A 56,035-nucleotide genomic window follows, 5' to 3' on the forward strand; every position below is an offset into this window, starting at 1 on the left:
GACAGCTTTCATCCGGTCACGGGCGCCGTGGAGGTCAACGGCACGCTGTATCTCGGCAGTCTCGAAGAGGGAGCCATCGGTGTGATCGATGTCCCCGCTCCCACCGATTAACAGGAAGCCCTGCCGGGCACAGCCCGGAACCGGTCGCCTACGCCCCTGCGTGCTACGCTTAGGGGTCCGGGGGCGCTTTTGCCTCCGTGGCACCACTCACCCTGCGAGAGCGACCGTTCATGACTGAAAAAGATCCCAACAAGGGCTACGTCGCCATCCTCGGATGGAGCATCAACTGCATCGACGCCCTTGAGCGCTTTGACCGCCGCTACGTCATTGTCGCCCCGGAATGGGCTTCCGATTATGCCAAGGAGCACAACATCCCGTTCATACCCTGGGATTTTGAACGGCTGAACGACCGATCCATGGAGATCGCCGAACGCCTGAAGGACGAAGGCGTGGACGTGGCAATCCCCTTGTTCGAGGAGACCGTGGAATGGGCCGGTGCCGTCAACGCCGTGCTCATGGGCAATCCGCGCCTGCACGGCCAGGCGGTGCTGTTCCGAGACAAGGCCCTGATGAAACGCCGGGCACAGCTCGGCGGTATCCGCGTCGGCATCTTCGAGGAAGCCCACGACAAGGAGGATGTGGTGCGGTTCCTGAAGCGGGTCAATCAGACGCTGCTCAAACTCGACGGCGACCCGGATGATCCCATCCACCTGAAAGCCTTCGACAAGGCCGGCTGCCTCGGTCACCGCGTCATCCGGCACCCGGACGAGATCGACACCATCCCGGACGAAGAGTACCCGCTGCTCATGGAGAGCCACCTGGATGGCTGGGAGTTTGCGGTGGAGGCGTGGATCCAGAACGGCAAGATTCGCTTTCTGAACATCTCCGAGTACGTGACCCTGGGCTACTCCGTGTTCGTGCCGGCCACGCCGGAGCTGGAGAGCTGGCGCAACCTGATCACCAAGGAAATCGAGAAGCTGATCAAGACGTTCGACATCGAGTTCGGCTTCATTCACCCGGAGTACTTCGTCACCAGCGACGGCACCATGTACTTCGGTGAAGTGGCGTACCGGCCGCCGGGGTTCAAGGTGTTCGAGCTGCTGGAGCGCGCTTACGGATTCAACGCCTATCAGGGCATGGTGCTGTGCTTCGACCCGAAGACCACCGAGGACGAAATCGAGGCGTTCTTCCCGAAGGAGGTGGTGGACGCCAAGGGCCACGCCGGGTGCTTCGGCGTGTATCCGCGGCGGCGCGTGGTCTCGAAGCTGGAGATCCCGGAAGAGACGGAGAACCACGAGTACTTCGAATACCACGAGCTCACCCCGCCGCTGGAGGAGACGGTTACCAAACGCACCGCCTTCGGAACGCACTGGGGTCTGGTGTATTTCTTCGGGGACAACCCGCACAAGCTGCGGGACCTGCTCAAGCACCAGGAAGAACTGGACTTCTACGTTTGATCTGTTGATCGCGCGGGCTCCCCGATGGGGGAGCCCGTTCGAGTCATGCGTGCGACATCTCCATAACGATCAGCATCGCCCCGCAGCCCAGCTGTCCCGGGCCATGGTGGCGATCCGATCCAGTGCGCCCTCCGGCAGTTCGGCGTCGGCCGCTTCATCCCGTGGATCGTAGTGGAAAATGTACAGTCGTGAGACGAACTGCTCGAACAGCAGCGACGATTCGCCGTGGCGCTCCCCCGCCCCCTCCGTTGAGACGACAACCCCCTGCCCCCAGTCCTGGGTACTGTCGTTGTTCGGATTGACGAAATACACCCGCATCTCGCCTTCCGGATCAAAACCAACGCGCTCGATGGCAATGGCATGCCAGCCCACGAACTGACCCGTGGTATCCGTGACTGCAACCCCGGCGGGCTGCGAGTGAATCACCGGGTTGTTGCCATTGCACAAGGGGTGATAGCAGGCGTAGAAGCGCTGCACGAACCCATCAAAGTTCACCAGCATGCCCGTGGCGACATCCACCACGATGGCAAACCCGCGCCCGACCCACCAGCCGTGGAACTCCGGATTCACCCACTTGTGGAAATCCTCTCCGCGCGCCGCACACAGCCGCGCCATCTCGTTATAGAGCGCATCCAGGTGAGGAACGGTCACGGCCGACACCGGGTCTACATCGAACAACGGCACCAGCGGTCGTTCCGCGTTGAGTGCCGCCGAGGACAAGGCCTTGCCCTCGAAGTGCGCGCTGACGTCATTATCGCGGGCCGCCCACGCCACCACCTGCAACAGATAATCAGGGTCATTGCTGGACCACATGGACAGCGCGCGGGCCGACTGGCAGGTAGGATTGTTGCCCTGACCGATTCCCCGGGGGCAGCCCAGCATATTGATCACCCCGGCCAGCAACCGCACGCGGGCGGTCGGATGTGAATCCACGTCGAACACCCCCAGCAACTGCCTGGCCTCCGGGGATACTTCCAGATGAATCTGCCGCCACAGCGCCGGTGGAATCGGGCCGCTGTAGAGTACGCCGCGCTCCAGCAGCCCCGCCAACCCGTAGACCGCCTGGGCCGTTTCCGGCCAGAGCGCCTCGCGGATCAGCTCATGCACCAGTTCGCTGTAACACGCCAGCGCGTCGATGCCGGTGCTGCTCAGACCGAGCGTCGAGGGAAGCAGATCCGGCGCCTCGTTCAACGCATGGCGCAGGAACACCGGGTGATACGGGGACACGAGACCGGTGTCGTGCATGGCCCGCCCGAATCCAAGCGCCTCGTTGCGCAACGCCTGTTCATCCATCCCGGCCAGCCGCTCGCGGTAGACATCGACCCCCGGATCCTCTTGGCACCCACGCGTCGGGCCATACAGCGCACTGATAAGACGCTCTGCTCCACGGGCCTTGGCCGCCGGAACGCCCTGCTCATCGCTGTGCAGATACGCGGCAACGCTATTGATCATCTGCTGAACTGGGCTGGTCTCGATGGGACGCTGGGCGAGGATGCGCCAGATCTCGCTGATCAACTCCTCGATGACCTCTCCGAAGCCCACGTTCTCCGCAACAAACCGCTGGTGCCGCTGCACCAGATCGGCATTGCGGCCCATCCGCACGCGCTCGGACTCGTCGAGTTGCCCGAAGACGAGCCGCAGATTCAGGGCCAGCACACGTGCCAGGAACTGCCGGGCATCCTCCGGAGACATGCCCGCAACAGCGAGCTCCTCCCGCGCCACGGCCACGAGACGCAGCTCACTCAGGCATTCCAGCACCAGCGTGTGATCCTGGCTGAGTTTGAGCGTATTGGCGGCCATGGAAGGCTGCAGCGTCTCGGGGGCCTCCCAGTCACTGCCGGTGAATATCCCTGCCGCCTCCAGCGCACCGATGCGTTCGTAGACAACCTCCACACCGCCGGTGACGGCCAACAGCTTGCGTGCCGCCTGTAGCACGCCGGAACTCTGTGTGAACTTGGCGAAGGTATTGGCCTGAGCGAGCCGAGCCACGGCGTCGTCAAGCCGTTGGGCCAGTCGCTCCAGCTGCGCCGTGCGTTCGACGGTTTCGTCGGTCATGGTTACTCCATCGCGGGCCGGTCGCGACACTGCGACCCTGCCTCCTCGTCATGGTGGCGTCTGGCCCCGCGGTTGTCTACGCGTTGCCAGGGCAATTACAGGAGATTGCGGCGGATGGAACACACCACGTTGTGAGAGTGCACGCGCTGATCCCCCTCGTAGCCATCCATCTCGGCACGCAGGTGAAAGTAATCCCGATCCGACGTAAGTACCGTGCGCGTTCGCACGGAAACAGCCCAGTCTCCACGGCTCATCCCCCGCACGGACTCGGTTTCGCCGCGCACGGAGTCGTAGTCGTTGCCGGTGTGGCTGTACCACTCGGTTGTACGGATATGCATGCCCAGCTGCAGTTGATCGAAGATGAACTCGCCTTCGTCCTTCTTCACTTCCAGGGTCGAGCGATTGGCGGCAAGGTCGCGAGTGACGGTCCAGCCGTAATCCCGCGGGCGAATCAAGGTGGTCGGCGACGCCGGGGCGCCGCGCGCCGGCCCCGGATCCCGGATAGCGTCATCGCTGGCCCTGGGAGCCCGCACCGGCAGTTCCAGCGCGCTGTCTCCGGTATCCACCGTAAGTCGCGGCGATTCCGGTGATGGCCACGCCACGGGCCAGTAGGACGTGGACACGGACACCCGCAGGCGGTGACCGGCGGGAAACCGCTCGGCCACGTCGTTGAGCTGCACGCGCACGTCATAGAACGTGCCCGGTTCGAGGGGCTGCGGATCGTCGTGGCCGTCGCGGTGCGTGAGGTTCAGCAGCCCGTAGGTGACCCGTGTGGCCTCGTCGTTGCGCGCCACGTCTGACAACCGCACCACCACCATGGCAACCGGCCGGTCCGCGGCGATACGCAAGGTCACCACAGGCGCGCCAAGAATCTCCAGCGGCTCGTTCAGCGGATCGCTGTCGAACACCATGGAGCCGCCGTCCTCCTCGCGTTGGTCGTGGGGCAGATCCGGCGTTGCGGTGAACGAACACCAGCGCCCGGCAAACAGCCCGACGGATAGGGGTGACTGCACGGACAACCGGCCGCTCTCCTCGGCGCTGCCGGGGCCGCCCACCTGACCTTTCTGCAAGGGTCGCGTCCAGGTGGACACTCCGGAAGAGGGCCAGGACTGCTCCCCGACCCAGCGCCCCGGGCGCGTGTGCAGGTTGGTGTCCGGGCGCACGCTCTCCTGCATCCAGGCTCGCAGCATGGGCTCGGCCTCGACGCCCGTCTCGATATCCTTGAGCCAGCGGTCCCACCACCGCAGCGCCTCGGTGAGGAAGTCGATGGCCGGCCCGGGCTGGCCCTGATGAGGATACTTGTGCCCCCAGGGACCGATCAGGCCCATCCGCGGGCCACTGAGGTTCTCCAGCAGCCGGAACACGGCGTTGGAGTAGCCGTCCGCCCACCCGGACACGGCCATGACCGGGGCCTGGACCCGTTCGTAGTGCTCGTTGATGGAACCGTGCCGCCAGTAGTCGTCACGGTGCTGGTGATTCAGCCACTCCTCCAGCCAGTAGCCACTGCCCTCCATGCGGGCATGCCACATCGCGCGCCAGCGGTCTCCCACAACAGCCGGATCCGGCGGCAAGGCAGTGTGGCTGTACATGGTGGACGCCCAGGAGAGATTATCCGCCAGCAGGCACCCCCCCATGTAATGGATGTCGTCGGTATAGCGGTCATCGGTGGAGCAGACGGTGATCACCGCGCCCAGCTCGGGCGGACGGCGGGCGGCCAGCTGCAGGCCGTTGAAGCCGCCCCAGGAGATGCCGATCATGCCGATACGGCCGTTGCACCACGCCTGCTCACCGATCCAGCGCAGCATGTGCTCGCCGTCGTCCAGCTCGCGGGGCAGGTATTCGTCCACCAGCAATCCGTCGGACTCACCGCTGCCGCGCAGATCCACACGCAGGCAGGCGTAGCCATGGCCGGCAAACCACGCGTGGGTGACGTCGTCCCGCAGGCGCGTGAACTCCCGCTTTCGGTACGGGATGTATTCCACGATGGCCGGCACGGGATCGTCATCCGCGCCTTCAGGAATCCAGGCCCGCGCTGCCAGGCGCGTGCCATCCGGCATGGGAATCCAGAGGTTCTCGATACTGCGAACCCGATAGGGAAACGTCGTTACTGTCTGCAATCCACCCCCTCCGTGCCACTGGCGCACAAGACACCATCATAGCCCAGTAGCACTGGAGGAGCGCAGCCGGTGAATCAGAACAGCAGGTTGACCCCCACGTAACCGGCCCCGAACTCCTGACTCACCGTCTGCGTACTGCCCCCATCGGGGCCCCGGAGTTGCGGCTCCATGGAATAGACGTCGACGCCGCCGCGTAGGGCGAAGGTGGGCGTGACGTGCACTTTGGCGCCCACGCCAGCCTGGCCGATAACCTTGCGGGTCGCATCCGAGCGGTTGTCGTTCTCGCTCACGCGTCCGATGCCGCCGCCCAGGCGGCCGTAGAGGTCGAACGTTCTGGTGACCGGGAGATACAGGACACCGGATAGCACCGTTGCGGAATAACTGACGCGATAGTCGTCCTGCCGGTACCGGCCCAGATCGTGGAACCCGATCTCGACGCCGAACCAGTCGTTGGCGCGGTAACCGCCGAACAAGCGCACACCCGCGCTTTCATCATCGAACCCGTCGCCGAAGGCCCCGTCGTCCTCGACAATTGCAGTACCCGCCATGTCGACACCGATGTAGCCATACGGCGGGTAAGCGATTGCCAGGCCCGGCAAGAATGCCGCCGCCACCCCCAGAGCCCGCAAGCCATTCCGTCGCATTCCCTACCCTCCCGCACTCGTTCGCCGAACAACGCCCCGATTAAGACAACATCCACCACGGCCGGTTCCCGCGGGCGCCGCGACACGGCGGAGCGCTTGCGCGTATAGTGCGGCCTTTCGCACGAGACTGGAGCGACTGGCCGTGATCACTGACGTCCTGTCCACGGTCGTCGGCGTCATTCTTCCGGTATTCGCACTGGTCGCCGTCGGATATGCCTACACGCGACACTACCGGCCGGATTTCGCCGAGACCAATCAGCTCAACATGACCGTGTTCCTGCCGGCGTTGATCCTCTACGCGATCCTCGACCGCGCCGAGGACTTCTCCGGCCAGCTCCCGCTGGCATTCGCCGGGGCGCTCATCATCGCCGGCTCCGGACTGTTGGCGCTGCCCGTCTGCCGGTTTCTCAAGGAAGACTGGCGCACGGTTCTGCCGCCCACCATGTTCAACAACGCCGGCAATCTGGCCATCCCGCTGATGGTGCTTACCTTTGGCGAGGAGGCTCTGCCGGCCGCAGTGGTGCTGTTTCTGGTGCAGACGGTGGGTCAGTTCCTGGTCAGCCCTCTGCTGATCGGCGGCCGCCTGAGTGTGGTGGAGCTGCTGCGGATGCCGATGCTGCAGGCCGCCCTGCTCGGTGCGGTGCTGGCAACCACCGACGTTTCCCTCCCCGGCCCGGTAATGACCACGCTGGAAATGGCGGCCGCCGTGGGGATCCCGCTGCTGCTGGTGTCTCTGGGCGCGCGGCTTGCGAGCACGTCGTTGCATCACTGGAGACTCGGCGCGGTGGTGGGCGTGCTCTGCCCGGCCACCAGTGTCGTGGTGATGGTCGCCATCGCACCCTGGTTCGCGCTTGATCCGATGCAGGAAGGCGTCCTGTTCATCTTCGCGGTGCTGCCGCCGGCGGTGATGAGCTATGTCATCGCCGAGCAGTTCAGGCAGGAGCCGGAGAAGGTGGCGTCCATCGTCATTGTGGGGACACTGATGAGCGCACTGACACTGCCGCTGGCAGTGGCGTACGTGATGATGTGATCAGTCGGCTGGATTCTCTCCTGAGCAGTACCTGCGGCACTGCTCAGGAGAGAATGGCGGAGAGGGAGGGATTCGAACCCCCGGATCCCGTAGGATCAACGCATTTCGAGTGCGCCCCGTTCGGCCGCTCCGGCACCTCTCCGAATCATCGCTCGTGAGCCATGAGGCGCGTAGTCTACAATAGAGCTCCCAGCGACTCCAACGGTTGTCTATGGCCCACACTGTTCTCCGCGCCCTGATTGCCGCCATGGCGCTCGCCCTCGGCGGACTGGCCATTACGGGTCAGCTCCAGCAACAGTCGCTCCTGGAGCAGGTCCAGGACGCGGGTGAGCTGGTGGTGGTCACTCGGCTCGGACCCTCGACGCTCTACAAGACGAACGACGGGTCCGAGGGCATGGATTACGATCTCGCCCGGGCATTCGCGAACCATCTTGGCGTGGAGCTGCGGCTCATCATTGCCCGGAACAAGACGCAGATGTACCAGGCGCTGGCCTCCCGCACGGCCCATGTGGCGGCAGGTGGTCTCAGCGTGTCGGATGGCGGGCAGGAGCGCTTCCGCTTCAGCACCTCGTACGCCGAAGTGGACCAACATCTCATCTACCGCAACCAGGAGCCGCACCCGGAGAGCCCGCAGGAGCTTGCCAAGTTCCGGGATACGGCATTCAAGGTTCTGGCCCACAGCCAGTCGGCCGAGCGGCTCCGGGCACTGAACGGCAACGGGATTGAAGTCAATTGGTCGGCAACCCAGGACATGGGCGTACAGGACCTGCTCTACGGTGTCTGGCGGCGGGACATCGACTTCACCATCGTCGACTCCAACGAACTCGCCCTCAACCAGAGCTACTACCCCGAGCTCCGCGTTGCGTTTACCTTCGACGACCCCCAGAGTCTGGCCTGGGCATTCCTGCGCACCGATGACCGTAGCCTCTACGACGCAGCACAGACGTTCTTCAGCGAGGCAGAGGAATCCGGGAAGCTTGCCTTCGTCCGCGAGCGCTACCACGGTTACCTGACCGGGTTCGACTACGTGGGCGCCCGGGTCTTCCTCCGCGAGGTCACAGAGCGTCTTCCCCAGTATCGCCCCACATTCGAAGAGGCTGCCGCGCAGTACGACCTGGACTGGCGCATGCTGGCGGCCATCAGCTACCAGGAATCCCACTGGCGGCCTGATGCGATCTCAGCCACCGGCGTTCGCGGCATGATGATGCTCACCCAGCCAACGGCGCGGCAAATGGGCGTGGACAACCGCATGGATCCCACGGAGAGCATCATGGGCGGCGCACGGTATTTCCGCTCGCTACTGGACAGGTTGCCGGACGACATCGAACAGCCGACGCGCACATGGATGGCCCTGGCGGCCTACAACGTCGGCCTGGGCCATCTGCGCGATGCGCGCAATATCACGGAATCCGAGGGGGGCGACCCGAACAGCTGGCCGGACGTCCGTGCCCACCTGCCGCTTCTGGCCGATCCGGAGTGGTATCAGCACACGCGCTTTGGCTACGCCCGGGGCTGGGAACCGGTGCACTACGTCCGGGGCGTGAGAGGCTATTACGCCATGCTGACCCGCATCACCGATCCGGCGCTGTTCCGCCTGAACGATGATGCCGATCCCCGGGAGCTGCGCGCCTTCCGGGGTGGCGATGCCGGCAGACTCGAGCTGCCGGGCATGGCTGAAATGCTGTACTGAGCAGCCCCGTCAACCCCGCCGGGAACGGAAAAAGTCCCGTAGCAGGGTCGCGCTCTCCTCCGCCAGCACACCGCCGAGGCAGGCGACGTTGTGGTTGTGCAGCCCGGGCTGCAGCAATTCGAAGCAGCTCTCCACGGCACCGGTACGGGGTTCCGTCGCGCCGTAGACCAATCGCCCCACGCGGGCGTGCACCATGGCCCCGACACACATCACGCACGGTTCCAGGGTCACGTAGAGAGTGGTTCCCGAAAGCCGGTAGTTCTGCTCCGCCTCCGCGGCGGCGCGCAGCGCGTGGATCTCGGCATGAACGGTCGGGTCCGACGCGGCGATGGGGTGATTCCAGCCACGGGCGAGGCACACGCCGTCCCGCACGAGCACAGCGCCCACGGGCACTTCGCCCGCAGCCGCCGCCCGACGCGCCAGCGCCAGCGCGTCCTGCATCCAGCGAATGTCTTCAGGGTCGTGCGCCCCGAAGGGCGCCCCGGGCACTGTGCTCATGCCTCGCCCCGCACCAGGTGGCCGGTCATTCCCATTCAATGGTCGCCGGCGGCTTGCCGGAGATGTCGTAGACCACCCGGGAGATGCCCTCGATTTCGTTGATGATGCGCCGGCTCACGTGATCCAGAAAGTCGTACGGCAGATGCGCCCAGCGGGCGGTCATGAAATCGATGGTCTCCACGGCGCGCAGGGCGATCACGTGTTCGTAGCGGCGACCGTCGCCGGTTACGCCAACCGATTTCACCGGCATGTACACGGCGAAGGCCTGGCTCGTCTGGTGATAGAGCTCGTGTTTCCACAGCTCCTCGATGAAGATGGCGTCGGCCCGGCGGAGCTTGTCCGCGTACGCCTTGCGCACTTCGCCGAGAATGCGCACGCCGAGGCCCGGCCCCGGGAAGGGATGGCGGTGCACCATGTCGGAGGGCAGCCCCAGCTCGATGCCGATCCTGCGCACTTCGTCCTTGAACAGCTCCCGCAGTGGCTCGATGAGCTTGAGGTTCATGCGGTCCGGCAGACCGCCGACATTGTGGTGGGACTTGATCACGTGGGCCTTGCCGGTGGCCGCTCCGGCGGACTCGATCACATCCGGGTAGATCGTGCCCTGGGCGAGCCACTCCACGTTCTGGAGTTTCTCGGCCTCGTCATCGAAGACGTCAATGAACATGTTGCCGATGATCTTGCGTTTCTGCTCCGGGTCGGCAACGCCGCCAAGCGCCTTCAGAAAACGGTTCTCTGCATCCACGCGGATGACATTCACCCCCATGTGCCGGGCGAATGTCGCCATGACCTGATCGGCCTCGCCGAGGCGCAGCAGGCCGTTGTCCACGAACACGCAGGTGAGCTGGTCACCGATGGCGCGATGCAGGAGTGCCGCCACCACGGAGGAATCCACGCCGCCGGAGAGCCCGAGCAGGACCTTGCCGTCGCCGACCTTGTCGCGAATGCGGGCGATGTGGTCGTCAATGATGTTGCCCGGCGTCCAGCTCCCGCTGCAGCCACAGAGCTCCCGCACGAAGCGCGTGAGAATGCGCTGCCCCTGGAGAGTGTGGGTCACTTCCGGATGGAACTGCACCCCGTACCAGCAGCGCTCGTCGTCGCCGATGCCGGCGACCGGCGCGTTGTCGTTGCTGGCGATGAGCTTGAACCCTGCGGGGGGCTCGGTGACACGGTCACCGTGGCTCATCCACACATCCAGCATGCCGTAGCCATCCGGCGTGGTGTGGTCCTCGATGTCGCGCAGGAGCCGTGAGTGCCCCCGGGCACGTACGCGGGCGTAGCCAAACTCCTTGTGGGAGGACGGCTCCACGGTGCCGCCAAGCTGCGCGGCCATCGCCTGCATGCCGTAGCAGATGCCCAGCAGCGGGACTCCCAGGGTGAACACCTCGTCGGGAATGCGCGGTGTCTCGCTGAAGGTCACCGACTCGGGCCCACCGGAGAGAATCACGCCGTTGGGGGCAAAGGCGGTAATCGCCGCCGGGTCGCAGTCGCAGGCGTAGATTTCGCAGTAGACGCCGGCCTCGCGGACGCGGCGGGCAATGAGCTGGGTGTACTGGGATCCGAAGTCGAGGATCAGAATGCGTTCGGCGTGAATGTCCTGGGCCATGTCGGGTTCCAACGGCAGTGATGCAAACAAAAGCGCCGCCCTCGGGCGGCGACGCGCGGGTGTGGCGTGCTCAGTCGGTCCGGTAGTTCGGCGCTTCCTTGGTGATGGTCACATCGTGGACGTGGGATTCCCTCACCCCGGCGTTGGTGATGCGCACGAACTCCGGCTTGGTGCGCATCTCCTGGATGTCGTGGCAGCCGGTATACCCCATGCTGGCACGCAGGCCACCCAGGAGCTGATGAACAATGGCAACCAGCGACCCCTTGTAGGGCACACGCCCTTCGATCCCCTCGGGGACGAGCTTCTCCACCTCCTCGGACGGGTCCTGGAAGTAACGATCGCTGGAGCCCTGGGCCATGGCGCCCAGTGAGCCCATGCCCCGGTAGGACTTGTACGAGCGCCCCTGGAACAGCTCCACCTCACCGGGGGCCTCCTCGGTGCCGGCGAACAGGCCACCCACCATTACGGCGTGGGCACCTGCAACGATAGCCTTGGAAAGGTCACCGGAGAAGCGGACGCCGCCGTCGGCGATCAACGGGACACCGGACCCTTCCAGCGCCTCGGCCACGTTGGATACCGCCGAGATCTGCGGCACGCCGACACCGGCCACCACCCGCGTGGTGCAGATCGACCCCGGGCCGATGCCCACTTTCACGGCATCGGCACCGGCTTCCACCAGCGCACGCGCTGCAGCGCCGGTAGCGATGTTGCCGCCGATGACCTGCACCTGCGGGTAGTGCTTCTTGACCCAGCTAACCCGCTGCAGCACGCCCCGGGAGTGGCCGTGGGCCGTATCCACCACGATCACGTCCGCGCCGGCCCGGCACAGGGCATCAACCCGCTCCTCCGTGTCGCCACCAGTACCAACGGCGGCACCCACGCGCAGACGCCCATGCTCGTCCTTGCAGGCGTTGGGGTAATCCTTGGCCTTCTGGATGTCCTTGACGGTAATCAGCCCCCGCAGCCGGAAATTGTCATCCACCACCAGCACTTTCTCGATGCGGTGGCGATGCATGAGGTCGAGAATCTCTTCCCGGGAGGCGCCCTCGCGCACGGTTACCAGGCGCTCGCGGCCCGTCATGATCTCGCTCACGGGGGCATCGGTGCGCGTCTCGAAACGTAGGTCGCGGCTGGTCACGATGCCGCTGAGACGGTCGTTATTGTCGACTACCGGCACCCCGGAGATGGTGTGTTGACGGGTCAGTGCGAGCACGTCGGCAATGGAGGTATCGGGCGTGACGCTGATGGGCTCCTTGATCACCCCGCTTTCGAATTTCTTCACCCTCCGCACGTGATCCGCCTGCTGTTCCACGGACATGTTCTTGTGGACGATGCCGAGGCCGCCCTGCTCCGCCAGCGTGATCGCCAGACCCGCCTCGGTCACGGTATCCATGGCCGCGGACACGATGGGGATATTGACCCGGATATCCCGGGTCAGCTGCGACGAGAGATCCGCATCCCGGGGCATGACGTCCGAGTACGCCGGGAGAAGAAGAACATCGTCGAAGGTCAGGGCTTCCTGGGCAATTCGCATGGGCGGATACCTTGTCGCGGAGATGGAGCTTGCGCGGAATAGCCGTGTATTATAGGAAGCGCTGCGGTGCAGCGTAAAGCAGCATGTCCGTGCGACGCACCCATGACCCGGCGCCACCGGCCGGTTAGACTGTGCAGCATGAACGCATCCACCTCCACCAGCAGCACCGCCGACCGCGCCGTCATTACCGTCTCCCGGCTCAACAGGGAAGTGCGGGAGCTGCTGGAACAGGGTATGCCGCCCGTCTGGGTCGAAGGCGAACTCTCCAATCTCGCCCGCCCCGCGTCCGGCCACATGTACTTCAGCCTCAAGGACGACCGCGCGCAGATCCGCTGCGCCATGTTCCGCTCCCGCAACCAGCTGGTGCGCTTCCGCCCCGAAAACGGCCAGCAGGTCCTCGTGCGTGGCCGCATCGGCCTCTACGAGCCGCGCGGCGACTACCAGCTCATTGTCGAAAGCATGGAGGAGGCCGGCGATGGCGCGCTGCGGCGGCAGTTCGAGGAACTGCGCCGGAAACTCGAAGCCGAGGGGCTGTTCGCGGCTGACCGCAAGCGTGCGCTGCCCGCCCTGCCCCGGCGGATCGGGGTCATCACCTCTCCCAGCGGCGCCGCAGTCCGCGACGTGCTGCAGGTGCTGCAACGCCGCTTCCCTGCCATCCCGGTGCTGATCTACCCGGTACCCGTTCAGGGAAAGGACGCCGCCCTGGGGATCCGCAACATGCTCACCCACGCCGTCGAGCGTGCCGAGGTGGACGTCCTTCTGCTCACCCGCGGTGGCGGCTCCCTTGAGGATCTGTGGCCGTTCAACGATGAAGCCTTGGCACGCGCCATCGCCGAATGCCCGCTACCCATCGTCAGCGCCGTGGGCCACGAGGTGGATGTGACCATCGCGGATCTGGTTGCGGACCAGCGCGCACCCACGCCGTCCGCCGCGGCGGAGTTGCTGAGCCCGGATGGTGCGGCCTGGCTGCGCCGTTTCGAGGCTGCGGCCGAACGGCTGCAGTTCGTCCAGGAGCGCCGTCAGCAGCAGGAAGCACAGCGGCTGGACAACCTGCTCAAACGCCTGCAGCAACAGCACCTCGGGCGACGGCTGCGCGACCACGCGCGGCGCCTGGATGAACTCCGTGCGCGCCTCGGTCAGGCCTGGCGCACCGGGCAACGCCTGCGCACCACCGCACTGGAACAGGCCCACAGCCGGCTGAGTGCGGCCAGCCCGGACCGCGGCGTGGCCCGGTTGCGGGAACGGACCGGCAACCTGGAGCGACGCCTCCACGCCGCGCAGCACCAGCACCTGGAGCGGTCCAGAGACCGCCTGGGCGCACTGGCACGAACCCTGGAGACGGTCAGCCCGCTGGCAACGGTGAGCCGCGGTTACGCAATCGTTCAACGGCCTGACGACGGTGCAGTCATCCGCAATGCCGCGGATCTGCACCCGGGCGACCCATTCACCGCCCGCCTGGCCCACGGGCGAATCCATGGCCGCGTGGAGCGGGTGAACGACGAGGAGAGCTTCACATGATACGCACCGCCACGACGCTGACGCTCATGCTTGCCAGCACGCTGGCCATGGCGGCGCTGCCAGATCACCGCCCGGTGCCGGGCGGCGTGGCTGTCGTAGACCTCGGGAAGGCGGACGGAACACGCCCCGATGCCACCTTCCGGGATCGTTCCGTGCTCGTCAGACAGCATGACGGGCACTGGAAAGCGGTGGTGGGAATCGGACTGGATGCGAGCCCGGGCGAGGCCGGAGTCGAGGCCGGTGACGACACCTTTGGTTTTACCATCAGCGATCGCGACTACGCCGAGCAGCGTATCACCCTGGATGACGACGAACAGGTTTCACCCGGCGAAGACACGCTCCGGCGGATTCGACGGGAACATGAGGAAATCCACGCCGCACGGGACACGTTCAGCGCACGGGAGCCCGAAACCCTGTCCCTCGTGCTGCCGGTGGAAGGCCGGTTTTCCAGCCCGTTCGGCCTGCGCCGCTACTTCAACGATCAGCCCCGCAACCCCCACAGTGGCCTGGACATCGCCAACGACACCGGCACCCCAATTGCCGCCCCGGCCGAGGGCAAAGTAATCGAAACCGGGGACTACTTCTTCAATGGCAAGACCGTATTCCTGGACCATGGCAACGGGTTCGTCACCATGTACTGCCACCTGGACGAGATCCACGTGCAGACGGGCGACCGGATCACCAAGGGGGACACGATGGGGACGGTCGGCGCCACCGGGCGCGTCACCGGCCCTCATCTGCACTGGACCGTCTACCTGAACGGTCAGGCCGTGGATCCGCTGCTGTTCGTCGACGGCGAAGACGAGTCCTACAACGAGGCCGGCGGGCAAGGCGGCTGACGCCGCCCGCCCCGCGCGGCGCGTTCCCGTCAGCTCAGACGTTCCCGGCCGTGGGGTGCATCCAGATCCACCTCCGGCGCCCGGGCGACAATCCCTGTTGGATTGATGAACGCGTGGCTGCGGTAGTAATGCTGCCGTATGTGGTCCATGTCCGTGGTCTCCCGGAAGGCCGGACGCTGGTAGAGATCGCGCAGGTAATTGAGCAAATTGGAGTAATCCATGATCCGCCGCTGTGAACACTTGAAGTGCACACTGTAGACCGGATCGAACCGCACCAGCGTCGTGTAGAGCGCGATATCCGCCTCGGTGATACGGTCCCCGCACAGGAACCGCTGACCACCAAGCACCTCATCCCAGTGATCCAGTGCTCCGTAAAGCGCCTCGGCCGCCTCCTCGTAGGCATCCTGTGACTGGGCGAAACCGCACTTGTAGACACCGTTGTTGACCGGCTCGTAAATGGCATCGATGGTCTCATCCACCGTCGCAATCCGGTCCGCCGGGGCATAGTCGGTCGTGTCGGCCGCGACCGACTGCCAGCGATGATCGAGCATGCGCAGCAGTTCCCGTGACTCGTTGTTCACGATGGTCTGCTCCTGCGTATCCCACAGCAGCGGCACGGTCACTCGCCCGGTAAACCGGGCATCCGCGGCCTGATAGACCTCCCGCAGGAAGCGCGCCCCGTGCACGGGGTCCGATGTGCTCCCGTGGTAATCACGGAACTCCCAGCCGTCGTCGAGCATCAGCGGATGTACCACCGATACGGGAATCGCCTGATCCAGCCCCTTGAGCCGCCGCATGATGAGGGTCCGGTGCGCCCACGGGCACGCATAGGACACGTACAGATGATACCGGCCCGCCTCGGGCCGGAAACGGGCCCCGGGCTCGTCTGCAATCCAGTCGCGGAACGCGGACTCCTGTCGGACGAACCGGCCCTTGTTGTCGGGCTCATAGCCCTGGGTATACCAGACGCCTTCAATCAGTCGACCACCCATCACACTCTCCCGGTGTCCAGCACCATCGTTGCGTTACGCCAATAAAGTCCTTTATAGGATAGTCCTGCTTCGTACTTTTTCAAGAGCCGCGTTCCCCGGATACAAAAAAACCCGGGTGGACGCATCCACCCGGGTTCGTCAGTGCATAGAGCTGGTGGTGTTACTGCGGGGCCATCTGGCCGCCGCCCTCCTGACCACCCATGCCGCCCTGCATCTCCTGCTGGATCTGCTGGAACTCTTCGATCAGGTCATCCGTTTCAGGGTCCTCAGCACGCATCGCTTCCATCAGGTCATCCTGGAAGGCCTGCTGTGCTTCGACGACTTCGTCGTCTTGCATGGCAACCTGCTGCGCCTCCTGGAGGTCCTGCTGAGCTTCCTGAGCTTCCTGCAGCATCTGCTGGCGCTCTTCGTCGGACAGGCTTTCGTCCTGCATACCGGCCTGCACCGATTCAAGCGTCTCCATGCTGGCATCCGGGTCGTAACCCGCTTCTTCCATCTTGCGGATCACCAGTTCTTCAAGCTCCTCGCGTTGCTGCTCCAGGCCCGGGTTGTTCTCGAGGGCCGCTTCCTGAACCTCGGCAAGACGCTGCTGGATCTGCTGAAGCTCCATCTGCGGGCCACCTTCCTCGCCCTGAGGCTGCTGCTCCATCTGGGCCACCGCGCTACCAGCGAACAACATCGCTGCTGCCACGACAAGCGCCCGCAGCGCTCCAGTACCGATCATCTGCATTTGCATAGTCAGGCCTTCTCCTGTTAGCGGCCTATGTGGCCGTTTTTGCGTCAAGTGTGAAAGCTTAGCAGCCGATTCACGTGTCGTGTCAAACCAACACCACGCCCCACGTGTCGACTTGCCCGCTCTGACGGCATGGAAACGCACAGGTTCCGTAAGATTTACAGAATTTCAGACAAACGGGACGGCAATCCGCCCCCGACTTGCCCGGCTCACCGTCACGCGGGTACTGTACTGCTCTTCCGCAACCCAGCCGTCTGCACCGGCCATGGCCTCGCACCAGCCCGACGTCCGTTGCCTGGGCACCCGCTCACGCCGGCGCAGGATCAACGATACGCTCCGGGGACGTTACACACCCATGAAAGCACTCTCCCTTCAGGGCCTGAGCAAGACCTATAAAGGCGGAACGACCGCGCTGAGCGACGTCAGCCTCGACGTGGAACAGGGCGCCTTCTTTGGCCTGCTCGGCCCCAATGGCGCCGGCAAGTCGACCATGATCGGCATTATCAGCTCCCTGGTCACCATGTCTTCGGGCAGTGTCGAGATCTTCGGCTTCGACCTGAACCGGCAGCCATGGGAAGCGAAAACGCGGCTCGGACTGGTTCCGCAGGAGTTCAACTTCAACGGCTTCGAGACGGTCGAGCAGATCGTGCTCAATCAGGCAGGTTACTACGGGATCCGGCGATCCGAGGCGCGCACACGCGCGGAAAAATATCTGCGGCAACTGGGCCTGTGGGACAAACGCGGCGATGCGTCGCGCACACTGTCCGGCGGCATGAAGCGCCGCCTCATGATCGCCCGGGCACTGGTTCATGAGCCGCCGCTGCTGATCCTCGACGAACCAACGGCCGGGGTGGACATCGAACTGCGGCGGTCCATGTGGGAGTTCCTGCGCGAGATCAATGAACGCGGGACCACCATTATCCTCACCACCCACTACCTCGAAGAGGCGGAGACCCTCTGCCGCAGGATTGCCATTATCGACGAAGGGCGCATCATCGAGCACACCAGCACCCAGGCCCTGCTGAACCGGCTCAAGACGCACGCCTTCATCCTGGACGTGAAAGGGCCACTGCAGGAGGCGACCCGGATACCGGGATACGCCGTACAGCAACTGGACGAGGCGCGACTGGAGGTGGAAGTCCATGAGGATCAGTCGCTCACGGACCTGTTCGCCGCACTGGGCAGCCGCGGCGTTTCCGTCATGAGCATGCGCAACAAGTCCAACCGCCTGGAAGAGCTCTTCCTGCGCCTTCTTCAAGACAACGGCAGCACCAGTGACGCGGACGAGCGTGGCCAGCCCGAAGCCTCCGCCGCCGAGAACGCCTGATTGCCGCGTAACGGAGAACCGTATGTACTGGAAGCAGTCCCTGATCGCCCTGCAGACCATTGCCCACAAGGAGGCCAACCGGTATCTGCGCATCTGGATGCAGACGCTGCTGCCACCGGCGATCACCATGACGCTCTACTTCGTGATCTTCGGCAATCTGATCGGCCCGCGAATCGGGCCGATGGATGGCTACACGTACATGGATTTCATCGTGCCCGGGATCATCATGATTGCGGTGATCACGAACTCCTACTCGAATGTGGTGTCCTCGTTTTTCGGCGCCAAGTTCCAGAAGCACATCGAGGAACTGATGGTGTCACCGACGCCGAACATCATAATACTCGCCGGCTATATCTCCGGCGGCGTGGGACGCGGGCTGCTCACGGGCCTGATCGTCACCATCGTCGCCAGCTTCTTCACCACCTTGCAGATTCACAATATTGCCGTACTCATCTCGGTGGTGTTTCTCACGTCGGTGCTGTTCTCCCTCGGCGGCTTCGTCAACGCCATATTCGCCAAGAAATTCGACGACATCTCCATCGTCCCCACATTCATACTCACCCCCCTGACCTATCTCGGTGGCGTGTTCTACTCCATCTCGCTCCTGCCCGATGTCTGGCAGGGCGTATCGCTCCTGAACCCGGTTCTCTACATGGTCAATGCGTTTCGCTACGGTTTTCTCGGCGCATCGGACATTGACATCCGTGTGGCCTACGGGATCATCGGCCTATTCATTGTGGTGCTGGGAACGCTCAGCCTGATGCTGCTGAAACGGGGAGTCGGGTTGCGGGGGTAATACTGTCGCGCGCACAAAAAACCCGGGCGGTGCGCCCGGGTTCCGGTTACTGCCCGTGGGCCGCGCGTCTCAGTCGTCGACGCGCAGATCATCCAGGGATTTCCCCCGGGCTTCCCAGTCCTTGATCCAGGCTGGCTTACGGCCGCGACCGGACCATCCCTTGGAGGGATCCTCCGGGTGACGGAAACGTACCGACGCGTTCGTCTTGCCGGCTTTTGGGCCGCCACCGGGGACCAGATCGGTCACGGCCAGGCCATACTTTTCAGCGACCTGTTTGAGTTCTTTCTGGGCTTCTCTGACATCCTGCTTACGGCGCTTTCTAAGCTCCCTGTCGATGTCTTTCTTTAACTGGTTGAGTTCCTGCGACGTATACTTGGCAAGATCCATCCTCACTCCTTTCCGGGCTCGACCCCACTGCGATTGACGATAGAAAGATAGTTGAAATGAAAACGCAGTGCAATACCGCTCCTGTTCAAAACGGGCTAATTAAAGGGCATGAGGAAATACGGAAAACCAACCTTTCGTTAAGGAAAAACTGAACAACTCCTCAAGGATTGTTCATTCGTTGCCAAATCCCGACAGCCATCGGGACGGAAAGCATCTGTTCAGGTATAGTAACGCCCCTTTTCAATTGATCGCTGGAGGCTCCCCATGCAGAACCAGGTCGCTTCCGTGCCCGCCGTGCTGACGGTCGAGCTTGATCTGGATGTTGTCGCTCAGGGCCAGCAGCCGCCCGAACCCCTGTCATCCAGTGCTGCCGATGCGCTCTGCTGGGCAATTGCCGACGATCTCCAGCGTATCCTCGGCCCCCTGAACGAATATGGTTTCGTCGTCCTTGGCGGCCTGTATGATCTCACCGAGATTCTGCGTCCCGGACTGCCCATGGTGGAGATCCTCTCGGAGTTGTATCGACGCAGCCTTCCCGACACGCGCTTTCAACCGCAGGTCATGGCGATCGGCGCCGAAGGTGACGCGTTCCCCATTGCTGAAATCGCTCCACGCCGTCGCCCGGGCTCCGGGCCTCTACTGGCGATTCCGTTTCTTTTTCTCGGGGAACCGGAAAACATGGACACCCTGGGCACGAAACTCGAGAAGCAACTCCTCGAGAAGGGCCGGGCCTCATTGAAAACAGGCCAGCTCATTCAGGACAGTTTCGGCATCAAGGCCCTCAACCTTTCTTTCGCAACATTCAATGATCTTTGCGCCCTGATGAAGATCCAGCTCGAGCACGCGGAATTCGGTCCACTGTGGACCTTGCTTGAAGCCGCTCTGTTCACCAACCAGCCGCCTGCAAGGGTGGCGCTGCCGGAGGGCAACCTCCTGCTGGTCGATGGCGCCCAGGGGTTCGCACGATTCCTGACATTCAGTCAGTGGGCCGCCGAACATCCCGATGCCGCCGATCCGGCTACGGAGTACGGTCGCTTTCAGCAGATTCAACGGCAGTACACGGCAGGGCTTGCCGCTCATGGTCTCAGTGTCCAGGTCGTGGAAGACACGGCTGACCTGCGGGATGAGAGCATGGACAAGGCATTGTCGGCGGCACGCATGGGCGCCATGCCCGCCGAGACACTGGAGGTGAACGAAGTGGTCACCGACCGTGGCGAATGGAACGACGTCGCCGGCATCAGCCTCACGGAACACAGCCGCCCGGGCCTGGGCCCGGTGGCCTACACGGTGCTGGTTCGATCAGGAGACGACCGGGTCATCCATTACGCCAACCACTACCCGCTCGCCCCCGAAGGCATTCACCACATCCGCTCCCAGTGGCAGACCACGGCCGAGCGGTACGGACTTGAGCTCGAATTCCTGCAGCCGGGAGACATTCTTCACAACGCCAGCGGCGATCAATTGCTTCCCTGGCCGGAAGCCATGGGCACCAAACACTGACCCAAAGGGGAGCGAGAGAGTCCGGTATGGCTGAACGCGTCCGTCGGGCACTTCTTGCCGTCATCGTGGCGGGCGTCTGCCTGGATACGCTGGTGTACGGGCTAGTGATTCCCATGCTCCCGCAGCTCGGAGGCGAGCTGGGTTTCGGCCAGATTGGCGCTGGCGTGCTCCTGGGCAGCTACGCCTTCGGCCTCTGCGTCGCGACACCACTAATCGGCCTGGGCATCCGCCGCTGGGGCTATCGTATACCCCTGATCGGCGGCATCGCCGGCCTCGCCGCCGTAACCCTGCTGTTCGTAATCGCCGACAGTTTCACAGCGATGATCGTGGCCCGCACGCTCCAGGGGGCCACATCCGGCGCCACATGGACTGCGGGCCTTGCGGTCATTGCCAACCACTGGCCGGCGCACGAGCGGGGTCGCACCATGGGAATGGTCATGACCGGTTTTGCGGTTGGCCTGATGGCGGGCCCCCCTCTGGGCGGGTTTGTCAGCGACTTGCTCGGCATCACCGCGGCGTTTCTGGCACCGGCCGCGGTGGCACTGATTCTTACGGGTGTCGCCGGGTTCGTTCTGCTGCGTCTGCCGGAGGGAGAACACAGCCAGCCTGCCGGACCGCTGGGACGCATCCTGACCGACCCGGGGATTCTGGGCCTGGCCGTTGTTGTCGCCGCAGTGGCCGCCATCATGGGGCTGCTGGAGCCCACCCTGCCGCTGTTCCTGGAAAGCCGGTTCAACAGCAGCGCCGGCGCCATCGGCGTGCTGTTCGGGCTGATCGCCGTCGCGTTCGGGTTGGGGTCACCATTGGCAGGGTACAGCGGCGACCGCTGGGGTCCGGTTGCAACCATCCGTCGCGGCGCAGCCCCGCTCGTTCTGCTGCTACCGCTGTTTGCCCTGGCACCAGGCGCATGGTGGACAGCGCCTCTATTCGCCGCCACGGGGCTGTGCTGCGCCCTCGCACTCGGACCCGCGCTGCCGGGGCTGGCCGCAAGAATCGACCAGCACGATGGGCAGTCCTACGGGATCGTCTACGCGCTGTTCAATCTGGCGTTTGCCGTTGGCCTGCTGCTCGGCCCGGTGGTTGGTGCATTACTTGCGGAGGCTGTCGGGCTGTTGCCGACCCTGCTCCTCACGGCCATCGCCATTGGAGCCTGCCTGCCCACCCTCCGGCGCCTGACCTGGATAGACGGAGCACAGGTCAGGGATTGACGAAGCAGTGCGACCAGGTGCCATCGTCGCCGCGCTCGTAACGCTCGCGGCGATGAAGGCGGCCATCCGCGGCCGCCCAGAACTCCATGAATGCCGGGTCGATCCGGTAACCGGTCCAGTGTGGTGGCCGCGGCACCGTCCGGTCGGCATAGTCCTGCTCCAATGTGCTGACTCGTTCAGCCAGCGTCTCCAAGCTGTCCAGGGGCTGCGACTGCTCGGACGCCCAGGCACCGATCTGGCTGAGCCGCGGCCGGGAGGCAAAATACGCGTCGGCCTCCTCATCACTGACCTGGCCAACCTCCCCCTCCACCAGAACCTGAAGGTTCAAGGGCGCCCAGTAAAAGCACACGGCCGCCCGAGGCTGTACGGCCAGATGCCGCCCCTTACGACTGCGGGTGTTGGTATAGAAGACGAACCCTCGGTGATCCACCCCTTTCAGCAGCACCGTCCGCGCCCCGGGCTGCCCGCCTTCACTGACGGTGGCCAGCGTCATGGCGGTGGCATCGGCGATTGCGGCACACTCCTGCGCCTGACTGAACCACTCCTGAAACCGGTCAATCGCCTGTTCGCGCAACGTCATTCCGCCTCCTCTCGATTCACGCCCACGGCCCGCACATGGACCGTGAGACCGTCCACGCGGCTCACCCGGACGGTATCACCCTTGCGGACCTCGCCGTCGCCTTCAAGAACCGCATTCCAGATCTCGCCAAGCAACCTCACCTTGCCGCGGCCATCACGGAAATCCGCTGCGGCCTCGGCCGACTCCTCCACCATCTGTTCGGCACCTGAGGCAACACGCCGCCGATGCGACCGAACAGCCATGGTGGCAATACCGAAGATCACCACGAAGCTGACCGCCGACACGCCAATGACGACAGCCAGCGACAGCTCATAAGCCTCGACGCCGGTATCAACCAGGAGCAGCGACCCGAGCACGAACGCAGCCAGCCCACCAATCCCCAGTATTCCGAAGCTGGGCATGAACGCCTCCCCGACCATGAAGGCGGCGCCGAGAAGCATCAGACCGAGCCCCGCGTAATTGATCGGCAGTGCCTGGAAGGCAAACAGGGCTAGCAGCAGACTGATGCTCCCCAGAACGCCTGGCACGATGGCGCCCGGATTGGCCAGTTCGAAGATGATGCCGTAGATCCCCACCAGCATGAGAATGTAGGCCACGTTCGGGTTGGTTATCACCGACAGCAATTCGTTGCGCCAGTCGGGCTCGATGATCTCCAGGGTGAGCCCCTCCGTCTCCAGCGTGATGTCGCCGGTACTGGTGCGCACTTCACGGCCATCGATCTGCGCGAGCAGATCATCCATGTCATCAGCGATGAGGTCGATGACATTCAACTCCAGCGCCTCGGTCGATCCGATGCTGGCGGCCTCCCGAACCGCCTTCTCGGCCCAGTCGGCATTCCGGCCCCGCATCTCCGCCAGGGAGCGGATGTAGGAGACGGCATCGTTGATTATCTTGCGCTCCATGGCGCTGGAGGGCTGGGGCGCGCCGTTGCCGTTGCCATTGCCCTCGTCCGCAGCCTCGTCGTCGCCGTTCCCGCCGTTGCCATTGCCGTTGCCATTGCCGTTGTCCGCTTCCTCGTCGGCCTCACCCTCGTCATCGCCCTCACCGCCGGGCATCCCTCCTCCCATCTGCACCGGCGTTGCGGCGCCGATGGTGGTCCCGGGCGCCATGGCGGCAACGTGCGAGGCATACATGATGTAGGTGCCGGCACTGGTCGCACGCGAGCCGCTGGGCGACACGTACGTCGCCACGGGAACGGGGGATTCGACGATTGCCTCGATGATGTCACGCATGGAGCTGTCCAGCCCGCCGGGCGTGTTCATGCGCAGAATGACGAGTTCTGCGTCACGCTCCGCGGCGCGATCAATGCCGCGGCTCACGTAGTCGAGAGTCGCCGGGCCAATGGCCCCGCGGATGTCCAGCACGTAACCACCGGGAGCCTCATCGGCTCGACCCGCCGTGAGTGCCAGCGTGACCAGAAGGACCATCGCGAGAAGACGTTTCATGCCACCGGAACCGGTTCGAGGTGTGAGTTACAGCAGCCCGCAACGGCGCGGACGCTCTGGTGTCCAACATACCGCACGTCCGGCAATAACGCTACGAGGAGAGGGGGAACGGGACGGCAGCGTGCCGTCCCGTCAGAAGTGGATCACGCCGTCAGGGCGGCGATGATACGTTGCCGGATCTCGTTGACGTCACCAGTGCCCTGCAGTGCGACATAGCGCGGCGCAATGGGCTCGCCACTGTCAGCCAGCTTCTGATAGTACTCAACCAGCGGGCGGGTCTGTTCGTGGTACACCTCCAGACGCTTGCGCACGGTGCCCTCCTGGTCGTCCTCGCGCTGGACCAGGTCTTCCCCTGTTTCGTCGTCTTTCCCGGCCACTTTCGGCGGGTTGTGCTCCACGTGGTAAACCCGGCCTGACGCGGGATGGACCCGGCGGCCACTCATGCGACTGACGATTTCTTCGTCGTCCACCTGCAGTTCCACCACGTAATCCAGGGCGATCTGCTCGTCCTTCACCGCTTCCGCCTGACCGATGGTCCGCGGAAACCCGTCGAACAGAAATCCGTTGGCGCAATCCGCCTTGGCGATCCGCTCCTTGACGACGCCAAGAATGATATCGTCGGAGACCAGACCACCCGAGCTCATGATCTTCTCCGCTTCCTTGCCCAGCGGCGTTCCTTCCTTGACCGCGGCGCGCAGCATGTCACCGGTGGAGATCTGGGGAATCCCGAAATGCTCGCAGATGAATCCGGCCTGCGTGCCTTTGCCCGCGCCGGGCGGGCCCAATAGAATGATACGCATGACTCTAATGCCTCCTCACTCCAATACTAGAAAATCGGTTCTCTCGACGGCGCCCGGCACGGTGAGCCTGCTGTCACTGCCCCGGGCCCTTGCTGGCGGCACGCGAGGCGCCGGAGACCCGGAGGCGGATGGCGCTTCCACGGGGCCTGACGCCATGGCCGGCAACGCACTGATCAATCTGGTGAAACATGCCTTCCGGGCATCCAGCCATCGGAGTGTGGCGACCACCGTCGGCGGCCTTTCTGCCCGCATGACCACAGGGCTCATGGCGTTGGGCGTGCTCATTTTTTCGGCGCTGAGCGTATCACCCGCCCATGCGGACTGCAACGCGGAGCCGGCCCAGGGTATCAACTGGGCGGGGTGCGACAAGCAGGGGGCGGAGCTGGAAGGGGCCACTCTGAACCGGGCCCTGCTTCGGCGTATCGACTTCACCGGCGCCATGCTTCAGGGCGTCAATCTCGAGGGGGCCGTCGTCACGGATGCGTCACTGGATGAAGCGGACCTCCGGAATGGTCAACTGAGGCGTGCCGATTTCGGTGCATCCAGGCTGGCTCGGGCGCAGTTCGACGGCGCCGACCTCAAGGGTGCCCGCTTTGTCTCCTCCAGTCTTCCGGAAGCAAGTTTTGTCGGCGCCGACCTGGAGGACGTGCGGTTCGACTCCGCCGATCTGACTGCCAGCCGCTTCAATGAAGCGCGCCTGAGCGGTGCGAGCTTTTACAACGCCCGCCTTCAGGGCGTGGATTTCACCGATGCGCAAGCCAACAACAGCAGGTTCACGCGTGCCAACCTGGAGGGCGCACGCCTCCGCGGAGCCGACCTCAGTGACGCCAACCTGGAACAGGTGAATCTGGAAGGAGCGGACCTCACCGGGGCCAACCTGCGCGGCGCCAATCTGGACAGGGCATCGCTGGACGGCGCCGATTTCACCGGCGCCAATCTGGAGCGGGCCGATCTCCGCAACGCCTCGACCCGGGGAACGGTTTTCGAGGAAGCAAGACTGGGCAATGCGACCTGGACTGACCGCCGCCATTGCCGGCCACGCAGTGTCGGGGACTGTGATTAAGGCGCCGGCGCCTGCCAGCGGAAGGCGCGGTCGTCCAGGCAGTCGCCACTCGGCCCGAATGACCGCTCGCGTACCGCCACTGCGCCATCGGCGCTCACCATGACCACCGTGGAAGCCCGGGTACCGTAAGCTTCACTGACAATGAACGGGCTGGAAAGCAGCCGCTCCCAGTCCTTTGGAATACCGGTATCCGGCAACGACCCGTCCGCCGCGAGACGCCGGTCCGCCAGCAGGTCCAGCAATGCCTCGCTATCGGGCTGCTCGCCACCGCGGACCATGGTGTCGAGCCGGTCCCGCACCCGGATCAGCTTGGGCCACGGGGTGTTCAGCAGCCCGTTACTGAGTCCATGTATGCCGGCGGGCACCGTGCGCACGCCGCCTTCCTGGTTGGAGTAGTAGTACAGGCACTCGACGCCACCCCACAACAGGTTGAACCCGTTGTAGCGGCTGCCACAGGCCTCCAGCTCAGTGCTGAACGCACCGAGGTCCTCAGCGGTAAGGGCATCCACAACCAGCTGCCCACGGGAAATGGCATCGCTACGCTGCAGCTCGGGGTCGCGATAGTTGGTCACCGTGGCGAAGCGCCCGGAGGGCGTGACGCCTAGCCAGGTTCCGCCGGCGGTGAGGTCGCGCCCGGCAAGCAGACGCGGGTCCTGCCACCAGTGCATCGGCTCCGTGGGACGGTGGTGGTATTCGTCCCGGTTGCCGACGACGATCAGCGGATAGTCGGGGTGACACCCGACCGCAAAGGCCAGCAGGCACATGCGCTACTCCGCGTCGCGATCACGCAGATGATAGCGCATCAGGTAGCCGTCGTCGGTCAGTACGAGCACGCCATCACCGTCACTGACGGGCGCCTGCGAGATGCGATCGTCTTCCGAGATCTGCCGTCGCGCCAGAATCCGCCCATCCTGCGCGGACAACACGGTCAGCCGTCCGGTGTGGTCACCGAACACCACGTAAGCGCCGTGCGCCGTCGGTGCCGTGGCGTTGAGCCCTTCCGTGTCGTTCTGACGCCAGATCGACGCACCGGTGCGCCGGTCCACGGCCCAGACGCGGCCGCGCTCGTCGGTGACGTAAACCCGCTCGTCATCCACGCCCATGCCGGAGTGGGAGGAGAACTCGCGGTCCCAGTACACATCACCATCAGAAGGCGACACCGCCATCAGGCGCCCGCGATAACCGACCACGTACAGCGTGCCGTCAAACAGCACGGGGGTGGCATCGATGTCGCGAACCCGGTCCAGGTCGGCACTGCCGCGTGGCTCCGAGACGGTCACCTGCCACGCAGGCTCGCCGTCGCTGGCACGCAGAGCTTGCAGCACACCGTTCTCGAACCCGATCGCAACATTGCCGTTGAGCTGCACCGGGTGACTGGAACCGCGCAGGGAGAGCGAAGGCACACTCACGTCGTGCACCCAGCGACGAGAACCGGAGTCACGGCTGAACCCGTACACGCGGCCATCGGCACTGCGCACGACCACGACATCGTCGTCAATCGTCGGCAGAGTGAGCACCTCACTGCTCACCCGCGCCTCCCAGATCTGCTCGCCGGTCTCCGGCTCAAGTGCGACGACCCGCCCCTTGCGGGTGCCGACCACGACCATGTCCTCGGCAATTGCAGGTCCGCCGGAGATCCCGGAGCCGATACTGAACCGCCAGCTCAGCCGCCCGGTCTCGGCGCTGTACGCGCTGACACGTCCTCGGCGGTCGGAGACGTATAGCTGGCCGTCGACCAGCACCGGCGGAAGCGCCTCTCCCTCGGTCTGGACGCCGGAGCCTGCGCGCCGATGCCACTCCCGCTCGGCGAGAACTTCCGGCTGGCCATCGCGGAGATCGTCCGAGGGCGTCGCACGTTCGGACGTGGTACCGCAGCCGGCAAGGGCCAGAGCCACCCCCGCCAGCACCAGCAGCATGACCCGATGTCTCACGCTGACGCCTCCCCACCGATCTCGTTGAGCTTGAGTTCGATCAGCGTCCGGCGCATCTGGGAAACGGAATCGACGCCGAGCGCATGCTGATACGCTGTGCGGGCCTTCTCCCGGTCGCCGCGGGCCGCGTGGATATCACCCCGCAGCTCCTGGTACCGGGCCTCGTACGGACCATCCTCGGCATCCTCGAGAACGGCAAGGGCCTCGTCGAGGCGGTCATGGCCGTAGTGAATCTGGGCAAGACGCAGCCGGGCCAGATCCCGGAATGGTTTGTCCGAGGCGTTGTCGATCACCCACTGCAGCGTCTCCGACGCCGCGTCCGCGGCGTCCTGCTGCGCCTGATAGGTGGCCAGCTGCATGCCGGCCATCGCAGCATAGGTGCTGGAGCCGAAGTCATCCAGTACGCGCTGGCCGCGGCGAACGACGGTATCCGCATCGGCGCCGGTGTCCCGTGCCTCGACGAAATGCATGTATGCGGCCGACGCCGCCTCGGCCTGACGGTCCTGATAAGCACCCCACTGCTGCCAGCCGATCACCCCGCCAACGGCGATGATGATACCGGCGATCACGGCACGACCGTGCTCCTGCCACCACTGACGCAGCTTCTCGACCTGTTCTTCATCACTCATGCGTTGATCCCGTCCTTCGTGACTTGCGCGCCTTTAGTCCAGGCGCTCGCGCAATACCCGGGGCAGCTCCGTGCGGGTCACGGTCAACTGGTCCCCGCCACCGTGCAGATCCTTGACGGCCACCTCGCCCCGTGCGACCTCGTTCTCGCCCATGACCACAGCGAGCCGCGCACCCAGGCGATCCGCCCGTTTGAACTGGCTCTTGAAGCTGCCGCCACCGCAGTGGGTTACAAGACGCAGACCGGTAATGGCGTCCCTGAGTTCCTCGGCCAGCACAAGCCCCTCCCGTGCCGCGGCATCACCGGACAACACGAGATAGACGTCCGGCGCTGGTGGAGCCGGGGCCTTGCCACCATCCTCCAGCAGCGCCACCAGGCGCTCAACCCCCAGCGCGAAGCCGATTGCCGGCGTGGCGCGACCGCCGATCTGCTCCACGAGGCCATCGTAACGGCCACCGGCGCAGACGGTCCCCTGTGCACCGAGCTGGTCGGTCACCCACTCGAAAACCGTGCGGCCATAGTAGTCCAGGCCGCGAACCAGTTGCGTGTTCACGGTGTAGGCAATGCCCGCTCGATCCAGGATGGCGCAGAGATCGCGGAAGTGCTCCCGGCTCTCGGCGTCGATCCAGTCCGCGAGCGCAGGCGCCCCCTCCAGGATCGCCCGCGTGTCCGGGTTCTTGGTATCGAGGATGCGCAGCGGGTTGCTGGACAACCGCCGGCGACTGTCCTCGTCGAGGGCGTCTTCATGGCCGCGCAGGTAATCCACCAGCGCGTCCCGGTACGCCGCGCGGGCTTCGGGCGTCCCCAGGGTGTTCAGCTCCAGGCGGATGTCGTCGAGACCGACGGCGCGCAACATGCGCGCTGCCAACAGTATGACTTCGGCATCGATATCCGGGCCGGGCAGCCCGAACACCTCCACCCCCACCTGATTGAACTGGCGGTACCGCCCCTTCTGCGGCCGCTCGTGCCGAAACATGCTGCCGCAATACCACAGCCGCGGCTGGCGATTATGGAAAAGGCCGTGCTGGATGCCGGCGCGAACGCAGCCGGCAGTGCCCTCCGGCCGCAGACTGAGGCTGTCGCCGTTGCGGTCGTCGAAGGTGTACATCTCCTTTTCGACGATATCGGTCACTTCACCGATGGAGCGGGAGAAAAGCTCCGTCTTCTCCAGCAGCGGCAGGCGAATCTCTTCGTAACCGTAGGCGTCCAGGGTCGCGCGCAGGCGCTCCTCCACGAACTGCCACACGGGCGTTTGCTCCGGCAGGATATCGCCGAATCCCCTGACGGACTGGATTGTCGTAGCCAATGGGCCTCCCTGTTGTTTCCACTGCTCCGGGGTCGGAGCACGTTACGGGCGGGTTCAAGGCACCTCGACCCGTACGACCCGGCCCGGCCGCTCGGGCCCGAGTTCGATCTCTTCGTCGCCGAAGTAGACGCTGACCCGCGTCACGTCGCCGACCAGCACGGAAAACGGTGCCTCACCCTCAAGCACCTGCTCGCCCTCTTCCTGGACCAGCCCGTAGAGCAGCCGCTCGCCGCGGGCGTCCGTCACCTCCATCCATGCCGGCCCGGCAAAATCGAGCACCAGCTCTTCCGGATCGGTCAGCGGTGGCAGCTCGGTTTCCGCGTCGGCTTCTCCGGCCTCCTCGTCCGGCGCGGCGTCGATTGCCGGCGCAGGCTCCGACGACGCCAGATCGGGCTCCACGGCCTCGTCGAGAGACTCTTCGTCGCTCCCCAGCGTCAGGCCATCATCGCTGCCCGCCAGGGGGTCGTCCGCGTCATCGACCGTCGCCGGCGGCTCTTCGGTTCCCAGAGCGAGCGGCTCATCGGCGGCCAGCTCATCGGCCAGCGTGTCGGGGTCGAGCATCGCGGCCGGGGCATCATCCGCTGCGTCTTCATCCGGCGTGGCCTCGACCACCGGTTCGTCCTGGAGCTCCACCGGGTCCGAGTCATCCTCCAGCGCGGCGAGACCGTCGTCGTCGGCCGGGTCGGCGACGTCATCCTCGGCAGTGGCCTCAGGCACCTGGTCGGCGTCCGGCCCGGCCATCTCGGCAGGCGGATCTTCCGAGAGGAAGGGCGCCGTGCGGTCGAGAAACCACCAGCCGGCACCGGCGATTACGGCAAACACCACAACCCCCACACCCGTGAGAGCAAGCAGACGGGGCATCTGCGGCGAGGTGTCCACGGAAGAGCTGACTTTGAGGGTCGGCTCGCCGCCGCCCATGGACACGTCGACACGGCGCATCAACTCCTCACTGTCGAGCTCCAGCAGACCCGCATACGCCCGGATGTATCCCCGCACGAACGGCCCGGGCGGCAGGTTGTCCCAGTTCTCCGCTTCCAGATCCTCGATGGTCTGCACGGAGAGGTGCAGCGCCGTTGCCACATCCCCCGTTGTCATGCCCTTTTCGGAGCGAGCGGCCCACAGTTCCACCCCGGGCCCCGTTACGGCGCTGCCGACGCCTTCCTGTTCTTCGTTATCATTATCAGTCATGGCGATCCATCCGGCGCAGTGCCTGCGCCTCATCCGAGTCGGGAAAATCGGAGCGCAGTCTCAGCGCGTAGCTGGCTGCCTCATCGTTGTTATCAAGCGCATCCTCGATACGCACACCCAGCCAGAGCGTCGCCGCGTTCTGGCTCCGTTGCTCCATCAGACGCTGGTAGTAACCCCGTGCAGACAGGTAGTCACCGTTCTCATACCGGAGTTCGGCCAGGTGCCGCAGGGCTGGCGCGAAACGGGATTCGTGCTGCAGGGCACGCCGCAGATACTCCTCCGCCTCGTCCGGACGGTCGTCGCGCATCGCACATAGCCCGGCATTGGCCAGCGCCACGTGGCGCCGCTGGTAGAGCGAGTCGTCAATGGCGTACTGGAACTGCTGGCCAGCCTCGTCGTAGCGCCCCTGGCTGCACAGGAACCGGCCGTAATTGTTGCGCACCGATGACTGCTCGTCGTCCAGACGCAGCGAGCGGCGGAAATGGTGATCCGCATCATCATGGTCGCCGAGGCGTTCGGCGAGCACCGCTTTCGCCGCATGGGCTTCCGGGTTGCGCCGGTCCTGTTCCAGCGCCTTTTCCAGGGATTCACTGGCCTGATTGAGGTTGCCCTGCTGCATGTAATTGATGCCGAGCTGCGTATTGATGCTCGACGCTTCCCGGCCCTGCTGCCCGCCGGCGCAGCCCACGACCACCAACACCACGAACACCAGACTCACACGCAGGAATCGCATCATGGCTGGGTCGCCTGCTCCCGCTCGGCCCGTTTCTGCCGTCGCCGCGTGCGATCGGCCACCTTGCCGACCAACTGGCCGCAGGCACCGTCGATGTCGTCACCGCGGGTCTTGCGGGTAGTGGAGACGAGCCCGGCATTGCTCAGAATGTTGCTGAACGCCCGGATCCGCTCATCGCTGGAGCGCTCATAGGGTGCCTCCGGAAACGGATTGAACGGAATCAGGTTCACCTTGGACGGAATGCCTTTCAGCAGCCGGGCGAGCTGACGCGCATGGTCGTCGGAGTCGTTCACCCCGTCGAGCATGACGTACTCCCAGGTGATGCTCCGATGCGGCTTGTCGGCGATGTAGCGGCGGCAGGCCGCCAGCAAATCCGCGATGGGGTGCTTCTTGTTGATCGGCACCAGCTCGTCGCGCAGCGCGTCGTTGGGCGCATGCAGTGACACGGCCAGGCTGATGTCACTCACTTCCGTGAGCTTGTCCAGATACGGTATGACGCCGGAGGTACTCAGAGTGACGCGCCGTTTGGAGAGACCGTAGGCGTGGTCGTCCTTCATGAGCTCCGAGGCGGGCACGACGTTCTTGAAGTTGAGCAGAGGCTCGCCCATGCCCATGAACACCACGTTGGTCACCTGCCGCCCGGTGCCCTCCTTCTCGAGCATGCGCCAGACATACCACAGCTGGCCGATGATCTCGGCCGTGGAGAGGTTGCGATTGAAGCCCTGATACCCAGTGGAGCAGAAAGTGCATTCCAGGGCGCACCCAACCTGGGAGGAAATGCACAGGGTCTCGCGGCTCTTCTCCGGGATCAGAACCGCCTCGATGGCGTTGGAGCCGTCGAGCTGCAGAAGCCACTTGCGGGTACCGTCCGTAGACTCCTGGTCCATGACCGGCTCGGGCACCCGCACCTCGGCCATCTCCGCAAGCTTGGCACGCAGTGACTTGCTGAGGTCGGTCATGTCGTCGAAGTTGGTCACGCCGCGGGCGTGGACCCATTTGAGAATCTGGGACGCGCGAAAGGGCTTCTCGCCCATCTCGGCGAAAAGCCCTTCGAGCCCCTTGCGGTCGAGGCCCAGGAGATTCAGCTTCTCCGGGGCCTGGCCCGTTTTCGCGCCGTTCTCGGCGACAACCTTAACGGGAACAGATTTCATCGGCCTTGAAGAAATACTCGATCTCCTGCGCCGCCGTTTCCGGTGCATCGGAACCGTGCGCCGCGTTGGCGTCAATGCTCTCGGCGTAGTCGTGCCGGATGGTGCCGGCCAACGCTTCCTTGGGGTTGGTCGCCCCCATGATGTCGCGATTCTTGCGGATGGCGTCCTCGCCCTCGAGCACCTGCACCATCACGGGCCCGGAAATCATGAAGCCGACCAGATCGTTGAAGAACGGGCGGTCCTTGTGTACTGCATAGAACCCCTCCGCCTGCTCCCGGCTCATGTGAACCATGCGGGCAGCAACGATTTTCAGACCGGCTTTCTCGAACCGGGTGTACAGCTCACCGATGACGTTCTTGGCGACGGCATCCGGCTTGATGATGGAAAGGGTACGTTCAACGGCCATCCGGTTACTCCGTAACTTAGTTGATTTGTCCGAGGACAACTGTGGACTGGATCATAAACAGGAACGTCTCCGGCATCCCCGATCAGACCGGGGCGCCGAGAGAATTCGCAAGGCGCGCTAGTGTACCGCCTGCGCAGGTAGGCGGCAATTTGCAGGCAATCCGGTAACGCCTTTCCCCGCTGCCGCGGCGATCAGGCGCTCAGACCGTGAAGCTCTCTCCGCAGCCGCACATGTCCTTGACATTGGGGTTGCGGAAATCGAACCGCTGATTCAGCCCTTCACGCACAAAATCCACCTCCGTTCCTTCCAGGAACGGCAGACTCTTGCGGCTGATGACGATGCGGATCCCGTGCTGCTCGAAGGTCACGTCGTTGTCGTTGACGCCTTCGGCATAGTCGACGGTGTACATGAACCCGGAGCACCCGCTGGTGCGAACACCAAGACGCACACTGTGGTCATGGCCTTCCTTTGCGGCGTGCGCTTTGACATGCCGGGCAGCGGCTTCGGTCAGTTGGATCGCCATTGCGTGCTACCTCCAGATCAAGTTTGCCGTTCCAGATCCGCCAGCGCCCGCCGGAAAGCGTCCTCCACGACGAGCACATCGGACACGGCCTGGGCCGGAAGTTCCAGCGCCTCGCAGATACCCGGCGCCGTCCAGCCTGCCGCGCTGCCGGGTGTGCTCCCGAACACGGCTTCCGACAGCCAGCTGGCCGCCGCGATGGCCTCGGGTGGCCCGAGGCAGAGCCACGCCACCGGACCCAACCGAAGATCCGAGGTGGCGGCAATCTGGAACTCCACTTCAATTCCTGATTGTACATGACCCGCGCAACCCCTGCCGATCAGCCCGGTCGCGGCATCCAGCCGCCCGGCGTTACGCGGCGCCTCGAAATGCGCCCGGGCCAGTTCCGGCAACGGCATCATCTGCTCTCCTTTGACGCGCCAGCGGGCTGCGGGTTCCGCCGATACAGCGCGTCCAGCGACTGCCCGTCGCGGTAGCGCGGCCACGCGGGCGACAGGGCGCGGAGCCGCTGGATGGATGCCCCCACGCGGGCCACTGCGGCATCCACCGATTCTCGGGTGCTCCAGCGGCCCAGGCTGAACCGCAGCGTGCTGTGTGCGAGCGCGTCGGGAACCCCCATGGCGCGCAGTACGTGTGAGGCAGCCTGGTCGGAAGAGCTGCAGGCGGACCCCGCCGAGATGCCCAGCCCGTCCAGATCCGCCTGCAGCGCATCGCCGTTGACGCAGCCAATGCTCACGTTGAGTACGTGGGGGCTGCCGTTCGCCTGACCGTTGACCTGAACCGCCCCCAGGTCCACCAGCTGCTCGCGCAGATGATCCCGCAGACCGCGCAACCGGGCCGGCTCGTGCTCCATGTCCGCCATGGTCAGCGCGCACGCCTCGCCCATGCCGGCGATCAGATGCGGCGCCAGGGTGCCGGGCCGCACTCCGTCCTGCTGTCCGCCGCCGTGGAACAGCGGCGACAATCGCACTCGCGGTCGCCGCCGCACCCACAACGCACCCACGCCTTTGGGGCCGTAGATCTTGTGGCCCGACAGCGCGAGCAGATCGATGCCCCAGGCATCGGCGCACAGTGGCAATCGGCCGGCGCTCTGCGCTGCATCCACATGGAAACGGGCGGGGTGTTGCCGAAGGCGTTCGCCGATGGCGGCAATGTCGTTCACGGCACCGGTTTCGTTGTTCACGTGCATCAGGGAGACCAGCACGGTGTCGTCCCGCAGCGCCTCCCCCACCTGCTCCACGGTTACGGCGCCATCGGGGCCCGGTGGCAACAGCGTGACCTCCATGCCTTCCCGTTCGAGCTGCTCCAGCGCACCCAGCACCGCGGCATGCTCGGTGCGCGCCGAAATCACGTGGTTACCCCGGCCGCGCTCCCGGGCGAAACGGCCGACGCCGAGAACCGCCAGGTTGTCGGATTCGGTGGCGCCGGAGGTCCAGACCACCCCGTCCGCCGGCGCCCCAATCAGCGCCCCCACCTGGCCGGCGGCGGCGTCGATCAGGTGCGCGGCGTCCACGCCCCAGCGGTGCCGGGACGACGGATTGCCGAACACCCCGTCGATCTGCAGGCAAGCCGCCATACGCGCCGCCACCTCCGGCGCCACCGGCGTGGTTGCGGCGTAGTCCAGATAGAGCAGTTCGGCGTCACCGGGCACTGTCGTCATCGCCCCCCGACTCCGCGGCCTCCTCCTTCGACACGTCCGGGCCGCCGTTGCCGTTCTCGAACCGGCTGCAGTCCAGATCGGGAATGCGCGCATCCGGGAGCCTCCCACCCAGATCGCGGACGGCCTGACACATCTCCACCAGACGCTCGTCGGTCACGTGGATGTGGTCCAGGATCGAGTTGATCGCCTGGCTGACCGGGTCAGGCATGTCCGTGGTGCCGTAGGCGTCGAAACCGATCTTGCGCGCCGTGGCCTCACGCTGGGGCGTTTTCTCGGCCCGCTGTCCGGCGACACGGGCGGGAATCCCGACCATGGTGGCACCCTCCGGCACGTCCTTGATGACAACGGCATTGGACCCCACCCGCGCCCCGGTGGACACGGTGACGGGCCCCAGCACCTTGGCCCCGGCCCCGACCACCACGTCGCTCTCCAGCGTGGGATGCCGTTTCCCCCGTTCCAGGCTGGTACCACCCAAGGTAACGCCATGATAAAGGGTGCAGTCATCGCCGATCTCGGCGGTCTCACCAATGACCACGCCCATGCCGTGGTCGATGAAGAAACGCCGGCCTATCCGCGCCCCCGGGTGAATCTCGACGCCGGTGGTCCAGCGGGCGAACAGGGAGATGAACCGCGCCAGCCAGTACAGCCGCCAGTTCCACAGACGGTGGCAGAAGCGGTGCCACAGCAGGGCGTGCAGCCCGGGGTAGCAGGTCAGCACGTCGAACGCGTTGCGGGCCGCTGGGTCACGGTCCCTGACGCACCGGATATCCTCTCGAATACGATTGAACATTGGGGTGTCCTTGTCCGGAAAGGCAGGCTTCAGGCTCGATGCAGGCTGCGGGCAATACTCAGTCGCAGCAGCGACAACAGCAGCAACAGTGGCGTTGGCAACAGAGCCTGTGGGGGTGTCCGGTCATGGTGGCTTCATGTTAGCGAACTCGGCGCCAGACGCACAATCGTCCGATTCACTCACCGCGCCGCCGACGCAAAGTACCGTCCAGCCCTTTCTCCACGTGGGCAAGAACGCCTCTGAGAATCTGCATCTCGTTGTGGTCGGGACGCGCACGCCCGAAGAACAGCCGCAACCGCCGCATAAGCGCCCTCGGGTTGGCAGGATCGAGAAAATCGATCCGCTGCAGCACCCGCTCCAGGTGCGCATAGAAGCGCTCCATGTCATCGGCGGTCGCCGGTGGCCACTCCGAGGTGGGCTGTTCCGGCGCGACATCGGCCAGCCCCGCCATTCTCAACTCGTAGGCCATGACCTGCACCGATGCAGCGATGTTCAGCGAACTGTAGTCGGGATTCGCGGGAATCTGGACCAGGCGGTGACAGCGATCCAGCTCCTCGTTGGTCAGCCCCACCCGCTCGCGCCCGAACAGAACCGCCACGGGCCGCTGCTCTGCTTCCGCGATCAGCCGGGGAGCCGACTCCCGCGGCGTCTCCACCGGACACGACAATGTCCGTTGCCGCGCCGACAGGCCCACCACCAGCGTCGTCCCCACCAGTGCGTCGTCCAGGGTCTCGTGCACCTGTGCGCGGTCCAGGATGTCATCGGCTCCCGATGCCATGGCGGTGGCATCCGGGTGCGGAAACTGGCGGGGGGTGACCAGGTGGAGGGCGTCCAGACCCATGGTCTTGATGGCCCGGGCCGCCGCCCCGACGTTCGCCCCCAGCGAGGGCTCCACCAGTACCATACGGACGTGTTCCGGGCGCATCAGGGCTCCTGCTGCTTGCGTGCTTCGGATCGCTTGTTTTCGGGAGTGGCAGTGTACCGCCGTTGCCGCCAGAAGTAAGGCCAAGTTCAACCGGCGGTCCAGACCTGTTATTCTCCCGCTCCACTTCCCAGGTCGACGGACTCAGACACCTCTATGAACCCGATGGTCAACATGGCCGTGCGCGCGGCTCGCAGCGCCGGCAACCTGATTGTTCGCTCCATGGACAGGCTCGACCGCGTCCGCATCGAGTCGAAAGGGCTGAACGACTACGTGAGCGACGTGGACCGGGCGGCCGAACAGGAGATCGTCGGCACCCTGAAACGCGCCTACCCGGATCACGAGTTCCTCGGCGAGGAAGGCGGCAGCCAGGGGCAGTCGGACTACGTCTGGATCATCGACCCGCTGGACGGCACCACCAACTTCATCCACGGTCTGCCCCACTTCGCCGTCTCCATCGCCCTCCGGGTCAAGGGCCGGCTGGAAGCGGGCGTGATCTACGACCCGATCCGCCAGGAGCTGTTCACCACCAGCCGGGGCAACGGCGCCACTCTGGACGATCACAAGATCCGGGTGCGCAGCCACAAGAGCATCGAGGGCAGGCTGATCGGCACCGGCTTTCCGTTCCGGCAGCCACACCACATGGACGCCTACATGGGTCAGTTCCGGGCCGTAGTGGAGCACGCCGGTGACCTGCGCCGGGCGGGCTCGGCCGCCCTGGACCTCGCCTACGTCGCCGCCGGGCGTCTGGACGGCTACTGGGAAATCGGCCTGCAGCCCTGGGACGTGGCGGCCGGTGCACTGCTGGTCCGTGAGGCGGGCGGTGTGGTCGGCGACTTCAACGGCAGCGAACGCTACATGGACAACGGCAATATCGTCGCCGGCAGCCCCAAGCTGTTCCACAATCTTCTCCAGCACGTACGCCCGCACTGCACGCCGGCGCTGCTCAACGGCTGATCCTTTCCGCCCCCGTGTGTCGAAGGTTATGCTGTAACGCATTCGGTCACTCAATTGCGAAGGAAGTCTACCTATGATGCTTCGGGGACTGGCCCTGGCGGGTCTGCTGTTCGGTGCGGAGATCGGTGCAGCCCAGGCGGGTGGCTGGCATGCGGTTGCCTTTATGTATCACCGCTTCGGCGAAGACGACTACCCCTCCACCAGTATTTCCGTTGATGCCTTCGAGGCCCACCTGGACCACCTTGAAGAGGAATACACCATCTGGCCCATGGAGCGGATCGTCGAGCATCTGGAGAATGGCGAATCCGTGCCCGACCGCACCGTGGCTATCACCATCGACGACGCCTACCGGTCCGTCTACGAAAACGCGTTCCCGATCCTGAAGGAACGCGATCTGCCCTACACCGTGTTCGTCGCCACGGAACCGGTGGACGACGGGCTCTCCGGCTATATGACCTGGGACCAGATGCGCGAAATGGAAGAGCACGGCGCGACCTTCGCCAATCACTCCACCACCCATGACTATCTGGTACGCCAGGGCGACGACGAATCCGACGAGGCGTACGCTGAACGCATCCGAGACGACATCAGGAACGCCCAGGACCGCATCGAGGAGGAGCTGGGCGAGCATAACGACATCCCCATGCTGTTCGCCTACCCCTACGGCGAGTACAACCAGACGGTTGCCGACGTCGCCGAGGATCTGGGCTACATCGGCATCGGACAGCACAGCGGCGCCATCGGACCGCACAGCCACCCCATGGCACTGCCGCGCTTCCCGATGGCGGATTCGTTCACGGACCTGGACGACTTCAAGCAGAAAGCGGGCACGAAATCCCTGCCGGTGAAATCCATCGACCCCTGGGACCCGGTTGCAGCCGAGGACAACAACCCGCCGCGGATGGAAGTGACCCTGGCCGATAGCGATGCGCGACTCAACCAGCTCGCCTGCTTTGTGGGCGGCCAGGGCAGCGTCGAAGTGGAATGGGTGGACCGTGACGAGCGGGTGTTCGCCGTGGAAGCGCCCGAGACATTGAACCGGGGCCGTACCCGCTACAACTGCACGGCGCCGTCGCCCGAGCAGGGCCGCTTCTACTGGTTCAGCCAGCAGTGGATCATTCTGCCCGACTGATCCGCTGACAGGGGGCCGTCTCAGACCCCCATATCCTCCAGTGCCTGCCGCGCCCGCCGCCCGGTCTCGTCGTCAGACTGGGCGGCGGTGCGGTAATGCCGGATGGCCTGGTCGCGATTCCCCTGGGCACGTTCCACGTTACCGAGATGGTAATGGGCATCCGCAGTGGGAAGCAGCTCCAGGCTTCTGCGCAGGTCGTCCCTGGCACCATCCAGTGCCCCGCGGTTCTCGCGGACCATGCCACGCCGCAGATGATGGTAGAACCAGCTGTCGTCGCGCTCCAGCGCCCGGCTGTAAGCCGCTTCCGCGTCCTCCATGCGGCCCTTGGTCGCCATGGCATCACCGGCAAGCGCGTGGAAGGTTGCCTCGCCATCCTCCATCTCCAGGGCTTCCCTGGCCTTGGCCAGGGCGGTGTCCGCGTCGCCGTCCCTGAGGGCTCGTCGCCCCTCGTCGTGCGAGGCGTAGGCGGGTTTCAGTTCATTGATGGTTGCAATCCGCTCCTGGTAACGATCGCGGCCCCACTCCCCTTCCGCCCCGAGGCGCTCCAGCGTACGGCGGTTGTTCTCCACGCGCTCCTCGCTGGGCGGATGCGAGGCAAACAGCCCCTGTGCAAACCCGCCACCTCCACGGCCTTCCGACAGGCGGACGAACGTCTCCTGCAGGTCCACGGCAGCCTCGGGGTTGTAGCCGGCACGGTGCATGTAAACCATGCCGTATTCATCTGCCTCGCGCTCCGCATCCCGGGAGTACCGCTGGCTGATGAGCTGCGCACCCAGGCCACCGGCGAGCAGCGCAACGGCGGCATACTCCTGGCGCTCGGTTGCGACGCCGACAGCAATACCACCCGCCATGACCGCGCCCTGGAGCAGGACCTGCTGGGACTGGCGCTGCGCCCCATGGCGTGCAGCCGAGTGCACCACCTCATGCCCCAGCACCGACGCCAGCTCCGCTTCGGAATTCATCTCCGTCAGCAGCCCACGATTGATGGCAATCTTGCCGCCGGGCAGCGCCCAGGCATTGGGAATCGAGCTGTTCAGCACCGTGAACTCGTAGGGCAGATCCCGATCCGCCTCCGCGGCGACACGCTGCCCCACTTCCTGTACGTACTCCAGCAGTTCCCGGTCGAACGTGTAATCACCGCCTTCCATCTGCCGCAGCGGCGCATAGTTCTCCTCGCCGACCTCCAGCTCCCACTCTTCACTGACCAGGCTGAACTGCCGCTCACCGGTCACCGGATTGACGGCACAGCCAGTAACCATGGCAACCGCGAGGAACAGCCCGAGAATCCGATGCCACACGACACGCTCTCCCAGAGAAAACAATGTATGGAGGACCATCTGCCGAATTTCACCACAGATGCGGGCCGCATGCGACGATCATGACCACGCCGGAGGCCGCGGCATGCCGGGGGGGCCTCGCCGAAACGGAGAGCGCCAGGCAGACTTCAGAACGGTCGGCGCACCCGGTGCCCCGTTCGCTGACGCGCCTCGTTGATACGCAGTGCCCGGCCACCGAGTTCATAACCGTTCAGTGCCTCGATGGCGGCCTCCGCTTCCTCTGCATCCATCTGCACGAACCCGAACCCGCGCGGTTTGCCGGAATCACGATCGGCGATGAGCTTCACGGACTGCACTGTGCCGTGCGCCTCGAACAGAGAGCGGATATCGTCCTCAGTCGAACTGAACGGCAGATTGCCCACATAGATTGTCTTGTGCACGCTGTATGCTCCGAACTGCCCATCCCACGATGGGGTTGGGCTCGGCCGGCGGCCCCGCACGGCCAATCCCCGGCCCTCCTCCTGGCAACCGGGCTCCCCTGGACACCTTGGGCGCCACCGCTGGCATGACGCGTCGACGCCCTCTCCGCCGCCCGGCGACAGGCGACTTTCACGGCAACCATGAAGAATTAATGGTCCAGCTTTGCGCAGCCGTCAAGACAGTCGCCACAGGGATCAGCGCCGGCCGCCACTGCTGCACGATTAAGGCAACCGTGAATCACTTGTTTCGCAGGGCCTGCGCGGGCATTATCGGCGCCATCCGTACCGGCGCTCGAATGCCAGACATTCGTCGCGCAGGTAATTGTTGACCGAATCACAGAGGAGTTGGGACGCGTGGCCACTTGGGAAATGATTCTGGCGGGAATCGTCGCCGTGCTCGTCACCATGTGGTTCATGCCCGGTATCCGGGAGAGCATGAAGCGGAACAAGGAGAATGCCGATCAGCCAAAGGACTGGCGAGGCCTGCTGTTTCCCCTGCTGTTCGTGGTGCTGTTCGTGCTGCTGCTGATCAGCATGGTGTAACCACAACGAGAACGGCCCGCCGAAACGGGCCGTCAGTAGGACTCGACGCGCGGTGCGATCAGGAGCGCGAGTCCGATCCCCGGGCATCGTCTGCGCCGATCAGGGTACTGACGTTACGCCCCTTCTCCGGCAGGAACCCCCACTCCACCAAGCGTTCTTCAGTGGAATTGTCGAAACGCTGCTGCCCCACCGCGCGCTGATCGGTCTGCAGAACGCGCTCCACCGGCTGGCGCTTGAAGCCCCACTCCACCAGCAGAGCTTCCGTGCGACTTTCTGGCTCGGCGGGCTCGGTCCGAACGATGTTGGTGGACTGCACCGGCTCCGGCATGAAGCCCCAGTCAATCAACCGCTGCTCCACCGTCGTGCTGCCGGCAAATGCGGCCTGCGATGCGAACAGTGCGGCGACGCCTACAAGAATCTTCGTTTTCATGATCAACCTCCGAGTTGCGGACTGACTAATGTGAACCGATCTGTCTTTACTCTACAAAAGTCAGACCGGTCTGTCTACACCTAGAGCACAAATGGCCTCTGCGGGTAAGTCGGGATCCTTTACGAAGAAGGCCCGCGTTGAGCAGCTGCTCAACGCGGGCCTTTCTACAGGGAGACCGATGGTGGTTTCAGTCCGACTCGCCGACCGCCTTCGCGATGATGGTGTTGGCTGCGGCGCGAGCATCCTCGACCAGCGAATGATCGCCCGTGACCTGCACCATGACCGTCACCCCTTCGATCAGCAGCACGAGCTGGCGGGCGACATCGGTGGGGTGCCGGAGTCCCGCCTCCTCGGCGAGGCGGGCCACATACTCGATACGGAACTGCTTGTGCTCGGCGGCGGCCTGATGGATGGGGTGATCGTGCTGGGGGTACTGCACCGCCAGGTTGATTGACGGGCATCCCCAGAACTCCTCCTGGTGAGCCCAGCGGTCCATGAAACTGAACAGAGCCTCCAGCCGCTCCCGGGCCGTGAGTCCATCCTCGTTCACCGCTTCTTCAAACTGATTGCGCACTCGCTCGTGGAAACGCTCGCAGGCGGCCAGCACCAGATTATCCTTTGAGCCAAAGTGCTTGTAGAGCGTCATCTTGGCAACGCCTGCCTCGGCGAGCACCTTGTCGATGCCAGTGGTATGACAGCCGTTGCGGTAGAAGAGGTCTGTCGCCGTCTCCAGCAACTGATCGCGTCGCGAACCGGCACGGTTATCGGTCGAGGTCATGGGCCTGGTCTCCTCGGAGCACGGTATTGACGGGTGCGCGCTGTGGTGCGCCCCATTCTCGTTATTACACTGTTACAAGTATACTGGGCTGTCTACGAGAATGCGAACGGCGTCACGAAACGCCCTGTGGCGACTGAGTCGGCAGGTGGGTCAATGGCGGAAATGCACGAACAGCCGCCCCGGGTTCTTCGTGTCCTTTTCGACCCGGTGGTACTGCTCGCGGATATGCGGCTGCTCGAGAAACTTGAGTACACGCTTCTTCAGCTGTCCCTTACCTCGCCCGTGGATAATCTCCACCATGGGCAGGCGCTTGTCGACCGCCTGCGCAAAGGCGTCGGTCAGAGCCGCGTCGATCTGGCGGCCACGGTTGAAGATGTCGTGGAGATCAACCTTGAGTCGTGCCATGGGTCTCCGCTGGTCAGCTCTGCATCATGCGCTCCAGCAGCGCATCCGGGGTTGTATCGACCTTGAGCATGTTCCGATGCCAGGGTCGGATCAACTCCTCGTCGACGCAATGATCCAGGAATGCCAGCAGCTGATCGTAGTAACCATGAGCATTGAGAAGACCGACAGGTTTCACATGAATCCGCAGCTGACTCCAGGTGAGAATCTCGAACAACTCCTCCAGCGTTCCCAGTCCACCCGGCATGGCGATGAACGCATCGGCCCGCTCGGCCATGATGGTCTTGCGCTCGTGCATCGTGTCGACCTGGATGAGTTCCGTGAGCCCGGTATGGGCCACCTCCTGCTCCTCCACCACTGTCGGAATGACCCCGGTCACCTGCCCGTCCGCCGCCAACGTCGCCTCGGCAACCTCGCCCATCAGGCCGATACTCGCGCCGCCGTAGACGAGCCCCAGGCCGCGACGGGCCAGGGTGGTCCCCATGGCGCGCGCAGTCTCGACATAGCGCTGGCCTCGCCCGGGGCTGGAACCGCAGTAAACACACACCTGTTTCATCACCACTCCCTATCAACGCCGAATGATGCATACTTCCATGGAAACGACGGATGACATCACCCACCCGAATCGCGAAGGAGAGATCATGCGCCCCCGGACCCTTGCCCGTCACGCACCCGCACCCGCACTGGCCATGGCGCTCGGCCTGTCAGCGGTCGCGGTCGCGGCACCTGCCGAGAGCCAGGATCGTTTCTATCTCGGCATGGATGCCATGAACTGGTCATACGACGAAGAAGCGGGCCGTGATTTCTCGTCGCTCGGCGTGCGGGGCCGCCTGGGCATTCGCCTGAATCCGACCTTCTCCTTCGAGGCGCACCTTGGCGGAACCGGCACGGACCGCTCCGGCAGTGAGCGCCGTGAGCTGGATTTTCTCTACGCCGGGCTGATCCGGGGTGATCTCGGCATTACCCGTTACACCTCCCTCTACGGCGTCATGGGCGCGGCGGGCATAGAGATGAGCGGCCGGGATGCCGACGACAACAGCGTGAGCGTCCGGGAGTCCGGCGTCAGCCTTGGCATTGGCCTGGATTTCAATCTGTCGCCGGGCGCGTCGCTGAACATCGACTACATGCGCTACATCGACTCCAGCGACATCGACTTCTCGGCCATCAGTGCCGGCGCACGCTGGACATTCTGAACCGGCCGCCACCGGGGGCGCAGGCCGCTCAGGGGCGCGCCCCCTCCTCGCCTTCCTCTTCCTGATCCTCGCCCTCCTTGGCCGGCGGCTGCAGGTCATACTTGGTAACGCCCATGGCGAGCGCCGATGCGCTTGCCACGAAGATCGAGGAGTAGGTCCCGACCAGGACGCCAAGCAGCAGGGTAAAGGCAAAGCCGGAGATCACCTCGCCGCCGACGAAGTAAAGCGAAAGCACCACCAGCAGGGTGGTGAACGATGTCACCAATGTGCGGGACAGGGTCTGGTTGATGGCCGCATTCATCACTTCCTCGGTGCCGCCCTTGCGCATGCGCAGGAAGTTTTCGCGTATTCGGTCGAATACGACAATGGTGTCGTTCAGGGAGTAACCGATGACGGCAAGCAACGCTGCAAGGACCGTAAGGTCGAACGTGATCTGGAACAGAGACAGGATCCCCACCACGAGGGTAATGTCGTGGACCAGCGCAGCCACTGACCCCGCCGCAAACCGGTACTCGAAACGGAACGCCACGTAGAGCAGAATACAGCCGAGCGCGCCCAGCATCGCCAGCGCACCCTGCTCGGTCAGCTCCTCGCCCACCTGCGGCCCCACGAACTCCACCCTGCGAAGCTCCACTTCGGGAAACCGCTCTTCCAGAGTGTCGAGCACACGGTTGCTCAGTGCATCCGCGTCCTCTTCATCCCGCGGTCCGAGCCGGATCATGACATCCCGGGCAGTGCCGAAATGCTGCACCACCGCTTCCTCGTACCCGCCTTCGTCCATGGTGCGGCGGACCTCGGTGAGGTCGACGGCATCCTGGAAGCCCACCTCCACGACCGTGCCGCCAGTGAAGTCGATGCCGAAGTTCAGCCCGCGTATCGCAATGATCGCCACGGCCAGAGTGAGCATGATCAAGGACGCCAGGCCCGCCCAGCGGCGCCGGCTCATGAAATCCAGATTGGGCGTTTTATTGAAAAGCCACATGGTTTTGCGTCCCTTGCCCGCTCAGATTGCCAGCCGCGTCAGGCGACGCTTCCGGCCGTAGATCAGATTCACCACCGCGCGCGTGCCCAGAATGGCCGTGAACATGGACGTCACGATGCCGATGGACAGTGTCACGGCGAAGCCCTGGATCGGCCCGGAGCCGAACAGGAACAGCACCACGGCCGCAATCAGGGTGGTGATATTGGCGTCGGCGATGGTCGACAGGGCCTTGGCGTAACCCGAGTGGATCGCCTGCTGCGGCGACAGCCCCGCCGCAATCTCCTCCCGTATTCGCTGGAATATCAGCACATTGGCATCGACAGCCATGCCGACCGTAAGAACGATACCCGCAATGCCCGGCAGCGTCAGGGTCGCCTGCAGCATGGAGAGCACGGCGACGATGAACACCAGGTTCAACATCAGCGCCATGTTGGCGATCAGACCGAACACCCGGTAGTAGAACGCCATGAACAGCACCACCAGCACAAAGCCGATCACCACGGCCATGACACCGCGGTCGATGTTCTCCTGCCCCATGCTCGGGCCGACCGTGCGCTCCTCGATGATGTCGATGGGTGCCGCCAGCGAGCCCGCACGGAGGAGCAGCGCCAGGTCACGCGCGGCGGTACTGTCTTCCAGACCGGTAATCCGGAAACGGTTCGAGAGCGGTTCCTGGATGGTGGCGACGTTGATCACCTCTTCGGTGCGCACGCGCTCACTCACCGTCTCGCCGTTCTGCTCCCGCGTCTCCTGCCGGGTTTCGATGAACACCACCGCCATGCTGTTACCCACGTTCTCGCGGGTCGCCCGGTTGAACATGTCACCGCCGGCAGAGCTGAGCCGGATGTTGACCTCGGGCCCACCGGTCTCCTGGTCGATGCCGGACGAGGCGTCGATGATGTACTCCCCGGTCAGCATGACCTCCCGCTCCATCACCACGTAGTCGCCATAGCGGGGGTTGCGGGCCGGGTACTTCACCGTACCGGGAGGAGCCGGATCATCTGCATCGCCGCGATAGGGGTAGTGGTCTTCGTCCACCATCCGGAACTCGAGCGTGGCGGTCGTGCCAATGATCTCCCGCGCCCGGGCCGTGTCCTGCACACCGGGCAGCTGGACCACGATGCGGCTGCTGCCCTGCTGCTGGATCACGGGCTCGGCGACACCCAGTTCGTTCACCCGGTTACGCAGCGTGGTGATGTTCTGCTGCACGGCGAAACGCTGGATCTCGCTCTGTTCCTCTTCCGGCACGGTGGCGATCAGCCAGTACTGGCCGTCACGCTCTTCCTGTGCCAGATCAAGCTCGCGATACTCGCCGCGCAGCTTGTCGTAGGCGCGCTCACGGTCCGCCGCATCGTTGAAGCGGGTCACGATGCGGTTGTCGTCGTCCACCTCGATGCGGCCGTAGCGGATGCGCTCCTGGCGCAGCTGATTGCGGAAATCGGTCTGGTAGCGCTCCAGGCTCTGGGATACGGCGGCATCCATGTCCACATCCATCAGAAAATGGACGCCGCCACGCAGATCCAGGCCCAGGTACATGGGCGCAGCGTTGATGGCCCGCAACCAGTCCGGCGTCGCCGGCGCCAGATTGAGCGCCACGGTCACATCGTTGCCCAGACGTGCGCGCAGCAGGTCCGCTGCATCCACCTGCGCATCCGAGCTGCCGAAACGAATCAGTACCCGCTCGTCGTCCACCTCGGTGGCGATGTAGTCCTTGCCTTCCTCATCGAGGACCTCCAGGGCCTGCCTCTCGATCTCGGTGGTCTCCACCGCGCCGCGCACCGGGGTGATCTGCACGGATGGATCTTCGCCGAAGAGATTCGGTAACGCGTACAGCGCACCCACCACGATGGCGACGATGAGGATCAGGTATTTCCAGAGCGGATAACGATTCATGTGAACAGGCAGCCTTGCGCTTATTTACCAGCCTTCTTGGCCTCTTCGGGTTCCACCTTGCCCTTGATCGTCCCCTTGGGAACCACCTGGGCAACCGCATTCTTCTGCACCTTCACCTGATTGTTGTCGTTGATCTCCACACTGATGAAGGTCTCGTCAACGTCGGTGATGCGCCCGAGAAGTCCGCCCTGCGTGATGACCTCGTCACCCTTGGCCAGCTCGGAGACCATCTTCTTGTGCTCTTTCTGGCGCTTCGCCTGGGGCCGGATGAGCAGGAAGTAGAAAATGGCGATCAGCAGGATCGGGAACAGCAGGGCGGTCCAGCCCGCACCTTCTCCACCCTGCTGGGCAAAGGCACTGGAGATGAAGAATTCCATGGATCAACCTCTTGTCGATGGCAAAAACGAGCCAAACAATGCATCCGCGGTCACGCGGGCGTCAACTATGCGCGCACCCGGGCAAACGGCCACGGTACCGGGTGCGCATTATGCCACAGGCACACGCCCGCCGCCCCATGACCGGCAAGCCGGCCATCGGTACGCGGCACCACTGCAATCCCGCGTTACAGGGCATCGATCCCTGCGGACTGCCGGGCGTAGAAGTCCTCGGCGTACGCATCCAGCCGCCCCGCCTCGATCGCCTCGCGCAGCTCGCGCATGAGCCGCTGGTAAAAGGCCAGGTTATGGATGGTTGCCAGACGCTTGCCAAGGATCTCGTTGCAGCGGTCAAGATGCTTGAGATAGGCGCGGCTGTAATGCAGGCAGGCATGACATTCACAGCCGGGCTCGATCGGCCGAGTATCCCGGGCGAACCGGCTGTTGCGAATGCGCAGCATGCCGCCGCGGGTGAACAGGTAACCGTTGCGCGCGTTGCGCGTGGGCATGACACAGTCGAACATGTCGATCCCGCGCCGCACCGCTTCGACGATATCCTGCGGCCGGCCAACGCCCATCAGGTAGCGTGGACAGCCGCCGGGGAGTTCCGGTTCCAGATGCTCCAGGACCCTGTTGCGCTCCTCTTCGGTCTCACCCACCGCCAGTCCGCCCACGGCATAACCGTCGAAGCCGATGGACCGCAGCCCCCGGATGGATCGACTGCGCAGGTGGTCGTACATGCCGCCCTGGACAATGCCGAACAGGGCGTTGGGATTGTCCCCGTGCGCCTTGCGACTTCGTTCCGCCCAGCGCAGGGAAAGCTCCATGGACTGCCGGGCCTCGGTTTCAGTCGCCGGATGAGGGGTGCACTCGTCGAAGATCATGACCATGTCCGAACCCAGCGCCCGCTGCACGGCCATGGACTCCTCCGGCCCCATGAACACGCGGCTGCCATCCACCGGCGACTGGAACGTCACCCCTTCCTCGCGGATCTTCCGCAGGGCGCCAAGACTGAACACCTGGAAACCGCCGGAATCGGTCAGGATCGGGCCCTGCCACTGGGTGAAGTCGTGCAGGTCGCCATGGGCCTGGATGATCTCGGTTCCGGGCCGGAGCATCAGGTGAAAGGTATTGCCGAGGATGATCTCCGCACCCAGGTCCTTCAGCTCGCCCGGGGTCATGGCCTTGACCGTGCCGTAGGTGCCCACCGGCATGAACGTCGGCGTCTCGACAGTCCCGCGCGGAAACGTCAGACGTCCGCGCCGCGCGGCGCCATCGCTGGACAAACGCTGAAACTCCATCATGCCCGGGCCTCCGCCGACGGGGGGTGAATGAACATGGCATCGCCGTAACTGAAGAACCGGTAGCGCCGGGCGACCGCATGATCATAGGCGGCCATGACATGCCGGTGCCCGGCGAAGGCACTGACCAGCATGATCAGGCTCGACTCCGGCAGGTGGAAATTCGTCACCAGGGCGTCGACGACCCGGAACCGGTACCCCGGGTAGATGAAGATGTCGGTCTCGCCCTGGAACGGTGACAGCTCGCCGTCGCGGGCGGCGCTCTCCAGCGCCCGCACCACCGTCGTGCCCACGGCCACTACGCGGCCACCGCGCTCACGGCAGGCCCGCACCTGCTCGCAGGTCCGCTCCCGGACCTGCAGCAGCTCGCTGTGCATGTGGTGCTCTTCCACGTTCTCGGCACGCACCGGCTGAAAGGTACCGGCACCGACATGCAGCGTCACCTGGGCCTGCTCCACACCCGATCCGGCAAGCCGTTCCAGCATCGCCGCATCGAAATGGAGCCCCGCCGTGGGTGCCGCCACCGCGCCGGGCTCCCGGGCGAACACGGTCTGATAGCGATCGTGATCGGCGGCTTCGTCGGCGCGCTGAATATAGGGCGGCAGCGGCACGTGGCCGTGGGCGTCCAGGTAGGCGAACAGGTCCTCGACGCCGTGAATCGACAACACGAAGCAGGCGCCGTCGCGCCCTTCCACCTCGGCCTCAACGCCGCCATCCAGATGGAGCCACGTCCCGGTTGCCGGGGCACGACTGACCCGCAGGTGCGCCAGCACCCGCCGATCCCCGAGCACCCGTTCCAGCAATACTTCAACGCGACCGCCCGACGCCTTGTGCCCGAACAGGCGCGCCGGAATCACGCGGGTATCGTTGAGCACCAGCAGGTCACCCGGCCGCAGTAACGACCCCAGGTCGGCGAATGCGCGGTCCGCCACCTGACCCGTGGTGCCATCGAGGCACAGAAGACGGCTGTCGGTCCGGCGTTCGAGGGGCCGCTCGGCGATCAGCTCCTGCGGGAGATCGAAATGGAAATCACGTCGGCGCATGGGAGGGTTCAGCACAAGAATATGGTGCCCCGGGGGAGAGTCGAACTCCCACGGCCAAAGGCCACTCGATTTTGAGTCGAGCGCGTCTACCAGTTCCGCCACCGGGGCATGGTGTTGGGCGTGCCACCCGTTAGACTCGCGGCCGCGCCACAGGGCGCGTAGTCTGCCACAAACCGGGGAAAAATGCCCAGCGGGCCCCGCTCGCCACCGGGGCCCCGCCGGAGGAGAATCAGTCCATGACTGCACGCCAGCCGTCGCGAATCTCGTCGCTGGTGCGCTCCTGCGTGTCGGGCTCAGGATAGCTCTGGTGTGTGTGCCAGGCGATCAGGGATTCGCGGACCAGTGCGGCCGCCACCTCCTGGTAGCGCTCCACGGAGACGCCACGATCCGGACGGTAGGCGCCGTCCAGCTCTCCGTCTTCGGACAGCGAGAGCACGACACGGAAGTTGATGGCTTCCCCGGCCCGGCGGCCATGATCGATCACGCCGGCGGAACGGGCACTGCGCGTCATATCGTACAGATGGTCGCCGTCGGCGTCGCGAATGACCACTTCGTAGCGGGGGTTCTGCTCACCGCGGGTCGTGACCACAATTTCGCGGGCGTCCAGCGGCAGAGGGGCAAGATCGGCCACCACCGCGGCCATCGCTTCATCCAGCGCGGCACTGGGCTGGGGATCATCCAGTGCGGCGCGATAACGGCTCTCCATGACAATAAGAATCAGAACAATCACCACCGTGGCCGCCGCGGCGAGCCCGATCCAGAGCTGGCGCCGGGTCTTGCGATCGTAAGCGTCCGCCTCGTCGAGGGTGCGTGGTTCGTTCTCGTTCGTCATTGATGAGCGCCTCCGGTTGACGGGCCAACGGCCCGGTGATTTTCATCCCCGCCTTTGACGCGCGGGAAGGGCCAGGGTTCCCGGCCGTCCAAGGGAAGGATAAACCACGATCGCGCACCTTACCCGCAGGAGAGAGAGACCCGCGCGATGCTTACGCCCTGTCCGCCTGCAGCCCGGCGAACGCGTCCTCCTCGCCGGTCACCGGATCCGGCATGCCCGGTGCAACGCTGCCCTGTAACCCGGCGAAATCGTGAAGGTCGGTGTCCGCCAGGTGCGACGGCCTCACGTTCTGCATGCTGCGCAGGATGACATTGAGCCGGTTCGGATCCTCCTGCTCCCACGCCTGCACCATGCGCTTGATCTCCGCGCGCTTGAGGTTGGGCTGCGAGCCACACAGGTTGCAGGGGATGATCGGGAACGCCTTGTGCCCGGCGTACTCTTCCAGATACTGCTCCGGCACGTACGCCAGCGGACGGATCACCACGTGCTTGCCATCGTTGCTCCTCAGCTTGGGCGGCATGGTGGCGAGACGCCCGCCATAGAAGAGGTTGAGGAACAGCGTCTCGACCAGGTCGTCGCGGTGATGCCCCAGGGCGATCTTGTTCATGCCCATCTCTTCCGCCGCAGTGTAAAGCGCCCCGCGGCGCAACCGGGAACACAACGAGCACATGGTCTTGCCCTCCGGGAGGACACTCTTGACCACACTGTAGGTATCCTGCTCCAGGATGCGGTAATTCACGCCGACGCTGTCGAGGTAATCGGGCAGAATGTGCTCCGGCCAGCCCGGCTGCTTCTGGTCCAGATTGACGGCGGTGATGTCGAACCGCACCGGCGCCCGTTGCTGCAGCAGCCGGAACATCTCCAGCATGGCGTAGGAGTCTTTGCCGCCGGAGAGGCAGACCATAATATGGTCGCCGTCCTCCACCATCCGGTAATCACGGATCGCATTGGCAGTGAGGTAGGTCAGGCGTTTTTCCAGGGACTTCAGATTCATCGCGGATTCCGGGCGGGTTGTTGCGATGGGGGTTTATACCATCCGTGCCGCCCCGGACCCAACCAGGCAAGCGGACCATCCCATGCAGCACGGCGACACCACAACCCAGCGCCCGCATGCCGTCCGGCTGGAGCCGCTGCGCCACCTGACGGGCTTCCTCCGCCGTTACCGCGGGCGCGTACTCGCTGCCGTAGTCGCACTGGTGGTGGCGGCCGGTAGCGTGCTGGCGGTTGGGCAGGCCCTGCGGCTGGTGGTGGACCAGGGGTTCCTCGGCGACGACCCGGCGCAGCTGGACAGGCTGCTGGCGCTGACCCTGGGTGTCATCCTGCTCATGGCCGCGGCGTCGGCCGTGCGCTTCTATCTGGTCTCGTGGATCGGCGAACGTGTGGCCGCGGACCTGCGCAAGGCGGTGTTCAACCACGTCATGCGCCAGGAGCCGGCGTTTTTCGAACTGAACGGCGTGGGCGAGATCCAGTCACGGCTGACCACCGACACCAGCGTGCTACAGACAATCCTGGGCTCGTCATTCTCCATTGCCCTGCGTAACGCGCTGCTGCTCGTAGGCGCCATCGCCATGCTGTTCGTGACCAGCCCGCGCCTGACCGCGCTGGTACTGGTCGGGCTGCCGGTGGTGCTCATCCCCATTCTGTTCTTCGGCCGTCGGGTGCGGCGACTGTCCCGCTCCAGCCAGGACCGCATCGCCGACGTCGGCAGCCACGCCGGCGAGACACTGCAGGCCATCCGCACGGTACAGGCGTTCGGTCATGAATCCGCCGACCGGGCGCGCTTTGAAGGCCACGTGGATACCGCGTTCACCACCGCCATGCGCCGCATCCGCCAGCGCGCCTGGCTGGTGGGCATGGCCATGGGGCTCGCGTTCACCGCCGTGGGCATCATCCTCTGGCAGGGTGGCCACGACGTGCTGGCCGGGCGTATGACCGGCGGCGAACTCTCCGCGTTCGTGTTCTACGCCGTCCTGGCTGCGGGCGCGACAGGCGCCGTGTCGGAGGTGTCGGGGGAGCTGTTCCGCGCCGCCGGGGCCACCGAACGGCTAATGGAGCTGCTCGCCGCGCGCCCGGCCATTACGGCACCAGACGAACCACAACCCCTCCGCCGGCCCGTCCAGGGCGCCGTCACCCTGGAGCGCGTGCGCTTCGCCTACCCGGCACGCCCTGCCGACCCCGTCATCGAGGATTTCGACCTCACCGTGGCACCGGGGGAACGGGTCGCCCTGGTGGGACCGTCCGGCGCCGGCAAGAGCACGCTGTTCGGGCTCCTGCTGCGGTTCTACGACCCGCAGGCGGGCCGCATTCTGTTCGACGGCCACGATCTGCGAGCCCTGGATCCTGCTGAACTGCGCGCACAGATCGGACTGGTGGCACAGGAGCCGACCCTGTTCACCGGCAACGCCTGGGACAATATCGGCTACGGACGCCAGGACGCGGATGCGGGCGCCATCCGCGAGGCGGCCGCGGCGGCGCACTGCACGGAGTTCCTGGATCGCCTCCCGGACGGCTTCGACACCCAGCTGGGCCCCGGTGGCGTACAGCTTTCCGGCGGTCAGCGCCAGCGCATCGCCATCGCCCGGGCCATTCTGCGCAATCCCGCCCTATTGCTGCTGGACGAGGCGACCAGCAGCCTGGATGCGGACAGTGAAGCGCGGATACAGGCAGCGCTGGTCGACCTCATGCGTGACCGAACCAGCCTGGTCATCGCCCATCGTCTGGCCACGGTGCAGTCGGCGGACCGCATCGTGGTTATGCAGCACGGGCGGATCGAGGCACAGGGCAGCCACCGGGAACTGATCGCAAGCAGCCCCGTATATGCGCACCTGGCGGCACTTCAATTCAGCACGGAGCCAGCTCAAACACCAGCAAGCAAGCATCCTGCCCGTGGGTGATGCTGCAATGCAGCACGCCTGATCTAAGAGTCGATTGCCACTGACAAAAACGATCTAAGCGGCACTATTTCGGTGTGCTATATAACGGTTCAGGCTCTTTCCCTACGACCACCGAGGTGGACCCGCTGGACACACGCACCCTTTGTCTCGGCGCTCTCACCGAAGGCGATGCCTCCGGTTACGAGATCCGCAAACTCCTTCTGGAGCGGTTCGGCCATTTTCTCGACGTGAGTTTCGGCTCCATCTACCCCGCGCTGGCCGCACTGCTGCAGGAGGGGCTGGTGGACTGTCAGGAGATCACTCAGCGCGGGCGGCCGGACAAGAAGCGCTACCGCATCACGGATGCCGGCCATGATGCGTTCGTGGCCTCTCTGCTGCAGTCACCGGGGCGGCACAAGACCCGCTCCGAGTTTCTCGCACTGCTGTGCTTCGCCCACTTCATGCCGCCGGAACAGGTCCAGTGGGTGCTGGACGAACGCCACAGCGAGTTCGAGGCCGCCATGCACGAGGCAGACCGCTGGCTGGCGGAGAGCGGCGACGGCACCCCCGCCGGTATGCGCTTTGCTGCCGGCTTCCGTCGTGCCCTCATGGCCGCCGCCTGCGACTACATCCGCGAGCACCGTGTGGAACTGAAGCAGCGCTGACACCCTCGCCCCGTGACCGCCCGGCCGGAACATGGCCACCGCAGTATCTTCCACCCGGGGTGACACGCTACCATCGGTGAACAAGCCGATAACGCTGTCTTCGCCATCACTGAATCAATAGGGCGCCACATTGCCTCACTCCCATGACGGCGATCGGGGCGCTGACCCGATCGCCCAGGCGCGCCACCTCGCGGATCTGGAACATCTCCGGGAACGCAACGCCCGTCTGGAACTCTTCGTGCGGCTGTCCACCCGGGCGGTTGCCGATATCAATGATGCGCGCGCCCTGACCCGGGACGCCCTATCGCAGCTCGCCACACACCTCCGCATTGTCGGGGTATTCGCCTGGAACGGCCCCGCCGAAGGCATGCTGCTGGTGGCGTCCACGGTGAAAGAGGCGACCGGGGGCGTACTGCGGCTGGACACCGATCTCACACCGCATGACCCGGCCGGCACGGCGTCCTGGGCGGACTCGTTCCGGTCGCTGGATGCCGCGCGCAGCGCCACCGGGTTGCCGTTGAGCACGCTGAATTCCCATGTCGTGCTGAATTGCCCGGTTACGGAGACGCTCCAGCTCGCCATCGCGCTGGTCGACAGCACGGACGACCCCATTCCCGCGGAGGACGTGGCCTATGCCGCGTCAGTGCTCAACCTGCTGGCGCTGATCCACGCCCAGGAGCAGCGCCAGAGCGAAGCGGCAACCCTCGCCTACACCGACCCGCTGACGGGCATCGCCAACCGGCGGGCGTTCGTCGACCAGGCAAACCGCCACATGGCCCTCGCCAGTCGCGAGAACCGCGCCATGGCGCTGCTTTTCATCGATCTGAACCGCTTCAAGGACGTCAACGATTCCTTCGGCCACAGTGTTGGCGATGAACTGCTCAACCAGATCACTGCGCGCATCAACGGTGTCTGTCGCACCAGCGACCTGCTCGCCCGCCTGGGCGGCGACGAGTTCGGCCTGTTGCTGCCGCTGACCAACGCGGACGGTGCGCTGGCCATGGCAGCACGGATCCACGACGCCCTGCTGGCCCCGTTCAGCCTCGCCGGGGAGACCATCCAGTGCGGCACCAGCGTCGGCATCGCGGTGTTTCCCGACCACGGTGAGACGGTGGACGACCTCCAGCAGGCCGCCGACGCCGCCATGTACAGCGCCAAACACTCGCAGGAACCGACCCGGGTTTACAGGCCGCCCCAGAACCAGAGCGCCCGCCAGACCCTGCTCATCGACCAGCGGCTGCGCCGGGTGATCAACGGCGAAGACGGTGCCATCGCGCTGCACTGCCAGCCCATCGTCGCCCTGGACGACGGCTGCGCCGTCCGCGAACTCGAAGTGCTCTCCCGGTTCGACACATCGGACATGGGGCGCCTGACTCCGGATCAGTTCATTCCCGTTGCGGAGCGCAACGGGTTGATCGTCGATCTGGACCGACTCATCCTGAAGCAGACTGTCGCCGCCATGGCGGGTTCGGACACGGTCATGTCCGTGAATATCGCCGCACCAACCCTGTACCACGCCGATTTTCCCGCGTACGTGAGCGAACTGCTCGACGCCTCCGGAATCGGTCCGCATCAGCTCTACCTCGAGATCACCGAACGGGTGGTCACCGACCCTGGCCGCGCGCTTGCCGCGCTGGAGGCGCTGTCCAGCGCCGGGGTGCGCATTGCTCTGGATGACTTCGGCACCGGCTATTCCTCCCTCACGGTCATCGCCGACCTGCCGATACATCGCATCAAGATCGACCGCCGCTTCGTCCAGCAGCTCGGCGCCGAGCACCCGTTGCAGCGGGCCATCGTGGAGAGCGTGGTGGCCATGGCCGACGGCCTCGG

56 protein-coding genes and 2 tRNA genes (2 of these 58 only partly in view) are annotated in these 56,035 nt (G+C 64.8%); 18 read left to right on the forward strand and 40 right to left on the reverse strand.

Features of this window, described 5'->3' with window-relative positions:
• Nucleotides 1-111 carry the 3' end of an SMP-30/gluconolactonase/LRE family protein gene (locus ACNSTU_RS04800; protein WP_290634765.1) on the forward strand. Its footprint begins 960 nt before the window's first position, so only the last 111 of its 1,071 coding nucleotides appear in the window; its start codon lies off the left edge, out of view; its stop codon occupies nt 109-111.
• 119 nt (nt 112-230) lie between these two features.
• Nucleotides 231-1,457 carry an ATP-grasp domain-containing protein gene (locus ACNSTU_RS04805; RefSeq protein WP_290634763.1) on the forward strand — a complete coding sequence of 409 codons (1,227 nt, stop codon included), beginning with the start codon at nt 231-233 and terminating at the stop codon, nt 1,455-1,457.
• 69 nt (nt 1,458-1,526) lie between these two features.
• Here the strand turns inward: ACNSTU_RS04805 and ACNSTU_RS04810 are convergent, their stop codons facing one another.
• The 3 genes from ACNSTU_RS04810 to ACNSTU_RS04820 form a co-directional block, all read right to left on the reverse strand.
• A complete protein-coding gene (locus ACNSTU_RS04810; protein ID WP_290634761.1) occupies nt 1,527-3,512 on the reverse strand; it encodes a hypothetical protein in 1,986 nt (661 codons plus the stop codon).
• Between the two features lie 95 nt (nt 3,513-3,607).
• On the reverse strand, nt 3,608-5,629 hold the full coding sequence (locus ACNSTU_RS04815; RefSeq protein WP_418212138.1) for a CocE/NonD family hydrolase: 2,022 nt from the start codon (nt 5,627-5,629) through the stop codon (nt 3,608-3,610).
• A 74-nt stretch (nt 5,630-5,703) separates the two neighbouring features.
• Nucleotides 5,704-6,273: an outer membrane beta-barrel protein gene (locus ACNSTU_RS04820; protein ID WP_290634759.1), complete on the reverse strand. Its 570-nt coding sequence runs from the start codon at nt 6,271-6,273 to the stop codon at nt 5,704-5,706.
• A gap of 142 nt (nt 6,274-6,415) precedes the next feature.
• Between ACNSTU_RS04820 and ACNSTU_RS04825 the strand changes: the two genes are divergently transcribed.
• Nucleotides 6,416-7,303: an AEC family transporter gene (locus ACNSTU_RS04825; protein ID WP_290634757.1), complete on the forward strand. Its 888-nt coding sequence runs from the start codon at nt 6,416-6,418 to the stop codon at nt 7,301-7,303.
• Nucleotides 7,304-7,357: 54 nt separating this feature from the next.
• On the opposite strand, the gene ACNSTU_RS04830 is transcribed toward ACNSTU_RS04825, so the two are convergent.
• Nucleotides 7,358-7,445, reverse strand: a tRNA-Ser gene (locus ACNSTU_RS04830).
• Between the two features lie 69 nt (nt 7,446-7,514).
• On the opposite strand from ACNSTU_RS04830, the gene mltF reads away from it, so the two are divergent.
• A complete protein-coding gene (gene mltF / locus ACNSTU_RS04835; RefSeq protein WP_290632484.1) occupies nt 7,515-8,993 on the forward strand; it encodes a membrane-bound lytic murein transglycosylase MltF in 1,479 nt (492 codons plus the stop codon).
• A 9-nt stretch (nt 8,994-9,002) separates the two neighbouring features.
• Here mltF and tadA read toward each other — a convergent pair whose 3' ends face one another.
• The 3 genes from tadA to guaB form a co-directional block, all read right to left on the reverse strand.
• The gene (gene tadA / locus ACNSTU_RS04840; protein WP_290632482.1) at nt 9,003-9,491 is read right to left on the reverse strand and encodes a tRNA adenosine(34) deaminase TadA; all 489 of its coding nucleotides are present in this window, start codon (nt 9,489-9,491) and stop codon (nt 9,003-9,005) included.
• Between the two features lie 25 nt (nt 9,492-9,516).
• Complete coding sequence (gene guaA / locus ACNSTU_RS04845) at nt 9,517-11,094, reverse strand: glutamine-hydrolyzing GMP synthase (protein WP_290632479.1); 1,578 nt, start codon at nt 11,092-11,094, stop codon at nt 9,517-9,519.
• Between the two features lie 70 nt (nt 11,095-11,164).
• Nucleotides 11,165-12,628 (reverse strand): IMP dehydrogenase, encoded by a 1,464-nt coding sequence (gene guaB / locus ACNSTU_RS04850; RefSeq protein ID WP_290632477.1) that lies wholly within the window; start codon nt 12,626-12,628, stop codon nt 11,165-11,167.
• A 138-nt stretch (nt 12,629-12,766) separates the two neighbouring features.
• On the opposite strand from guaB, the gene xseA reads away from it, so the two are divergent.
• A complete protein-coding gene (xseA, locus tag ACNSTU_RS04855; RefSeq protein ID WP_290637405.1) occupies nt 12,767-14,146 on the forward strand; it encodes an exodeoxyribonuclease VII large subunit in 1,380 nt (459 codons plus the stop codon).
• The gene (locus ACNSTU_RS04860) at nt 14,143-14,985 is read left to right on the forward strand and encodes a peptidoglycan DD-metalloendopeptidase family protein (RefSeq protein ID WP_290632473.1); all 843 of its coding nucleotides are present in this window, start codon (nt 14,143-14,145) and stop codon (nt 14,983-14,985) included. The genes xseA and ACNSTU_RS04860 overlap by 4 nt, the downstream gene beginning before the upstream one ends.
• A gap of 29 nt (nt 14,986-15,014) precedes the next feature.
• Here the strand turns inward: ACNSTU_RS04860 and ACNSTU_RS04865 are convergent, their stop codons facing one another.
• Nucleotides 15,015-15,977, reverse strand: a complete 963-nt coding sequence (locus tag ACNSTU_RS04865; protein WP_290632471.1) for a glutathione S-transferase family protein — start codon at nt 15,975-15,977, stop codon at nt 15,015-15,017.
• Between the two features lie 160 nt (nt 15,978-16,137).
• Complete coding sequence (locus tag ACNSTU_RS04870) at nt 16,138-16,713, reverse strand: hypothetical protein (RefSeq protein WP_290632469.1); 576 nt, start codon at nt 16,711-16,713, stop codon at nt 16,138-16,140.
• A 352-nt stretch (nt 16,714-17,065) separates the two neighbouring features.
• On the opposite strand from ACNSTU_RS04870, the gene ACNSTU_RS04875 reads away from it, so the two are divergent.
• Both ACNSTU_RS04875 and ACNSTU_RS04880 read left to right on the forward strand, forming a co-directional pair.
• Nucleotides 17,066-18,037 (forward strand): ABC transporter ATP-binding protein, encoded by a 972-nt coding sequence (locus ACNSTU_RS04875; RefSeq protein ID WP_290632467.1) that lies wholly within the window; start codon nt 17,066-17,068, stop codon nt 18,035-18,037.
• Between the two features lie 22 nt (nt 18,038-18,059).
• Nucleotides 18,060-18,833 carry an ABC transporter permease gene (locus ACNSTU_RS04880; protein WP_290632465.1) on the forward strand — a complete coding sequence of 258 codons (774 nt, stop codon included), beginning with the start codon at nt 18,060-18,062 and terminating at the stop codon, nt 18,831-18,833.
• 69 nt (nt 18,834-18,902) lie between these two features.
• Here ACNSTU_RS04880 and ACNSTU_RS04885 read toward each other — a convergent pair whose 3' ends face one another.
• Nucleotides 18,903-19,220 (reverse strand): H-NS histone family protein, encoded by a 318-nt coding sequence (locus ACNSTU_RS04885; protein ID WP_290632463.1) that lies wholly within the window; start codon nt 19,218-19,220, stop codon nt 18,903-18,905.
• A 264-nt stretch (nt 19,221-19,484) separates the two neighbouring features.
• Between ACNSTU_RS04885 and ACNSTU_RS04890 the strand changes: the two genes are divergently transcribed.
• Both ACNSTU_RS04890 and ACNSTU_RS04895 read left to right on the forward strand, forming a co-directional pair.
• Nucleotides 19,485-20,720: a hypothetical protein gene (locus ACNSTU_RS04890; RefSeq protein ID WP_290632461.1), complete on the forward strand. Its 1,236-nt coding sequence runs from the start codon at nt 19,485-19,487 to the stop codon at nt 20,718-20,720.
• Nucleotides 20,721-20,746: 26 nt separating this feature from the next.
• Complete coding sequence (locus ACNSTU_RS04895; protein WP_290632459.1) at nt 20,747-21,928, forward strand: MFS transporter; 1,182 nt, start codon at nt 20,747-20,749, stop codon at nt 21,926-21,928.
• Here the strand turns inward: ACNSTU_RS04895 and pdxH are convergent.
• The 3 genes from pdxH to adk form a co-directional block, all read right to left on the reverse strand.
• Nucleotides 21,918-22,508, reverse strand: a complete 591-nt coding sequence (gene pdxH, locus ACNSTU_RS04900; protein WP_290632458.1) for a pyridoxamine 5'-phosphate oxidase — start codon at nt 22,506-22,508, stop codon at nt 21,918-21,920. The genes ACNSTU_RS04895 and pdxH overlap by 11 nt on opposite strands.
• Nucleotides 22,505-23,953: an NfeD family protein gene (locus ACNSTU_RS04905; protein ID WP_290637407.1), complete on the reverse strand. Its 1,449-nt coding sequence runs from the start codon at nt 23,951-23,953 to the stop codon at nt 22,505-22,507. The genes pdxH and ACNSTU_RS04905 overlap by 4 nt, the downstream gene beginning before the upstream one ends.
• A gap of 143 nt (nt 23,954-24,096) precedes the next feature.
• Nucleotides 24,097-24,753, reverse strand: coding sequence for an adenylate kinase (gene adk / locus ACNSTU_RS04910; RefSeq protein WP_290634655.1), 657 nt, complete (start codon nt 24,751-24,753; stop codon nt 24,097-24,099).
• Between the two features lie 61 nt (nt 24,754-24,814).
• Between adk and ACNSTU_RS04915 the strand changes: the two genes are divergently transcribed.
• Nucleotides 24,815-25,816 (forward strand): pentapeptide repeat-containing protein, encoded by a 1,002-nt coding sequence (locus ACNSTU_RS04915; protein WP_290634653.1) that lies wholly within the window; start codon nt 24,815-24,817, stop codon nt 25,814-25,816.
• Here ACNSTU_RS04915 and ACNSTU_RS04920 read toward each other — a convergent pair.
• From ACNSTU_RS04920 to ACNSTU_RS04980, 13 genes are all read right to left on the reverse strand, one after another.
• A complete protein-coding gene (locus tag ACNSTU_RS04920) occupies nt 25,813-26,580 on the reverse strand; it encodes an NRDE family protein (RefSeq protein WP_290634651.1) in 768 nt (255 codons plus the stop codon). The genes ACNSTU_RS04915 and ACNSTU_RS04920 overlap by 4 nt on opposite strands.
• Before the next feature lie 3 nt (nt 26,581-26,583).
• Nucleotides 26,584-27,747, reverse strand: coding sequence for an outer membrane protein assembly factor BamB (bamB, locus tag ACNSTU_RS04925; protein WP_290634649.1), 1,164 nt, complete (start codon nt 27,745-27,747; stop codon nt 26,584-26,586).
• Nucleotides 27,744-28,376 (reverse strand): YfgM family protein, encoded by a 633-nt coding sequence (locus tag ACNSTU_RS04930; RefSeq protein ID WP_290634647.1) that lies wholly within the window; start codon nt 28,374-28,376, stop codon nt 27,744-27,746. The genes bamB and ACNSTU_RS04930 overlap by 4 nt, the downstream gene beginning before the upstream one ends.
• Nucleotides 28,377-28,409: 33 nt before the next feature.
• Nucleotides 28,410-29,681: a histidine--tRNA ligase gene (gene hisS / locus ACNSTU_RS04935; RefSeq protein ID WP_290634645.1), complete on the reverse strand. Its 1,272-nt coding sequence runs from the start codon at nt 29,679-29,681 to the stop codon at nt 28,410-28,412.
• Nucleotides 29,682-29,735: 54 nt separating this feature from the next.
• Nucleotides 29,736-30,869 (reverse strand): helix-turn-helix domain-containing protein, encoded by a 1,134-nt coding sequence (locus ACNSTU_RS04940; RefSeq protein WP_418212139.1) that lies wholly within the window; start codon nt 30,867-30,869, stop codon nt 29,736-29,738.
• Nucleotides 30,862-31,605, reverse strand: coding sequence for a type IV pilus biogenesis/stability protein PilW (pilW, locus tag ACNSTU_RS04945; protein WP_290634641.1), 744 nt, complete (start codon nt 31,603-31,605; stop codon nt 30,862-30,864). The genes ACNSTU_RS04940 and pilW overlap by 8 nt, the downstream gene beginning before the upstream one ends.
• Nucleotides 31,602-32,687 carry a 23S rRNA (adenine(2503)-C(2))-methyltransferase RlmN gene (gene rlmN / locus ACNSTU_RS04950; protein WP_418212158.1) on the reverse strand — a complete coding sequence of 362 codons (1,086 nt, stop codon included), beginning with the start codon at nt 32,685-32,687 and terminating at the stop codon, nt 31,602-31,604. The genes pilW and rlmN overlap by 4 nt, the downstream gene beginning before the upstream one ends.
• Before the next feature lie 46 nt (nt 32,688-32,733).
• Nucleotides 32,734-33,159, reverse strand: a complete 426-nt coding sequence (ndk, locus tag ACNSTU_RS04955) for a nucleoside-diphosphate kinase (protein WP_290634637.1) — start codon at nt 33,157-33,159, stop codon at nt 32,734-32,736.
• 199 nt (nt 33,160-33,358) lie between these two features.
• Nucleotides 33,359-33,682: a HesB/IscA family protein gene (locus ACNSTU_RS04960; RefSeq protein WP_290634635.1), complete on the reverse strand. Its 324-nt coding sequence runs from the start codon at nt 33,680-33,682 to the stop codon at nt 33,359-33,361.
• 17 nt (nt 33,683-33,699) lie between these two features.
• Complete coding sequence (locus ACNSTU_RS04965) at nt 33,700-34,080, reverse strand: iron-sulfur cluster assembly scaffold protein (protein ID WP_290634633.1); 381 nt, start codon at nt 34,078-34,080, stop codon at nt 33,700-33,702.
• Complete coding sequence (locus tag ACNSTU_RS04970) at nt 34,077-35,339, reverse strand: cysteine desulfurase family protein (RefSeq protein ID WP_290637410.1); 1,263 nt, start codon at nt 35,337-35,339, stop codon at nt 34,077-34,079. The genes ACNSTU_RS04965 and ACNSTU_RS04970 overlap by 4 nt, the downstream gene beginning before the upstream one ends.
• Nucleotides 35,320-36,129 (reverse strand): serine O-acetyltransferase, encoded by an 810-nt coding sequence (cysE, locus tag ACNSTU_RS04975; RefSeq protein WP_290634629.1) that lies wholly within the window; start codon nt 36,127-36,129, stop codon nt 35,320-35,322. The genes ACNSTU_RS04970 and cysE overlap by 20 nt, the downstream gene beginning before the upstream one ends.
• Nucleotides 36,130-36,304: 175 nt before the next feature.
• Nucleotides 36,305-37,054, reverse strand: a complete 750-nt coding sequence (locus ACNSTU_RS04980; protein ID WP_290634627.1) for an RNA methyltransferase — start codon at nt 37,052-37,054, stop codon at nt 36,305-36,307.
• A 153-nt stretch (nt 37,055-37,207) separates the two neighbouring features.
• Here ACNSTU_RS04980 and ACNSTU_RS04985 point away from each other — a divergent pair, with 153 nt between their 5' ends.
• Complete coding sequence (locus tag ACNSTU_RS04985; protein WP_418212140.1) at nt 37,208-38,008, forward strand: inositol monophosphatase family protein; 801 nt, start codon at nt 37,208-37,210, stop codon at nt 38,006-38,008.
• A 73-nt stretch (nt 38,009-38,081) separates the two neighbouring features.
• On the forward strand, nt 38,082-39,140 hold the full coding sequence (locus tag ACNSTU_RS04990; RefSeq protein WP_418212141.1) for a polysaccharide deacetylase family protein: 1,059 nt from the start codon (nt 38,082-38,084) through the stop codon (nt 39,138-39,140).
• 20 nt (nt 39,141-39,160) lie between these two features.
• Here ACNSTU_RS04990 and ACNSTU_RS04995 read toward each other — a convergent pair whose 3' ends face one another.
• Together ACNSTU_RS04995 and ACNSTU_RS05000 are read right to left on the reverse strand one after the other, a co-directional pair.
• Complete coding sequence (locus tag ACNSTU_RS04995; RefSeq protein WP_290634621.1) at nt 39,161-40,438, reverse strand: M48 family metallopeptidase; 1,278 nt, start codon at nt 40,436-40,438, stop codon at nt 39,161-39,163.
• A gap of 146 nt (nt 40,439-40,584) precedes the next feature.
• A complete protein-coding gene (locus tag ACNSTU_RS05000; protein WP_290634619.1) occupies nt 40,585-40,857 on the reverse strand; it encodes an RNA recognition motif domain-containing protein in 273 nt (90 codons plus the stop codon).
• 393 nt (nt 40,858-41,250) lie between these two features.
• Here ACNSTU_RS05000 and ACNSTU_RS05005 point away from each other — a divergent pair, with 393 nt between their 5' ends.
• A complete protein-coding gene (locus tag ACNSTU_RS05005) occupies nt 41,251-41,439 on the forward strand; it encodes a hypothetical protein (RefSeq protein WP_290634617.1) in 189 nt (62 codons plus the stop codon).
• A 58-nt stretch (nt 41,440-41,497) separates the two neighbouring features.
• Here ACNSTU_RS05005 and ACNSTU_RS05010 read toward each other — a convergent pair whose 3' ends face one another.
• The 4 genes from ACNSTU_RS05010 to ACNSTU_RS05025 form a co-directional block, all read right to left on the reverse strand.
• Complete coding sequence (locus ACNSTU_RS05010; RefSeq protein ID WP_290634616.1) at nt 41,498-41,869, reverse strand: hypothetical protein; 372 nt, start codon at nt 41,867-41,869, stop codon at nt 41,498-41,500.
• A 187-nt stretch (nt 41,870-42,056) separates the two neighbouring features.
• Nucleotides 42,057-42,647 (reverse strand): TetR/AcrR family transcriptional regulator, encoded by a 591-nt coding sequence (locus ACNSTU_RS05015; RefSeq protein WP_290634614.1) that lies wholly within the window; start codon nt 42,645-42,647, stop codon nt 42,057-42,059.
• A 150-nt stretch (nt 42,648-42,797) separates the two neighbouring features.
• Nucleotides 42,798-43,052, reverse strand: coding sequence for a Smr/MutS family protein (locus ACNSTU_RS05020; RefSeq protein ID WP_290634612.1), 255 nt, complete (start codon nt 43,050-43,052; stop codon nt 42,798-42,800).
• Between the two features lie 13 nt (nt 43,053-43,065).
• Entirely contained in the window at nt 43,066-43,605 is a 540-nt protein-coding gene (locus ACNSTU_RS05025) for a TIGR00730 family Rossman fold protein (protein ID WP_290634610.1), read from the reverse strand.
• Nucleotides 43,606-43,642: 37 nt separating this feature from the next.
• On the opposite strand from ACNSTU_RS05025, the gene ACNSTU_RS05030 reads away from it, so the two are divergent.
• A complete protein-coding gene (locus tag ACNSTU_RS05030; RefSeq protein WP_290634607.1) occupies nt 43,643-44,242 on the forward strand; it encodes a porin family protein in 600 nt (199 codons plus the stop codon).
• Between the two features lie 28 nt (nt 44,243-44,270).
• Here the strand turns inward: ACNSTU_RS05030 and secF are convergent, their stop codons facing one another.
• The 8 genes from secF to ttcA form a co-directional block, all read right to left on the reverse strand.
• On the reverse strand, nt 44,271-45,224 hold the full coding sequence (secF, locus tag ACNSTU_RS05035; protein WP_290634605.1) for a protein translocase subunit SecF: 954 nt from the start codon (nt 45,222-45,224) through the stop codon (nt 44,271-44,273).
• 21 nt (nt 45,225-45,245) lie between these two features.
• Complete coding sequence (gene secD, locus ACNSTU_RS05040; RefSeq protein ID WP_290634604.1) at nt 45,246-47,117, reverse strand: protein translocase subunit SecD; 1,872 nt, start codon at nt 47,115-47,117, stop codon at nt 45,246-45,248.
• Nucleotides 47,118-47,137: 20 nt separating this feature from the next.
• Nucleotides 47,138-47,494 carry a preprotein translocase subunit YajC gene (yajC, locus tag ACNSTU_RS05045; RefSeq protein WP_290634602.1) on the reverse strand — a complete coding sequence of 119 codons (357 nt, stop codon included), beginning with the start codon at nt 47,492-47,494 and terminating at the stop codon, nt 47,138-47,140.
• Nucleotides 47,495-47,679: 185 nt separating this feature from the next.
• Nucleotides 47,680-48,792, reverse strand: coding sequence for a tRNA guanosine(34) transglycosylase Tgt (gene tgt, locus ACNSTU_RS05050; protein ID WP_290634657.1), 1,113 nt, complete (start codon nt 48,790-48,792; stop codon nt 47,680-47,682).
• A complete protein-coding gene (queA, locus tag ACNSTU_RS05055) occupies nt 48,792-49,835 on the reverse strand; it encodes a tRNA preQ1(34) S-adenosylmethionine ribosyltransferase-isomerase QueA (RefSeq protein WP_290637840.1) in 1,044 nt (347 codons plus the stop codon). Before queA ends, tgt begins: the two co-directional genes overlap by 1 nt.
• 22 nt (nt 49,836-49,857) lie before the next feature.
• Nucleotides 49,858-49,943: transfer RNA gene (locus ACNSTU_RS05060), tRNA-Leu, on the reverse strand.
• A 121-nt stretch (nt 49,944-50,064) separates the two neighbouring features.
• Complete coding sequence (locus ACNSTU_RS05065; protein WP_290634598.1) at nt 50,065-50,667, reverse strand: hypothetical protein; 603 nt, start codon at nt 50,665-50,667, stop codon at nt 50,065-50,067.
• Nucleotides 50,668-50,818: 151 nt separating this feature from the next.
• Entirely contained in the window at nt 50,819-51,661 is an 843-nt protein-coding gene (gene ttcA / locus ACNSTU_RS05070; RefSeq protein ID WP_418212142.1) for a tRNA 2-thiocytidine(32) synthetase TtcA, read from the reverse strand.
• An 82-nt stretch (nt 51,662-51,743) separates the two neighbouring features.
• On the opposite strand from ttcA, the gene ACNSTU_RS05075 reads away from it, so the two are divergent.
• The 3 genes from ACNSTU_RS05075 to ACNSTU_RS05085 all read left to right on the forward strand — a co-directional run.
• On the forward strand, nt 51,744-53,561 hold the full coding sequence (locus tag ACNSTU_RS05075; RefSeq protein ID WP_418212143.1) for an ABC transporter transmembrane domain-containing protein: 1,818 nt from the start codon (nt 51,744-51,746) through the stop codon (nt 53,559-53,561).
• A gap of 116 nt (nt 53,562-53,677) precedes the next feature.
• A complete protein-coding gene (locus ACNSTU_RS05080) occupies nt 53,678-54,205 on the forward strand; it encodes a PadR family transcriptional regulator (RefSeq protein WP_418212144.1) in 528 nt (175 codons plus the stop codon).
• Between the two features lie 130 nt (nt 54,206-54,335).
• On the forward strand, nt 54,336-56,035 hold the 5' portion of the coding sequence (locus ACNSTU_RS05085; protein ID WP_418212145.1) for a putative bifunctional diguanylate cyclase/phosphodiesterase. 163 nt of this gene lie beyond the right edge of the window; only the first 1,700 of its 1,863 coding nucleotides appear in the window; the start codon lies at nt 54,336-54,338; its stop codon lies off the right edge, out of view.

It is taken from the genome of Aquisalimonas sp. APHAB1-3 (genome assembly GCF_048323695.1).
In the GTDB taxonomy this organism is placed as follows: Bacteria; Pseudomonadota; Gammaproteobacteria; order Nitrococcales; family Aquisalimonadaceae; genus Aquisalimonas.

What these genes read in the sequence shown, in the direction of transcription:
- ACNSTU_RS04805 (WP_290634763.1), top strand. Translation starts at nt 231, where the DNA reads ATGACTGAAAAAGATCCCAACAAGGGCTACGTCGCCATCCTCGGATGG.
- ACNSTU_RS04810 (WP_290634761.1), bottom strand. Translation starts at nt 3,512, where the DNA reads ATGACCGACGAAACCGTCGAACGCACGGCGCAGCTGGAGCGACTGGCC.
- ACNSTU_RS04820 (WP_290634759.1), bottom strand. Translation starts at nt 6,273, where the DNA reads ATGCGACGGAATGGCTTGCGGGCTCTGGGGGTGGCGGCGGCATTCTTG.
- mltF (WP_290632484.1), top strand. Translation starts at nt 7,515, where the DNA reads ATGGCCCACACTGTTCTCCGCGCCCTGATTGCCGCCATGGCGCTCGCC.
- tadA (WP_290632482.1), bottom strand. Translation starts at nt 9,491, where the DNA reads ATGAGCACAGTGCCCGGGGCGCCCTTCGGGGCGCACGACCCTGAAGAC.
- guaA (WP_290632479.1), bottom strand. Translation starts at nt 11,094, where the DNA reads ATGGCCCAGGACATTCACGCCGAACGCATTCTGATCCTCGACTTCGGA.
- guaB (WP_290632477.1), bottom strand. Translation starts at nt 12,628, where the DNA reads ATGCGAATTGCCCAGGAAGCCCTGACCTTCGACGATGTTCTTCTTCTC.
- xseA (WP_290637405.1), top strand. Translation starts at nt 12,767, where the DNA reads ATGAACGCATCCACCTCCACCAGCAGCACCGCCGACCGCGCCGTCATT.
- ACNSTU_RS04860 (WP_290632473.1), top strand. Translation starts at nt 14,143, where the DNA reads ATGATACGCACCGCCACGACGCTGACGCTCATGCTTGCCAGCACGCTG.
- ACNSTU_RS04865 (WP_290632471.1), bottom strand. Translation starts at nt 15,977, where the DNA reads ATGGGTGGTCGACTGATTGAAGGCGTCTGGTATACCCAGGGCTATGAG.
- ACNSTU_RS04870 (WP_290632469.1), bottom strand. Translation starts at nt 16,713, where the DNA reads ATGCAAATGCAGATGATCGGTACTGGAGCGCTGCGGGCGCTTGTCGTG.
- ACNSTU_RS04875 (WP_290632467.1), top strand. Translation starts at nt 17,066, where the DNA reads ATGAAAGCACTCTCCCTTCAGGGCCTGAGCAAGACCTATAAAGGCGGA.
- ACNSTU_RS04880 (WP_290632465.1), top strand. Translation starts at nt 18,060, where the DNA reads ATGTACTGGAAGCAGTCCCTGATCGCCCTGCAGACCATTGCCCACAAG.
- ACNSTU_RS04885 (WP_290632463.1), bottom strand. Translation starts at nt 19,220, where the DNA reads ATGGATCTTGCCAAGTATACGTCGCAGGAACTCAACCAGTTAAAGAAA.
- ACNSTU_RS04890 (WP_290632461.1), top strand. Translation starts at nt 19,485, where the DNA reads ATGCAGAACCAGGTCGCTTCCGTGCCCGCCGTGCTGACGGTCGAGCTT.
- ACNSTU_RS04895 (WP_290632459.1), top strand. Translation starts at nt 20,747, where the DNA reads ATGGCTGAACGCGTCCGTCGGGCACTTCTTGCCGTCATCGTGGCGGGC.
- pdxH (WP_290632458.1), bottom strand. Translation starts at nt 22,508, where the DNA reads ATGACGTTGCGCGAACAGGCGATTGACCGGTTTCAGGAGTGGTTCAGT.
- ACNSTU_RS04905 (WP_290637407.1), bottom strand. Translation starts at nt 23,953, where the DNA reads ATGAAACGTCTTCTCGCGATGGTCCTTCTGGTCACGCTGGCACTCACG.
- adk (WP_290634655.1), bottom strand. Translation starts at nt 24,753, where the DNA reads ATGCGTATCATTCTATTGGGCCCGCCCGGCGCGGGCAAAGGCACGCAG.
- ACNSTU_RS04920 (WP_290634651.1), bottom strand. Translation starts at nt 26,580, where the DNA reads ATGTGCCTGCTGGCCTTTGCGGTCGGGTGTCACCCCGACTATCCGCTG.
- ACNSTU_RS04930 (WP_290634647.1), bottom strand. Translation starts at nt 28,376, where the DNA reads ATGAGTGATGAAGAACAGGTCGAGAAGCTGCGTCAGTGGTGGCAGGAG.
- ACNSTU_RS04940 (WP_418212139.1), bottom strand. Translation starts at nt 30,869, where the DNA reads ATGACTGATAATGATAACGAAGAACAGGAAGGCGTCGGCAGCGCCGTA.
- pilW (WP_290634641.1), bottom strand. Translation starts at nt 31,605, where the DNA reads ATGATGCGATTCCTGCGTGTGAGTCTGGTGTTCGTGGTGTTGGTGGTC.
- ndk (WP_290634637.1), bottom strand. Translation starts at nt 33,159, where the DNA reads ATGGCCGTTGAACGTACCCTTTCCATCATCAAGCCGGATGCCGTCGCC.
- ACNSTU_RS04960 (WP_290634635.1), bottom strand. Translation starts at nt 33,682, where the DNA reads ATGGCGATCCAACTGACCGAAGCCGCTGCCCGGCATGTCAAAGCGCAC.
- ACNSTU_RS04965 (WP_290634633.1), bottom strand. Translation starts at nt 34,080, where the DNA reads ATGATGCCGTTGCCGGAACTGGCCCGGGCGCATTTCGAGGCGCCGCGT.
- ACNSTU_RS04970 (WP_290637410.1), bottom strand. Translation starts at nt 35,339, where the DNA reads ATGACGACAGTGCCCGGTGACGCCGAACTGCTCTATCTGGACTACGCC.
- cysE (WP_290634629.1), bottom strand. Translation starts at nt 36,129, where the DNA reads ATGTTCAATCGTATTCGAGAGGATATCCGGTGCGTCAGGGACCGTGAC.
- ACNSTU_RS04980 (WP_290634627.1), bottom strand. Translation starts at nt 37,054, where the DNA reads ATGCGCCCGGAACACGTCCGTATGGTACTGGTGGAGCCCTCGCTGGGG.
- ACNSTU_RS04985 (WP_418212140.1), top strand. Translation starts at nt 37,208, where the DNA reads ATGAACCCGATGGTCAACATGGCCGTGCGCGCGGCTCGCAGCGCCGGC.
- ACNSTU_RS04990 (WP_418212141.1), top strand. Translation starts at nt 38,082, where the DNA reads ATGATGCTTCGGGGACTGGCCCTGGCGGGTCTGCTGTTCGGTGCGGAG.
- ACNSTU_RS05010 (WP_290634616.1), bottom strand. Translation starts at nt 41,869, where the DNA reads ATGAAAACGAAGATTCTTGTAGGCGTCGCCGCACTGTTCGCATCGCAG.
- ACNSTU_RS05015 (WP_290634614.1), bottom strand. Translation starts at nt 42,647, where the DNA reads ATGACCTCGACCGATAACCGTGCCGGTTCGCGACGCGATCAGTTGCTG.
- ACNSTU_RS05020 (WP_290634612.1), bottom strand. Translation starts at nt 43,052, where the DNA reads ATGGCACGACTCAAGGTTGATCTCCACGACATCTTCAACCGTGGCCGC.
- ACNSTU_RS05025 (WP_290634610.1), bottom strand. Translation starts at nt 43,605, where the DNA reads ATGAAACAGGTGTGTGTTTACTGCGGTTCCAGCCCCGGGCGAGGCCAG.
- ACNSTU_RS05030 (WP_290634607.1), top strand. Translation starts at nt 43,643, where the DNA reads ATGGAAACGACGGATGACATCACCCACCCGAATCGCGAAGGAGAGATC.
- secF (WP_290634605.1), bottom strand. Translation starts at nt 45,224, where the DNA reads ATGTGGCTTTTCAATAAAACGCCCAATCTGGATTTCATGAGCCGGCGC.
- secD (WP_290634604.1), bottom strand. Translation starts at nt 47,117, where the DNA reads ATGAATCGTTATCCGCTCTGGAAATACCTGATCCTCATCGTCGCCATC.
- yajC (WP_290634602.1), bottom strand. Translation starts at nt 47,494, where the DNA reads ATGGAATTCTTCATCTCCAGTGCCTTTGCCCAGCAGGGTGGAGAAGGT.
- tgt (WP_290634657.1), bottom strand. Translation starts at nt 48,792, where the DNA reads ATGGAGTTTCAGCGTTTGTCCAGCGATGGCGCCGCGCGGCGCGGACGT.
- queA (WP_290637840.1), bottom strand. Translation starts at nt 49,835, where the DNA reads ATGCGCCGACGTGATTTCCATTTCGATCTCCCGCAGGAGCTGATCGCC.
- ACNSTU_RS05065 (WP_290634598.1), bottom strand. Translation starts at nt 50,667, where the DNA reads ATGACGAACGAGAACGAACCACGCACCCTCGACGAGGCGGACGCTTAC.
- ttcA (WP_418212142.1), bottom strand. Translation starts at nt 51,661, where the DNA reads ATGAATCTGAAGTCCCTGGAAAAACGCCTGACCTACCTCACTGCCAAT.
- ACNSTU_RS05075 (WP_418212143.1), top strand. Translation starts at nt 51,744, where the DNA reads ATGCAGCACGGCGACACCACAACCCAGCGCCCGCATGCCGTCCGGCTG.